This window comes from Cellulomonas sp. NEAU-ZC6, assembly GCF_056844425.1.
In genome coordinates, this window is the sequence record NZ_JBXFYH010000002.1 from 1 (window position 1) to 57,671 (window position 57,671).

The 57,671-nt window shown below is 73.4% G+C and carries 42 protein-coding genes, 2 tRNA genes and 3 rRNA genes (1 of these 47 running past the window's edge); 28 read left to right on the forward strand and 19 right to left on the reverse strand.

Annotation, left to right across the window (positions count from 1 at the left end; translation table 11 throughout):
* The first annotated feature begins 145 nt into the window (after positions 1 to 145).
* The 3 genes from AC1050_RS10070 (at position 146) to rrf (ending at position 5,354) form a co-directional block, all read left to right on the forward strand.
* Positions 146 to 1,666 (forward strand): 16S ribosomal RNA (locus tag AC1050_RS10070).
* Positions 1,667 to 2,036: 370 nt separating this feature from the next.
* Positions 2,037 to 5,148, forward strand: a 23S ribosomal RNA gene (locus AC1050_RS10075).
* 89 nt (positions 5,149 to 5,237) lie between these two features.
* Positions 5,238 to 5,354, forward strand: a 5S ribosomal RNA gene (gene rrf, locus AC1050_RS10080).
* Together the 16S, 23S and 5S rRNA genes form the textbook arrangement of a ribosomal RNA operon.
* 921 nt (positions 5,355 to 6,275) lie before the next feature.
* On the opposite strand, the gene AC1050_RS10085 is transcribed toward rrf, so the two are convergent.
* From AC1050_RS10085 to AC1050_RS10095, 3 genes are all read right to left on the reverse strand, one after another.
* A complete protein-coding gene (locus AC1050_RS10085; RefSeq protein WP_482387275.1) occupies positions 6,276 to 8,093 on the reverse strand; it encodes a glycoside hydrolase family 6 protein in 1,818 nt (605 codons plus the stop codon).
* 79 nt (positions 8,094 to 8,172) lie between these two features.
* Positions 8,173 to 9,243, reverse strand: a complete 1,071-nt coding sequence (locus AC1050_RS10090; protein WP_482387276.1) for a hypothetical protein — start codon at positions 9,241 to 9,243, stop codon at positions 8,173 to 8,175.
* A gap of 102 nt (positions 9,244 to 9,345) precedes the next feature.
* The gene (locus AC1050_RS10095) at positions 9,346 to 11,241 is read right to left on the reverse strand and encodes an alkaline phosphatase (RefSeq protein WP_482387277.1); all 1,896 of its coding nucleotides are present in this window, start codon (positions 11,239 to 11,241) and stop codon (positions 9,346 to 9,348) included.
* A 501-nt stretch (positions 11,242 to 11,742) separates the two neighbouring features.
* Here AC1050_RS10095 and AC1050_RS10100 point away from each other — a divergent pair.
* Complete coding sequence (locus tag AC1050_RS10100) at positions 11,743 to 13,632, forward strand: DUF7507 domain-containing protein (protein WP_482387278.1); 1,890 nt, start codon at positions 11,743 to 11,745, stop codon at positions 13,630 to 13,632.
* Here the strand turns inward: AC1050_RS10100 and AC1050_RS10105 are convergent.
* Positions 13,602 to 13,997: a YchJ family protein gene (locus AC1050_RS10105; RefSeq protein ID WP_482387279.1), complete on the reverse strand. Its 396-nt coding sequence runs from the start codon at positions 13,995 to 13,997 to the stop codon at positions 13,602 to 13,604. The two genes, AC1050_RS10100 and AC1050_RS10105, sit on opposite strands and share 31 nt — an antisense overlap.
* Positions 13,998 to 14,015: 18 nt before the next feature.
* Positions 14,016 to 16,754, reverse strand: a complete 2,739-nt coding sequence (locus tag AC1050_RS10110; RefSeq protein WP_482387280.1) for an Ig-like domain-containing protein — start codon at positions 16,752 to 16,754, stop codon at positions 14,016 to 14,018.
* A gap of 146 nt (positions 16,755 to 16,900) precedes the next feature.
* Here AC1050_RS10110 and AC1050_RS10115 point away from each other — a divergent pair, with 146 nt between their 5' ends.
* From AC1050_RS10115 to AC1050_RS10125, 3 genes are all read left to right on the forward strand, one after another.
* Positions 16,901 to 18,166, forward strand: coding sequence for a threonine/serine exporter family protein (locus tag AC1050_RS10115; protein ID WP_482387281.1), 1,266 nt, complete (start codon positions 16,901 to 16,903; stop codon positions 18,164 to 18,166).
* Positions 18,167 to 18,230: 64 nt separating this feature from the next.
* Positions 18,231 to 18,319 (forward strand) — tRNA-Ser (locus AC1050_RS10120).
* A 149-nt stretch (positions 18,320 to 18,468) separates the two neighbouring features.
* Positions 18,469 to 19,659, forward strand: a complete 1,191-nt coding sequence (locus tag AC1050_RS10125; RefSeq protein WP_482387282.1) for a cation:proton antiporter — start codon at positions 18,469 to 18,471, stop codon at positions 19,657 to 19,659.
* A gap of 28 nt (positions 19,660 to 19,687) precedes the next feature.
* On the opposite strand, the gene AC1050_RS10130 is transcribed toward AC1050_RS10125, so the two are convergent.
* Positions 19,688 to 21,637, reverse strand: a complete 1,950-nt coding sequence (locus AC1050_RS10130) for a TPM domain-containing protein (protein ID WP_482387283.1) — start codon at positions 21,635 to 21,637, stop codon at positions 19,688 to 19,690.
* A 131-nt stretch (positions 21,638 to 21,768) separates the two neighbouring features.
* On the opposite strand from AC1050_RS10130, the gene AC1050_RS10135 reads away from it, so the two are divergent.
* The 5 genes from AC1050_RS10135 (at position 21,769) to AC1050_RS10155 (ending at position 27,880) form a co-directional block, all read left to right on the forward strand.
* Positions 21,769 to 22,065 carry a hypothetical protein gene (locus AC1050_RS10135; protein ID WP_482387284.1) on the forward strand — a complete coding sequence of 99 codons (297 nt, stop codon included), beginning with the start codon at positions 21,769 to 21,771 and terminating at the stop codon, positions 22,063 to 22,065.
* Positions 22,065 to 24,425: a hypothetical protein gene (locus AC1050_RS10140; protein ID WP_482387285.1), complete on the forward strand. Its 2,361-nt coding sequence runs from the start codon at positions 22,065 to 22,067 to the stop codon at positions 24,423 to 24,425. Before AC1050_RS10135 ends, AC1050_RS10140 begins: the two co-directional genes overlap by 1 nt.
* The gene (locus AC1050_RS10145; protein WP_482387286.1) at positions 24,422 to 24,979 is read left to right on the forward strand and encodes a hypothetical protein; all 558 of its coding nucleotides are present in this window, start codon (positions 24,422 to 24,424) and stop codon (positions 24,977 to 24,979) included. The genes AC1050_RS10140 and AC1050_RS10145 overlap by 4 nt, the downstream gene beginning before the upstream one ends.
* Before the next feature lie 67 nt (positions 24,980 to 25,046).
* On the forward strand, positions 25,047 to 26,723 hold the full coding sequence (locus AC1050_RS10150) for an FAD-binding dehydrogenase (RefSeq protein WP_482387287.1): 1,677 nt from the start codon (positions 25,047 to 25,049) through the stop codon (positions 26,721 to 26,723).
* A 185-nt stretch (positions 26,724 to 26,908) separates the two neighbouring features.
* The gene (locus AC1050_RS10155) at positions 26,909 to 27,880 is read left to right on the forward strand and encodes an ATP-dependent DNA ligase (RefSeq protein ID WP_482387288.1); all 972 of its coding nucleotides are present in this window, start codon (positions 26,909 to 26,911) and stop codon (positions 27,878 to 27,880) included.
* A gap of 4 nt (positions 27,881 to 27,884) precedes the next feature.
* Here the strand turns inward: AC1050_RS10155 and AC1050_RS10160 are convergent, their stop codons facing one another.
* Positions 27,885 to 28,796, reverse strand: coding sequence for a DUF368 domain-containing protein (locus tag AC1050_RS10160; RefSeq protein ID WP_482387289.1), 912 nt, complete (start codon positions 28,794 to 28,796; stop codon positions 27,885 to 27,887).
* A 218-nt stretch (positions 28,797 to 29,014) separates the two neighbouring features.
* On the opposite strand from AC1050_RS10160, the gene AC1050_RS10165 reads away from it, so the two are divergent.
* The 3 genes from AC1050_RS10165 (at position 29,015) to AC1050_RS10175 (ending at position 31,975) form a co-directional block, all read left to right on the forward strand.
* The gene (locus AC1050_RS10165) at positions 29,015 to 31,069 is read left to right on the forward strand and encodes a serine hydrolase domain-containing protein (RefSeq protein ID WP_482387290.1); all 2,055 of its coding nucleotides are present in this window, start codon (positions 29,015 to 29,017) and stop codon (positions 31,067 to 31,069) included.
* Between the two features lie 121 nt (positions 31,070 to 31,190).
* Positions 31,191 to 31,263: transfer RNA gene (locus AC1050_RS10170), tRNA-Arg, on the forward strand.
* Positions 31,264 to 31,468: 205 nt separating this feature from the next.
* Positions 31,469 to 31,975: a hypothetical protein gene (locus AC1050_RS10175; protein WP_482387291.1), complete on the forward strand. Its 507-nt coding sequence runs from the start codon at positions 31,469 to 31,471 to the stop codon at positions 31,973 to 31,975.
* Between the two features lie 302 nt (positions 31,976 to 32,277).
* On the opposite strand, the gene AC1050_RS10180 is transcribed toward AC1050_RS10175, so the two are convergent.
* Positions 32,278 to 32,862 carry a TetR/AcrR family transcriptional regulator gene (locus tag AC1050_RS10180; protein WP_482387292.1) on the reverse strand — a complete coding sequence of 195 codons (585 nt, stop codon included), beginning with the start codon at positions 32,860 to 32,862 and terminating at the stop codon, positions 32,278 to 32,280.
* Between the two features lie 160 nt (positions 32,863 to 33,022).
* Here AC1050_RS10180 and AC1050_RS10185 point away from each other — a divergent pair, with 160 nt between their 5' ends.
* Both AC1050_RS10185 and AC1050_RS10190 read left to right on the forward strand, forming a co-directional pair.
* Complete coding sequence (locus tag AC1050_RS10185) at positions 33,023 to 33,475, forward strand: iron chaperone (RefSeq protein WP_482387293.1); 453 nt, start codon at positions 33,023 to 33,025, stop codon at positions 33,473 to 33,475.
* A 1-nt stretch (position 33,476) separates the two neighbouring features.
* On the forward strand, positions 33,477 to 34,160 hold the full coding sequence (locus tag AC1050_RS10190) for a VOC family protein (protein WP_482387294.1): 684 nt from the start codon (positions 33,477 to 33,479) through the stop codon (positions 34,158 to 34,160).
* A gap of 280 nt (positions 34,161 to 34,440) precedes the next feature.
* Here AC1050_RS10190 and AC1050_RS10195 read toward each other — a convergent pair whose 3' ends face one another.
* From AC1050_RS10195 to AC1050_RS10205, 3 genes are all read right to left on the reverse strand, one after another.
* Complete coding sequence (locus AC1050_RS10195) at positions 34,441 to 36,342, reverse strand: RCC1 domain-containing protein (protein WP_482387295.1); 1,902 nt, start codon at positions 36,340 to 36,342, stop codon at positions 34,441 to 34,443.
* 348 nt (positions 36,343 to 36,690) lie between these two features.
* On the reverse strand, positions 36,691 to 37,371 hold the full coding sequence (locus AC1050_RS10200; RefSeq protein ID WP_482387296.1) for a response regulator: 681 nt from the start codon (positions 37,369 to 37,371) through the stop codon (positions 36,691 to 36,693).
* Positions 37,368 to 38,648, reverse strand: coding sequence for a sensor histidine kinase (locus tag AC1050_RS10205; protein ID WP_482387297.1), 1,281 nt, complete (start codon positions 38,646 to 38,648; stop codon positions 37,368 to 37,370). Before AC1050_RS10205 ends, AC1050_RS10200 begins: the two co-directional genes overlap by 4 nt.
* Positions 38,649 to 38,944: 296 nt before the next feature.
* On the opposite strand from AC1050_RS10205, the gene AC1050_RS10210 reads away from it, so the two are divergent.
* Positions 38,945 to 41,155, forward strand: a complete 2,211-nt coding sequence (locus tag AC1050_RS10210) for an MMPL family transporter (protein WP_482387298.1) — start codon at positions 38,945 to 38,947, stop codon at positions 41,153 to 41,155.
* A 90-nt stretch (positions 41,156 to 41,245) separates the two neighbouring features.
* On the opposite strand, the gene AC1050_RS10215 is transcribed toward AC1050_RS10210, so the two are convergent.
* Positions 41,246 to 42,115, reverse strand: a complete 870-nt coding sequence (locus AC1050_RS10215) for a helix-turn-helix transcriptional regulator (RefSeq protein WP_482387299.1) — start codon at positions 42,113 to 42,115, stop codon at positions 41,246 to 41,248.
* A gap of 131 nt (positions 42,116 to 42,246) precedes the next feature.
* On the opposite strand from AC1050_RS10215, the gene AC1050_RS10220 reads away from it, so the two are divergent.
* The 5 genes from AC1050_RS10220 to AC1050_RS10240 all read left to right on the forward strand — a co-directional run bounded on the left by AC1050_RS10220 (position 42,247) and on the right by AC1050_RS10240 (position 47,143).
* Positions 42,247 to 43,722 carry an MFS transporter gene (locus AC1050_RS10220; RefSeq protein ID WP_482387300.1) on the forward strand — a complete coding sequence of 492 codons (1,476 nt, stop codon included), beginning with the start codon at positions 42,247 to 42,249 and terminating at the stop codon, positions 43,720 to 43,722.
* Between the two features lie 71 nt (positions 43,723 to 43,793).
* Complete coding sequence (locus AC1050_RS10225; RefSeq protein ID WP_482387301.1) at positions 43,794 to 44,180, forward strand: nuclear transport factor 2 family protein; 387 nt, start codon at positions 43,794 to 43,796, stop codon at positions 44,178 to 44,180.
* 44 nt (positions 44,181 to 44,224) lie between these two features.
* Positions 44,225 to 45,085 carry an SDR family oxidoreductase gene (locus AC1050_RS10230; protein WP_482387302.1) on the forward strand — a complete coding sequence of 287 codons (861 nt, stop codon included), beginning with the start codon at positions 44,225 to 44,227 and terminating at the stop codon, positions 45,083 to 45,085.
* A 154-nt stretch (positions 45,086 to 45,239) separates the two neighbouring features.
* The gene (locus AC1050_RS10235; RefSeq protein ID WP_482387303.1) at positions 45,240 to 46,124 is read left to right on the forward strand and encodes an aldo/keto reductase; all 885 of its coding nucleotides are present in this window, start codon (positions 45,240 to 45,242) and stop codon (positions 46,122 to 46,124) included.
* Between the two features lie 2 nt (positions 46,125 to 46,126).
* A complete protein-coding gene (locus AC1050_RS10240) occupies positions 46,127 to 47,143 on the forward strand; it encodes an aldo/keto reductase (protein WP_482387304.1) in 1,017 nt (338 codons plus the stop codon).
* A gap of 58 nt (positions 47,144 to 47,201) precedes the next feature.
* On the opposite strand, the gene AC1050_RS10245 is transcribed toward AC1050_RS10240, so the two are convergent.
* The 4 genes from AC1050_RS10245 to AC1050_RS10260 all read right to left on the reverse strand — a co-directional run bounded on the left by AC1050_RS10245 (position 47,202) and on the right by AC1050_RS10260 (position 50,831).
* Positions 47,202 to 48,788, reverse strand: a complete 1,587-nt coding sequence (locus tag AC1050_RS10245; RefSeq protein WP_482387305.1) for a Na+/H+ antiporter — start codon at positions 48,786 to 48,788, stop codon at positions 47,202 to 47,204.
* 84 nt (positions 48,789 to 48,872) lie between these two features.
* Positions 48,873 to 49,250: a DUF2255 family protein gene (locus tag AC1050_RS10250; protein ID WP_482387306.1), complete on the reverse strand. Its 378-nt coding sequence runs from the start codon at positions 49,248 to 49,250 to the stop codon at positions 48,873 to 48,875.
* Positions 49,247 to 49,672, reverse strand: a complete 426-nt coding sequence (locus AC1050_RS10255; RefSeq protein ID WP_482387307.1) for a (R)-mandelonitrile lyase — start codon at positions 49,670 to 49,672, stop codon at positions 49,247 to 49,249. The genes AC1050_RS10250 and AC1050_RS10255 overlap by 4 nt, the downstream gene beginning before the upstream one ends.
* A gap of 109 nt (positions 49,673 to 49,781) precedes the next feature.
* A complete protein-coding gene (locus AC1050_RS10260) occupies positions 49,782 to 50,831 on the reverse strand; it encodes a zinc-dependent alcohol dehydrogenase family protein (protein ID WP_482387308.1) in 1,050 nt (349 codons plus the stop codon).
* 205 nt (positions 50,832 to 51,036) lie between these two features.
* Here AC1050_RS10260 and AC1050_RS10265 point away from each other — a divergent pair, with 205 nt between their 5' ends.
* Positions 51,037 to 51,906, forward strand: a complete 870-nt coding sequence (locus AC1050_RS10265; protein ID WP_482387309.1) for a helix-turn-helix transcriptional regulator — start codon at positions 51,037 to 51,039, stop codon at positions 51,904 to 51,906.
* 64 nt (positions 51,907 to 51,970) lie between these two features.
* Here the strand turns inward: AC1050_RS10265 and AC1050_RS10270 are convergent, their stop codons facing one another.
* Both AC1050_RS10270 and AC1050_RS10275 read right to left on the reverse strand, forming a co-directional pair.
* A complete protein-coding gene (locus tag AC1050_RS10270) occupies positions 51,971 to 52,552 on the reverse strand; it encodes a maleylpyruvate isomerase mycothiol-dependent enzyme family protein (RefSeq protein WP_482387310.1) in 582 nt (193 codons plus the stop codon).
* A 106-nt stretch (positions 52,553 to 52,658) separates the two neighbouring features.
* A complete protein-coding gene (locus AC1050_RS10275) occupies positions 52,659 to 52,931 on the reverse strand; it encodes a DUF1905 domain-containing protein (protein WP_482387311.1) in 273 nt (90 codons plus the stop codon).
* 67 nt (positions 52,932 to 52,998) lie between these two features.
* Here AC1050_RS10275 and AC1050_RS10280 point away from each other — a divergent pair, with 67 nt between their 5' ends.
* The 3 genes from AC1050_RS10280 to AC1050_RS10290 all read left to right on the forward strand — a co-directional run bounded on the left by AC1050_RS10280 (position 52,999) and on the right by AC1050_RS10290 (position 55,867).
* Complete coding sequence (locus AC1050_RS10280) at positions 52,999 to 53,790, forward strand: phosphatase PAP2 family protein (protein ID WP_482387312.1); 792 nt, start codon at positions 52,999 to 53,001, stop codon at positions 53,788 to 53,790.
* 69 nt (positions 53,791 to 53,859) lie between these two features.
* A complete protein-coding gene (locus tag AC1050_RS10285) occupies positions 53,860 to 54,849 on the forward strand; it encodes an SDR family oxidoreductase (protein WP_482387313.1) in 990 nt (329 codons plus the stop codon).
* Positions 54,850 to 54,880: 31 nt separating this feature from the next.
* On the forward strand, positions 54,881 to 55,867 hold the full coding sequence (locus tag AC1050_RS10290) for a glycoside hydrolase family 88 protein (protein ID WP_482387314.1): 987 nt from the start codon (positions 54,881 to 54,883) through the stop codon (positions 55,865 to 55,867).
* Positions 55,868 to 55,883: 16 nt separating this feature from the next.
* Here the strand turns inward: AC1050_RS10290 and AC1050_RS10295 are convergent, their stop codons facing one another.
* Positions 55,884 to 56,921: a LacI family DNA-binding transcriptional regulator gene (locus AC1050_RS10295; RefSeq protein WP_482387315.1), complete on the reverse strand. Its 1,038-nt coding sequence runs from the start codon at positions 56,919 to 56,921 to the stop codon at positions 55,884 to 55,886.
* Between the two features lie 300 nt (positions 56,922 to 57,221).
* On the opposite strand from AC1050_RS10295, the gene AC1050_RS10300 reads away from it, so the two are divergent.
* Positions 57,222 to 57,671 carry the start of a glycoside hydrolase family 13 protein gene (locus AC1050_RS10300; protein WP_482387316.1) on the forward strand. Its footprint extends 2,631 nt past the window's final position, so the window shows 450 of its 3,081 coding nt (coding positions 1-450); the start codon lies at positions 57,222 to 57,224; its stop codon lies off the right edge, out of view.

Sequence of the window (57,671 nt, forward strand, 5' to 3'; positions counted from 1 at the left end):
TTTTTTGGTGTCGTGGGTCTGGCCCTGCTCCGTCTGGGTCGGCCCGCACAGCCATGTTGAACTGGCTGCCCCTTCGTCAGCGTGGGGGTGGTCGTTTCGTGTGTCGGTGGACTGCTGCCTTCGGGTGGTGGTTGCCATGTAGACATCAACGGAGAGTTTGATTCTGGCTCAGGACGAACGCTGGCGGCGTGCTTAACACATGCAAGTCGAACGGTGAAGCCCAGCTTGCTGGGTGGATCAGTGGCGAACGGGTGAGTAACACGTGAGTAACCTGCCCCTGACTCTGGGATAAGCCTTGGAAACGAGGTCTAATACCGGATACGAGACGCTCGGGCATCCGAAGTGTCTGGAAAGATTTATCGGTCAGGGATGGACTCGCGGCCTATCAGCTTGTTGGTGGGGTAGTGGCCCACCAAGGCGACGACGGGTAGCCGGCCTGAGAGGGCGACCGGCCACACTGGGACTGAGACACGGCCCAGACTCCTACGGGAGGCAGCAGTGGGGAATATTGCACAATGGGCGCAAGCCTGATGCAGCGACGCCGCGTGAGGGATGAAGGCCTTCGGGTTGTAAACCTCTTTCAGCAGGGAAGAAGCGCAAGTGACGGTACCTGCAGAAGAAGCGCCGGCTAACTACGTGCCAGCAGCCGCGGTAATACGTAGGGCGCAAGCGTTGTCCGGAATTATTGGGCGTAAAGAGCTCGTAGGCGGTTTGTCGCGTCTGCTGTGAAAACTCGAGGCTCAACCTCGGGCTTGCAGTGGGTACGGGCAGACTAGAGTGCGGTAGGGGTGACTGGAATTCCTGGTGTAGCGGTGGAATGCGCAGATATCAGGAGGAACACCGATGGCGAAGGCAGGTCACTGGGCCGCAACTGACGCTGAGGAGCGAAAGCATGGGGAGCGAACAGGATTAGATACCCTGGTAGTCCATGCCGTAAACGTTGGGCACTAGGTGTGGGGCTCATTCCACGAGTTCCGTGCCGCAGCAAACGCATTAAGTGCCCCGCCTGGGGAGTACGGCCGCAAGGCTAAAACTCAAAGAAATTGACGGGGGCCCGCACAAGCGGCGGAGCATGCGGATTAATTCGATGCAACGCGAAGAACCTTACCAAGGCTTGACATACACCGGAAACTTCCAGAGATGGTTGCCCCGCAAGGTCGGTGTACAGGTGGTGCATGGTTGTCGTCAGCTCGTGTCGTGAGATGTTGGGTTAAGTCCCGCAACGAGCGCAACCCTCGTCCTATGTTGCCAGCGGGTCATGCCGGGGACTCATAGGAGACTGCCGGGGTCAACTCGGAGGAAGGTGGGGATGACGTCAAATCATCATGCCCCTTATGTCTTGGGCTTCACGCATGCTACAATGGCCGGTACAAAGGGCTGCGATACCGCGAGGTGGAGCGAATCCCAAAAAGCCGGTCTCAGTTCGGATTGGGGTCTGCAACTCGACCCCATGAAGTCGGAGTCGCTAGTAATCGCAGATCAGCAACGCTGCGGTGAATACGTTCCCGGGCCTTGTACACACCGCCCGTCAAGTCACGAAAGTCGGTAACACCCGAAGCCGGTGGCCCAACCCTTGTGGGGGGAGCCGTCGAAGGTGGGACTGGCGATTGGGACTAAGTCGTAACAAGGTAGCCGTACCGGAAGGTGCGGCTGGATCACCTCCTTTCTAAGGAGCTTCTGACGCTCTGCCTGGTGCAGGGTGTGCAGAGACCAGGCCCGGACCGTACGCGTTCGGGGTGGTGCTCACGGGTGGAACATCAACTACGGCGACCTCTTGCTGGGTCGGCATCGCGTCAGTACTCCGCCTTCGGGTGGTCGGAACCTCGCACCGCTGATCTGGTCGGGTCGCCTGGGCACGCTGTTGGGTCCTGAGGGAACAGCCCGCTTTGGGGGTGTTGCTTCATGACGGGCCCGGTCGGTCGGTCGAACCGCTCACACCAGCTGGTGGGGGCAGGCGCCGGCGGAAGACCTGGGGATCGTTCGTTGTTTGAGAACTGCACAGTGGACGCGAGCATCTTTTAAAGTAATGTCTTTGTGGTCAAGTTTTTAAGGGCACAGGGTGGATGCCTTGGCACTAGGAGCCGAAGAAGGACGTTGTAGCCTGCGATAAGCCTCGGGGAGTTGGCAAACGAACCGTGATCCGAGGATGTCCGAATGGGGAAACCCCGCACGAGTCATGTCGTGTGACCCGCACCTGAATATATAGGGTGTGTGGAGGGAACGCCGGGAAGTGAAACATCTCAGTACCGGCAGGAAGAGATATTCCGTGAGTAGTGGCGAGCGAAAGCGGATGAGGCCAAACCGTATGCGTGCCAAGCCGGCAGGCGTTGCGTGTACGGGGTTGTGGGACCTTTCCGATGGATCTGCCGATCCGTCAGGGAGTCAGAAAGCCGCGTTATAGTCGAAGGGCATTGAAAGGCCCGGCACAGAGGGTGGTACCCCCGTAGACGAAATGACGTGGCCTCCCGAAGGGGATCCCAAGTAGCACGGGGCCCGAGAAATCCCGTGTGAATCTGGCAAGACCACTTGCTAAGCCTAAATACTACCTAGTGACCGATAGCGGACAAGTACCGTGAGGGAAAGGTGAAAAGTACCCCGGGAGGGGAGTGAAATAGTACCTGAAACCGTGTGCCTACAATCCGTCGGAGCCTCCCTAGCAGGGGTGACGGCGTGCCTTTTGAAGAATGAGCCTGCGAGTTAGTGGTACGTGGCGAGGTTAACCCGTGTGGGGAAGCCGTAGCGAAAGCGAGTCCGAATAGGGCGATACAGTCGCGTGCTCTAGACCCGAAGCGAAGTGATCTAGCCATGGGCAGGTTGAAGCGCGGGTAAGACCGCGTGGAGGACCGAACCCACCTGGGTTGAAAACCGGGGGGATGACCTGTGGTTAGGGGTGAAAGGCCAATCAAACTTCGTGATAGCTGGTTCTCCCCGAAATGCATTTAGGTGCAGCGTCACGTGTTTCTTGCCGGAGGTAGAGCTACTGGATAGCCGATGGGCCCCACCAGGTTACTGACGTTAGCCAAACTCCGAATGCCGGTAAGTGAGAGCGTGGCAGTGAGACTGCGGGGGATAAGCTCCGTAGTCGAGAGGGAAACAGCCCAGACCACCAGCTAAGGCCCCTAAGCGTATGCTAAGTGGGAAAGGATGTGGAGTTGCACAGACAACCAGGAGGTTGGCTTAGAAGCAGCCACCCTTGAAAGAGTGCGTAATAGCTCACTGGTCAAGTGATTCCGCGCCGACAATGTAGCGGGGCTCAAGTATACCGCCGAAGCTGTGGCATTCACATTTCAGGCAGGCCTTCGTGGTCCAGCCGTGTGGATGGGTAGGGGAGCGTCGTGTGGCGGGTGAAGCTGCGGGGTAACCCAGTGGTGGACGCCACACGAGTGAGAATGCAGGCATGAGTAGCGAATGACGGGTGAGAAACCCGTCCGCCGAATGATCAAGGGTTCCAGGGCCAGGCTAATCCGCCCTGGGTAAGTCGGGACCTAAGGCGAGGCCGACAGGCGTAGTCGATGGACAACGGGTTGATATTCCCGTACCGGCGAAGAACCGCCCATACCGAGCCCGGTGATGCTAAACGCCCGAGCCGCCGCACCGACTCCTTCGGGAGTCACCGCGGCGGGGAGCGCGTGACCCGATCCGGTAGTAGGTAAGCGTATTAACAGGAGTGACGCAGGAAGGTAGCCCAGCGTGGCGATGGTAGTCCACGTCCAAGGCCGTAGGGCGAGTGGTAGGCAAATCCGCCACTCACATAGCCTGAGAACCGATGGTGACAGCGTATGCTGGATGATTGGGTGATCCTATGCTGCCGAGAAAAGCTTCGACGCGAGGTTCTAGCCGCCCGTACCCTAAACCGACTCAGGTGATCAGGTAGAGAATACCAAGGCGATCGAGAGAATCGTGGTTAAGGAACTCGGCAAAATGCCCCCGTAACTTCGGGAGAAGGGGGGCCTGAAGCGTGTACCGGCTTGCCCGGGAAGCGTGGAGGGCCGCAGAGACCAGGGGGAAGCGACTGTTTACTAAAAACACAGGTCCGTGCGAAGTCGCAAGACGATGTATACGGACTGACGCCTGCCCGGTGCTGGAAGGTTAAGAGGACGGGTCAGCCGCAAGGCGAAGCTCAGAATTTAAGCCCCAGTAAACGGCGGTGGTAACTATAACCATCCTAAGGTAGCGAAATTCCTTGTCGGGTAAGTTCCGACCTGCACGAATGGCGTAACGACTTCCCCGCTGTCTCAACCGCGAACTCGGCGAAATTGCACTACGAGTAAAGATGCTCGTTACGCGCAGCAGGACGGAAAGACCCCGGGACCTTTACTATAGTTTGGTATTGGTGTTCGGTGCGGCTTGTGTAGGATAGGTGGGAGACTGTGAAGCCGGCACGCCAGTGTCGGTGGAGTCAACGTTGAAATACCACTCTGGTCGCTCTGGATATCTAACCTCGGTCCGTGATCCGGATCAGGGACAGTGCCTGATGGGTAGTTTAACTGGGGCGGTTGCCTCCTAAAATGTAACGGAGGCGCTCAAAGGTTCCCTCAGCCTGGTTGGCAATCAGGTGGCGAGTGCAAGTGCACAAGGGAGCTTGACTGTGAGACTGACAGGTCGAGCAGGGACGAAAGTCGGAACTAGTGATCCGGCGGTGGCTTGTGGAAGCGCCGTCGCTCAACGGATAAAAGGTACCCCGGGGATAACAGGCTGATCTTGCCCAAGAGTCCATATCGACGGCATGGTTTGGCACCTCGATGTCGGCTCGTCGCATCCTGGGGCTGGAGTAGGTCCCAAGGGTTGGGCTGTTCGCCCATTAAAGCGGTACGCGAGCTGGGTTTAGAACGTCGTGAGACAGTTCGGTCCCTATCCGCTGCGCGCGCAGGAAACTTGAGAAGGGCTGTCCCTAGTACGAGAGGACCGGGACGGACGAACCTCTGGTGTGCCAGTTGTTCCGCCAGGAGCACGGCTGGTTGGCTACGTTCGGAAGGGATAACCGCTGAAAGCATCTAAGCGGGAAGCCTGCTTCAAGATGAGGTTTCCACGCCCCCTCGAGGGGTGAGAGGCTCCCGGCTAGACCACCGGGTAGATAGGCCGGATGTGGAAGGCAGGACGCAAGACTGCCGCAGCTGACCGGTACTAATAAGCCGACAACTTCACCACAACACTTTGTGTTGCTACGCGTCCACTGTGCGGTTCCCGAACCACGAGCACCCTGCCGTCAGGTATGTGCTTTGACAGTTCGACAGAGTTACGGCGGTCATAGCGAAGGGGAAACGCCCGGTCCCATTCCGAACCCGGAAGCTAAGCCCTTCAGCGCCGATGGTACTGCACTCGCCAGGGTGTGGGAGAGTAGGACGCCGCCGGACATCCATTCACGAAGAGCCACCCCGCAAGGGGTGGCTCTTCGTGTTTCCCGGAACATTTCCCGGCCCGCGCACGCACCCGTGCACGCATGCCCCCGCAGCTCCCCGGGCGCCGAGATGACAACGCGCGCCTGTGCGTCGGCCCTGCCACGCAGGCCGGTTCTGCCACCTCGACGAGCCGCGGCCGGACGAGATCCCGCATCATCGCCGCCCTCGACGACGAGCGGCAGCCACGGTCACCTCTGAGGGCTCGGACGGCCACGTTCTCGCTCGGGGCGGTACGTAGGCGCTCGGTGCGGTCGCGCCGATGCCCGGGCTCATGTGCCAGACGCGCGGTGGGGCCCTGCGGATGGTCGCGCCTGTGCCGATGCCGATGGCCAGGTCCGCGTGGCTGCCGCGGGGTCGCGCCTGCGCGGTCGCGCCGATGCCCAGGCCCGCGTGCCGTACGCGCTGCTGCGCCCCGAGGCGGCGCACGGGTCGTAGCCGTGCTGACGACGCACGCGCCCTGTCCCACCACGTGGCCGTCGCCCCGCATCGTCAGATCGACCCGCTCGTCCTCGCGTGCCCGGGTGCCGAGATGGCACTTCGCGCCTGCGCGAGGGCCCGCCGCACAGGCCGGTTCTGCCATCTCGGCGGTTCGCGGCTCGACGCGGCGGGAGTCACGACGGTCCCCGGCGTCGCTGCCGGGTGTGGCCGTCTCCCAGTGGCTGGAGCCAGGGGTACGGAACGGGTGCTCGGGCGCCCTGCGGATCGCTCCGACCTACCGGGTCGGCTGTGCTTCCGCGCCGGCACGGGGCTCCGTCACCGCGTGGCCCTGGCGCGGAGGGTCCCGGTGCGCCGTCGAGATCCACTGCCGGTCACCTGAGGGTCAGCGCCCGTCGCCGCCCGGCTTGATCAGCGGGGAGGCGACGGGCGGCGCCGAGGTCACCAGGTGGCGCGGGCCGCCAGGCCGAGGGCGTACGACTCCCAGTAGGTGCCGGCGGCCGGACCACCGTTGCAGGTGCCGTCCGAGCGGCCGACCGTCTTGATCCACAGGTTCGCCACGTGCGGGCCGCCGGTGCCCGTCGCAGCGGGGGCCGGGCCGAGGGCGCGCCCCTCGGGGTTGCACCACACCGTGCCCTCCGGGCCAGCTAGGGGTCCGGCGCCGTTGCGCGAGGTGTCGACGACGAACGCCGCACCGCCGAGCAGTGCCGACAGGTAGGTGCCGTACGCGACCTCGTGGTCGGTGCGCTGGAAGTTCGAGACGTTGGTGGCGAAGCCCGCGGCGCGGTCGACGCCGGCCGCCCGCAGCCGCAGCGCCATCTCGCGCAGCTGGTCGGCGCTCCAGCCGAAGCTGTTGCTGCTGGCGGCGTCGAGGTAGACCTCGGCGCCCGCGGCGACGTAGGCCTCGACCGAGTCCCGGAGCAGCGCGAGCCGCTCGTCCCGGTTCCCGCACCGGTCCAGGTGCAGCAGGGCGTCCGGTTCGACGACGACGACCGCGCGCGAGCCCCGCAGGCCCGCAGCGACCGAGTCGACCCAGGCGCGGTAGCCGGCGGCCGTGGGGAACCCGCCGGCGGAGTAGCTGCCGCAGTCCCGGTTCGGGATGGCGTAGGTGACCAGGACCGGCGTGCGGCCCGCGGCGGTCGCGGCGGTGGCGTACGCGCGCACCGCGGTGGTGCCGTCGGCCGGGCCGAGCCACCGCGCGGCGCCGCCGGAGGCGGCCTTGGTCAGCAGCGCGGCGTCGGTGGCCCGGCCCCCGGCGGCGGCGGTGGCCGCGGCGCGCGCCAGGTCGGAGGCGGGGTCGGCGTACTGCGGGGCGCCCTGCAGGACGGTCCGGTGCAGCTGCTCGCCGGACCCGCCGGCGTCGGGGCGGGTGCCCGGGCCGGCACCAGGGCGGGGGGCGACCGGGAGGGCGGCGGGCAGCGGCAGGGTGACGACGGCCGGCACGCGCTCGCCGGTCGGGGTGGCGGTGGACCAGAGGCTCGCCCCGGCCGTGGAGATCACGTAGATCCGCGCGTGGTCCTTGACGACCAGGCGCGCGCCCGCCGCGGCGGGCGAGGGCGCGCCGGACGACCAGAGCACGGTCGTGCCCGACACGACCTGCAGCTCGCCGGCGGCCGTGACCCGTGCGACGGCGCCCCGCGTCGCGGTGCCCGTGCGCCAGACGGTGGCTCCGGCGCGGGTGAGCACCAGGTCGCCGTCGGCGCGCATGGTCAGGCGGACGTCGCCGGCCGCGATGGACTCGCCCGCCAGCAGCAGCCCCCCGGAGGCGACACGGTCGGAGTCGGTCGTCTTCAGGGCAGGTCCGTCCGTCGTCGACTTCCACACCAGCCGGCCGGCCGTGTCGACCGAGTACAGCACGCCGTCCGGCTTGATGATCGAGCGCGCGCCCGGCGAGGTGACCGGCGTGCGCCACAGCGTCGCGCCCGACCGTGCGCGGACCTCGAGCACGCCGGACGCCTGCTGCACGAGCCGCGCGCCCGGGTTCCCGGTGGTGCCCGTGTGCCAGAGGACCGGTCCGGACCCCCGCCGCAGCGTCACGTCGCCGTCGGCGCCGACCGTGAGCCGGTGCTCGCCCGAGGCCGCGACCAGCGAGGCGCCGGCGCCGAGCGACTGGCCCGACGTGAGCCGGTCGGAGACCGTGGCCGCCACCGAGGCGGACGCGGGGGCCAGGCCGATGACCGCCAGCAGCGCGGCGCTGGCGATCAGGATCGTGGCGGTCAGGGTCCGCGAGGCAGCACGCGGCGGGCGGGGGCGAGACATGGCGGGGTCCTCGATCGGGTAACGGCTTTCCCTCCCGATCGGCCGTCCCGCGCCGAACCCCTGCCCGGCTGCGGGTGAATCAGGCGGCGGACCCCTGCGCCTCGGCGACGGCCGCCGCGATCCGCTGCCGGGTCGCCGCCTCACGACGGTGCCGCAGCCCGCGCACCGCGAGCACGCCCCCGACGAGCAGGAGCGCCAGCCCGAGCTGCACCCACGGCACGGCCCACGCGGACCAGCCCGAACCGGCAGCGGCCGGCGCGACGTCGACCTCGTCCTCCCCGACGACCGACGGGGTCACGGCGACGTCCCCGGCGAGCCGCACGAGGGGCCAGGCCTCGACCTCGACGCTGCCGCCGGCGGTCTGCCCGGGTAGCACCTCGCGCAGTGCGGCACCGGTGGCGGACGCGCCGGCCACGCCGAAGGGGCCGGCGGCGTCGGCGGTCGCGGCCGCCCCGAGCCGGACGTTGCCGGTGTTGGCCACGGTGTAGTCGAGCCGCAGGGTCCCGGGGGCGAACGGGTTCCACGACGGCGTGTAGGTGGTGCGGACGTCCCGCACGGCCAGGGCCGGGGCGATCTCCCCGGTGACCCGCAGGTGCAGCCGGGCGCCGACGCGGCTGTCCACGGCGACGCCGTCGGCGCTGTCGGTGGCCAGGGCGGCGACGATGCCGGCGGGGTGGTCGCCGGGTGTGGCGTCGGCGGGCACCCGGACGACGAACGGCAGGGCCACCTCGGCCCCCGGTCCGACCTCGACCCGCTGCACGGCGCCCGGCTCGCCGAGGGTGCCGGCCGCGTCGCCGAGCGCGATCCAGGTCCCGGCACCCTCGGGCGCGGTGCCGGTGGGCGGGAGGTCGAACTGGCCGTCGGCGGTGACGACGCCGTCGCCCGCGTAGACGTCGAAGGTCGCGGGGTGGTCGCTGAAGTTGGTGAGCATGACGGCGTCACCGACCTCCGCGCCCGGGTCGACGGCGTGCCGGAACGACACCCGCGCGTCGGCGGCGGTCTCGGTGACCGCCGGCTCCAGGGACCACGTCGTCCGGGTGGCGGCGGCGGGGTCGGCAGCAGGGTCGGCGGCCGGGTCGACGGCGGCCACGGCCGGGGCGGCGGTCAGCAGCAGGGCCGTGGCCAGGGCGAGGGCGGCGGTGCGTGGCACGAGGTGCTCCAGGAAGAGGTGTGGGGAAGGGACGGGTGCAGGGCCCGGCGTGCCGCGTCGGCTCGCCGGGCCCTGCGTGGGTGGGTCAGGTCGAGCGGTGCGTCAGTCGACCGGGAAGAGCGACACCGTCAGCGAGCCGGCGTACTCGCCCGCGCGGGTGTCGACCGGCACCTCGAGCGCGAGCTCCGCGGTCAGGTCGGTCGTGCCGAGGCGGCCGTCGGACGTCGCCGTGGCGAGCGTCGCCGGGGCGGCGAGTCCGGTGCCGCCGCCGAGCACGGTGCCGACCGGCGAGCCGGGGGTGACGCCGGGCTTGGTGGTCAGCAGCCCCGGGGTCCAGCCGAGGTGCCCGGCGCGCAGGACCTGCGAGCCGGTCGACAGGTCCTCCGCCTGGCCGGAGACGGTCCAGCCGCCGTCGCCCGCCTGGGCGTTGGACCGGGAGTCGGTCACGGAGACGGTCGGCAGCGCGCCGCCGAACCGCAGCCGGTCACCGACGTTCGCGCCGCCGCCGAGGGCGACGCCCGCGCCGAAGTCCGCCACCGACATGGTGAGGGAGCCCTCGACCTCGCCGGCCTGCGGCACGGTCGCGGTCAGCGGGATCTCGCCGGCCTCGGGCGCGTCCTCGCGGCCCCACGACTCGAAGGCCACGCGGGCGACGTCGATGTTGTCCAGGTACGCGCCGCGGACCGGGTCGGTGCCGGTGGCGTACGAGGCGAGGAGCTCCGAGCCGGCGCCCTGGGCGAACAGCGGGACGAGCTGGTTGGTGTGGTTGCCGGAGAACCAGCCCTCGTCGGGCAGCTGGCCCTTGGCGCCGGTGAGCGGCGTCCAGGTGGGGTCGGAGTCGGACCCGTCCAGGTAGCCGGTCTCGTGGTCGGCGGTGACGATCAGCAGCGTCTCGTCCCAGGAGGACTCGGTCTCGACCCACTCGACGGCCGCCTCGACCGAGCGGTTGAAGTCGAGGGTCTCCTCGATGTTGCGGGTGGTCTGGTTGGCGTGGCCGGTCCAGTCGATCGCGCCGCCCTCGACCATGAGGAACAGGCCGTCCTCGTCCTGCTCGAGCACGTTCAGCGCGCCGCGGGTCATCGTCTCGAGGGACGCCACGTCGTTCTGCTCGACCGCGAAGGGCAGCTGGCCCTCGGACTCGCCCGAGCGCGCCTGCTGCAGCGTCGTGGCGACCTGGGCGAGGCCGAAGACCTGCTCCGGGGCGTCCTCGGCCGTGGCGAGCGCCTCGAAGCCGGCGCGGTCCTCGATGAAGGTGCGCGACGTCTGGCCGTCCTGCAGGCGCTGGAAGTCGCGCTCGCTGAGGGACGCGTAGTCCGGCTCGGTGGCCTGGTGGTCGTCGTCGTACCCGGGGTGGCCCGCACCCATGATCACGTCGAGCGGGCCGTCGATCATCTCGGCGGCGACGCCCGTCATGTCGTTGCGGCTCGCGTTGTGCGCGCCCCAGGACGCGGGCGTGGCGTGCGAGAACTGCACGGAGCTGACGACGCCGGTGGCCTTGTCGAGCTCGGCAGCGCGCTCGGCGACGTTCGTGACGCGGTTGCCCTCGGGGTCGATGCCGAGGATGCCGTTGTTCGTCTTGACGCCCGTGGCCAGCGCGGTGCCGGCGGCGGCGGAGTCGGTGGCGCCCTCGGCGATCCAGTCGAAGTCGGCCCAGGCCTTCGTGGGGTCGTACTCGGCGCGCCCGTTGGCCGAGTGGGTCGACATCGCGACCTGGACGGGGAAGTGCTGGAAGACCTGGGAGGCGGTGCCCGGCAGGTGCTCGATGGTGCCCGCCTGCGGGTCGACGGCGACCTGGGCGTAGGTGGTGCCGTGCTCGTAGAGGCTGGCGGCGTCGATGTGGTTGTAGCCCATGCCGTCGCCGATCATCACGATGATGTTCTTCGGCCCGGGGGCGTCGGCGGGGGCGGCCATCGCGGGGGCGGCCGCGGTCGTGGCGAGAGCAGCGGCGATCGTGCTGGTCCCGGCGAGCGCGAGCCACCGGGGAGGACGTCGAGTCATGGTCTCTTCCCTGTCGAGTCAGAGCGGGTGGTCACCCGCCCGCCCCGACCCTCGCCGTCACCCGTGACCGCGCCGTGAACGCCCGGAGAAACCGGACGTAACAGTCGGATCACCCACGGGTGGGTGATCACCCGCACGGCTGACCCGATGGCACCTAGCAACCCCCGCGGTGCGCCGCGGGACCACTCAACGTCGTCCCGGGTCCGGGCGATCGCCACTCAGCGCTCGCATGCGCGCCACCTGATCGGGTCGGTGGCGGCCACCGCTCTGCCTGTACTCGGTGCTCGGACGACGGCCGGGTGGCCGCGCCAGAGAGGACGGACGAGGCGATGCGCAGGCGGAGCTCGGCGGGACGGCGGCGGCGCACGGCCGCGTGGGCGGCGGCAGCCGTGCTCGGGATGGTGGTGTCGCCGGTGCTGCCCGCCGCCGCGGTGGACCCCGGTGCGGGGGGGGGGGGGGGGGGGCTCGCTGCTGCTGCGGGAGCCGTTCGACGGGGCGGACGTGTCGGACGCGCGCGTCCGCGCGCTCGGTGCGGCCTGCCTGACCGGCGCGGTCCCCGGGACGGCACCGCCGGCGGGCGGGTCGGACCTCGCCGGCTGCGAGCGCACGCTCGGGTCGCCGGCGCCGGGCGTCGTCCCGGGCTACGCCCAGCTCACCGACGGCTCGGCGGACCAGGCCGGCGCCGTCGCGCTCGACCGCTCGGTGCCGACGTCCGTGGGCCTGGTGCTGGAGTTCGACCAGTACCAGTACGGCACGGGGAGGACGCCGGGGGACGGCATCGGCGTGATCCTGGTGGACGGCGCGTTCGACCTCGTCTCCGTCGGCGGCACGGGCGGCTCCCTGGGGTACGCGCAGCTCGGCTACGCCGACCGCCCCGGCGTGGCCGTCCCCGGGGTGCCGGGCGGGGTCCTCGGCCTGGGGCTCGACGTGTACGGCAACTTCGCGAACGACGACGAGGGCCGCGGCACGGGGTGCGCCGAGCCGTCCCCGTACGGTCGCGCCCACAACGCCGTCTCGCTGCGGGGTCCGGGCTCCGGTGACGAGGGCTACTGCTGGCTCGCGACGCAGATGCTCTCGCTCACGACGCAGCGGCTGGACGTCGTCACCGCCGACCCCGACCTGGCCCGGCGCAACGTCCGCGTCACGATCGGCACCGAGACCCACCCGTCCGTCACGGTCGAGATCGACTTCACGGGGACCCGCGGCCAGTACGAGCAGGTCCTGAACCACGTCCTGGACGAGCCGCTCCCCGAGACGGTCAAGGTCGCCTTCGCGGCGTCGAACGGCGGCTACACGAACGTGCACCTCGTCGGGGACGTCGAGATCCGGACCGTCGAGCCGCTGGCCGCGCTCGACCTGGTGGCCCAGGTGGCGCACGTCGACGGGCTCCCCGAGCAGTTCCGGACGGGGTCGTCGGTGCCGATCGACCTCGTCGTGACCAACACCGACGCCGAGCCGCTCACCGACGTGCAGGTGCACCTCCCCGTGGCCGGACCGGGTGCCGTGTGCGAGCTGCCGGCCCTGGGTCCCGCGGGGTCCGCGACGGCGTCGGCGGTCTGCCGGGCGTGGGTCGTCGTCAGGGCGGAGCACGCCCGGGCCGGCGAGCTGCTCACCGCCGCGACGGCCACGGCGACCGGCGCGGAGGGGCCGGTGCACGCCGCCGACACGGCTCTCGTCCCCGTCACGGGCAGCCCGGCGCTCGCCCTGATCACGGCCGCCGCTCTGGACGCCGGGCACGACCAGGTCGTGGTCGGCGACGTCGTGACGCTCACCTACGAGGTCCACAACGCCGGCGACGTCGACGTCCACGACCTGGCGGTGCACGAGGAGCTCGGGCCGACGGTCACGTGCGACGCGACCACGATCGCCCCGGACGCCGTCGTCGCCTGCGCGGCGACGCCGTACCCCCTCCGGGCGGAGGACGTGGCTGCCGGGCAGGTGACCAGCACGGCGACCGCGGACGGGAACGTCCCCGCCCACGCCGACCCGCTCGTCCCGGTGACCAGCACGCTGGTGGCGCCGCTCGTCCCGGCGACGGACCCGGACCCGGACCCGGGGCCCGACCCGGACCCGGACCCGGGACCGGGGCCTGATCCGGACCCGGAGCCGGGGCCCGACCCGGAGCCGGGGCCCGATCCGGACCCGGGCCCCGGTCTGGGCGGACCGAGCGGACCGGGTGGCGGAGCGGGCGGTGCAGGAGCCGGTGATCCCGTCGCCGGCGGACCGGGAGCGGGCGAGGGCGCGCCGCCTGCCGCGGTCGCCGACGGCACCGGCCTGGCACGCACGGGGACGTCCCCGGTCGCCGCGCTGGCGGTCGCGGTCGGCCTGCTCACCGCGGGAGTGCTGGCGCTGCGGGCCCGTCAGGCCGGGTCCACCGAGCCGTCCACGTAGGACCAGCCGCCGTCCTCGCGGACGAACCGGCTCACCTCGTGCAGGGCCCCCGGTCCGTCGGCGTCCCGGTAGGTGGCGCGGAACTCGACGGTGCCGGCGGTGTCGAACGGCCCGCCCGCCGACGTCGCCAGGACGTCCAGCCGGCGCCAGCGCACGTCGGGGTCCAGGTCGACGTCGGCGGGCCGGGTGGACCGGTGCCAGGTCGTGACGAGGTACGCGGCGTCCCCGACCGCGAACGCGCTGTACCGGGAGCGCATCAGCGCCTCCGCGGTCGGGGCGGTGCGCTCGCCCCGGTGCAGCGGGCCGCAGCACTCGGCGTAGGCCAGGCCGCTCAGGCAGGGGCAGCGGGTCGGGGTCGCGGGCACGGGACCAGTATCGCGGGGTCAGTCGTGCGGCAGGGACCGGCGGACCCGCGCGCGCAGGGTGGCGCCGGCACCGACCAGCGCGAGGGCGAGCACCCCGAGGACGCCGACGGCCGCGCCCGTGGTGGGCAGGCGCCCGCCGGGCGATCCCGTCGACCCGGGGACGCCGGAGACGTCCGGCCCGCCGGTCCCGCCGTCACCGTCGGGCACGTCCGGCACGTCGGGCACGTCCGGGGCGGTCACGAGCACCGTCACCACCGCGGTGTCGCACGCCGGTGAGGCGTCGGCGGCGCAGACCTGGTATGTGAAGGTGTCCGTCCCGGCGAACCCGGGCGCCGGGGTGTACACGAGCCGCCCGTCCACCACCGCGACCGTGCCGTTCGCGGGCGGCGTGGTCACCTCCGGCGCGAGCACCGTGCCGAGGTCGTTCGCGGCGACGTCGACGACGACCGCCGTGCCGGCCGGCGTCGTCGCGTCGTCGTCGGTGGCGACCGGGTCGACGAGCACCGTCACGAGCCCGGTGCTGCACAGCACGGGGATCCCGTCGTCGCAGACCGTGTACTGGTAGGCGTCCCGGCCCGCGAACCCCGGCGGCGGCGTGTAGGTGGTGCTCGAGCCGGTGACCGTCGCGTCGCCGGTCTCCGGGTCGAACACCGACGTCAGCGTCACCGCGTCGCCGTCGGGGTCGGAGACGCCGGGATCGCCCGTGACCGGGGTGCCGACCGACGTCTCGAGCGCGAGCGGCGGTGCCAGGGGCGGCGTGTTGTCCGGGTCCACCCGCACGGTCACGACGGCGGTCGCGCAGTCCGCCGGGTCGTCGGGGGCGCAGGCGGCGTAGGTGAGCTCGTCGGTGCCGAGGTAGCCCGGGCCCGGGGTGTACAGCACGGTGCCGGTGGCCGGGTCGAGCGTCGCGAGACCGTGGCTCGGCCCGGCGACCTGGGTCCCGGCCAGCACCGCACCGGCGGGGTCGTTGGCCTGCACGTCGATGGTGACCGGCTCGTCCACGAAGGTCGTCGCCTCGTCGTCGACGGCCCGGGGGTGCACGATCAGCGTCACGGTCGCCGGGGCGCTGCACCGCGCGGGGACCTGGTTGTCGCAGACGACGTAGGTGAACGTGTCCGTGCCGACGAAGCCGGGGGCGGGGAGGTAGCCGAACAGGCCGTTCGGCAGCAGCACGAGGACCCCGGACGCCGGGCCGGTGGCGGTGCTGTACCGCAGCTGCAGGTCGGGGTCGGGGCTGCTGCCGGCCACCGCCGAGACGATGGGCCGGCCGACGTACCCCTCGCGCACCAGGTCCTCGGCCGTGGGTGGGCCGACGACCGGCGGCGTCGGGGTGACCTCGGTGGTGACGGTCTCGGAGGCGGCGGTGCCGTCGTTGTTCGACGTGTCGGGGTCGGGCGTGGTCGCCGTCGCCCCGGCGGTGTTCACCAGCTCGCCGTCCGCCGGCGCGATCCCGGTGACCGTGAACGTCACCGCGGCCCCGGGAGCGAGCGTGCCGGGCGTCCAGGTCACCGTCGGCGGGGCGACGACGCCGCCGTCCGAGGCGACGACGTCCGTGAGCGTGCCGGGCAGGACGTCGGTGACGACGACGCCCTCCGCGGTGTCCGGCCCGGAGTTGGCCACGGTGATCGTGTAGGTCACCGTGCCACCGGGCGCGACGGTCGCCGGCCCGGACTTGCGGACGGCGACGTCGGCGGACACCGGGGCGGCCGGGTCCGCGCAGTCGGGCGCGGGGTAGTCCGCGGGGCCGGGCACCGTCAGCGGGCGCTGGTCGACGTTGGTCACCGAGCCGGCGCCGGAGGCGGGGAACGTGCCGGGCGCGTCGACGAAGATCGGCACGATCCCCGAGTCGCCGTCGAAGCCGCCCTGCACGCTGGTCGCCCCGCTGAACACGTACCGGCCGAAGCCGGTCACCGCCCCGTCGTCGCCGAGCGTCGTCGCGGTGAGGGCCGCCGTCGGGTCCTGCCGCCACCCGCCCTGGTTGACGAACCCGCCGCCCAGCGCGACCAGCCCGGTGCTGCTGGACGCCGCACCCGCGTTCGTCAGGCCGCCGGACGCCGACAGGATGCACAGGTTGGTCAGGGTGCCCGAGCCGTTGACGACCAGGTCGCCGCCGAGCGTCGCCGTCCCGGCGTTGGTGAAGGGGCCGTCGACGATCGTGGTGCCGCTCGCGGTGAGCGTCCCGTTGTTGAGCAGCGCGACGCCGGAGTTGAGCGTCGCCCCGCCGGGCAGGGCGAGCGTCCCGTCGTTGACGATCGTGCCCGCGGCCGGGACGAACGGCCCCGTCACGGTGAGCGTGGCACCCGCCGCGACGGCGACGGTGCCGGGGCCGTTCAGCGTCAGGCCCGCGAACGTCGCGGTTCCGGCGACGTCCAGCACGAACCCCGTGCTCGTCGTGATCGCCGGCATCGACGCCGTCCCGCCGGGCGCCACGTAGAGGCTGCCCGCGGCGTTGTTGACGTACGCCGGCGCGAGCGTCGCGCCCGCGGCCACGCACAGCGTCGCGCCGGCCGGCAGGGAGTTGACGCCGCCGACCTGCGTGCCACCGGCCAGCAGCACGACCTCGCCGGCGGCGACGTCGAGCGCGGCGCCGGAGGCGGACCCGAGCACCGTGCGGGTCGGGGCGGCGCAGTTGTCCGCCGGGGCGGCCAGCGCGGGACCGCCCGGGCCGAGCGCCGCGAGCGACCCGAGCAGCAGCCCGGCCAGCGCGGCGAGGCCCCCGCGCCGTCGAGCGGACCCGCGAGATGACGTCGTGCGCACCGTGTCTCCGCCTCGGTCGGCCCGGCCCGCCGATTCCCCCGACCGGCCGGCCGCCCTCAACGTAACCGGCGACGACCATCCCGGCGAGGGGACGGCGCGGACCGACGTCCCGGTCCGGGGCGCCCGCGCCCTCCATCATGGGTGCCGTGCCCACCCAGCCCGGAGACGACGAGCTCGAGCTCATCCGCCAGTCCGGCGTCGCCCTGCGCGTCGGCCGGCTCAGCCTGTCCGCGGGGACCGGCTCCTACCGCGTGAAGTCCTCGATGGCCCGGATCGCCCACGCGCTGGGCGTCGACCGGCACGCCGCCCACGTGACGCTGACCGAGATCACCACCACCTCGCACCGCGGCGCGAGCTTCCGCACCGAGGTCGCGGAGGTGCGGTCGGTCGGCATCAACGCCGACCGGCTCGCGGAGCTCGAGCACCTGGCCGGCTCGCTCGCCGCCTCGGGCCGGCGGGCCACCGTCGACGAGATCACCGCCGAGCTGGACCGGATCGAGCGGAAGCCGCCGCTGTACCCCGACGTCGTCAACGCGCTCTGGGCCGCCGTGGCGTGCGCCGCGTTCGCCTTCCTCAACGCCGGCGGCCCGGTCGAGATGGCCGGCGCGTTCGTCGCCGCGTGGCTCGGCCAGCTCACCCGGCGCACGCTGCTGCACCGCGGGCTCAACCAGTTCGGCGTCACGATGGTCGCCGCCGCGCTCGCGTGCCTGGCCTACCTGGGGCTGGTGTCCGTCCTGCACGAGCTCGGCGCGACGGAGGTGCGGCACGCCGCCGGGTACGTGTCCGCGGTGCTGTTCCTGGTGCCGGGGTTCCCGCTGGTCACCGGCGGCCTCGACCTGGCCAAGCTCGACTTCTCGGCCGGGCTGGCCCGGCTGACCTACGCCCTGATGATCCTGACCTCGGCGGCGCTCGCGGTCTGGGGCGTGTCCATCGCCGTCGGGCTGACGCCGGACCCCGAGGCCGCTCCCGCCCTCGCGCCCGCCGCGCTGCTGGTGCTGCGGATGCTGGCGAGCTTCGTCGGCGTGCTCGGGTTCGCGCTGATGTTCAACAGCCCGTGGCGGATGGCGCTCGGCGCGGCCGTGGTCGGCATGGTCGCGAACACCGGCCGGCTGTACGTGCCGGAGACCGTCGCGCCGCAGGCCGGTGCGGCGGGTGCCGCGCTGCTGGTCGGGCTGCTCGCGGGGTACGTGGCGCCGCGGCTGGGCGTGCCGCGGATCACGGTCTCGGTCCCGGCGGTCGTCATCATGGTGCCCGGCGTCTCGGCCTACCGGGCGGTGTTCTACCTGTCGAACGGCGACACCACGCAGGCCCTCGCGTACGGCGTGCAGGCCGGGCTGGTGGTCGTCGCGCTGTCCGTCGGGCTCGCCGTGGCGCGCATGCTGACCGACCGCGAGTGGGGGTTCGAGCACTGACGTCCACCGCGCTCACGGGCCCTTTTGGCGGACGCCGTGAGTGCCCGGTACTGTGGCGCAGTCTGGAGACGTCGCATAGCCAGGTCTAGTGCGCGACCCTGCTAAGGTCGTGAAGGGGCAACCCTTCCGTGGGTTCAAATCCCACCGTCTCCGCTTCCACGAAGGCCCGGTCGGCATGACCGGGCCTTCGTCGCGTCCAGGGCCCGGGTTCACCCACCCGGGGTGACCCTGCGCGGCGCCGGCCACGGTCTGATGGGGTCGAGCGGGTCCCCGGCCTCGGCACGGCGACGGGAAGGTCGCGCATGGAGGTCCTGCCGGTGTGCGTGGCTCTCGCCACGATCTTCGCGTGGTGCGCGTCCGCCGGTCGCCTCGGACGCACCGGGCTGACCGCCCCGATCGTGTTCGTGGCGGTGGGCTTCGTGCTGGCCGAGGTGTTCGACGCTCCGGACCTCGGTGCCGAGCCCGAGCTGGTCATGCTGATCGCCGAGGTGACGCTGGTCTGGGTGCTCTTCGGGGACGCGTCCGGTGTCCGGTGGCGGGCGTTCCGCCGCGATCTCGGCACGTACGGCCGCCTGCTCGGGATCGGGCTGCCCCTCACCGTGGCGCTCGGCACCGGTGCCGCGGTGGTGGTCCTCGGCCTGGACCCGTGGCCCGCGCTGCTGGTCGGTGCCGCCCTCGCGCCGACCGACGCCGCCCTCGGCGCGGGCGTGATGTCCGACCCCCGCGTGCCCGACGACGTGCGCCGCGCGCTCAACGTCGAGAGCGGGCTCAACGACGGCATCGTGACGCCGGTCGTCCTCGTCGCGATCGCGGGGACCGCGGTGGACGAGGGGATCGCCGGGGTAGGAGGTCCCGGGCTCGCCGTGCTCTCGCTGCTCGTCGGGGTCGCGGCCGGTGCGGTGGTCGGCGCGCTCGGGGCCTGGTGCACCAGGCGGGCGCGCGAGCTGGGGTGGCTGCGCGACGAGCTCGACGGGATCGCGGTCCTCGCGCTCGCCCTGCTCGCCTACGCCCTCGCCCTGCTCGTCGACGGCAACGGCTTCGTCGCGGCGTTCGTCGCGGGGCTGGTCTTCGGGAACGTCGCCGGGGACCGGCGGGAGCAGGAGGTCACCCTCGTCGCGCAGTCCGGGGACCTCGCGTCCATGATCAGCTGGCTGGTCTTCGGCGCCCTCGCCGTGCCGGTGGTCCTGGAGCGGTGGAGCTGGACCGTGCTCGCCTACGCCGCCCTCAGCCTCACGCTCGTGCGGATGCTCCCCGTGGCGCTGTCGTTGCTCGGTGCCGGGTTCGGCCGGTACCCGGTCGCCTTCATCGGGTGGTTCGGCCCCCGTGGCCTCGCCTCGGTCATCTTCGCCCTGCTCGCCCTCGAGGGGCTCGGTGACGAGGGCCAGGAGGTCGTCGCCGTCATCTCGCTCACCGTGCTGGTCAGCGTCCTCGTCCACGGGTTCAGCGCCGGACCGCTGGCTCGTCGGTTCCCCGACGTGCTCAGGACGGGCTAGCCGACGACGCCCGCCGCGACCGGCGGGGTCAGAACCGCCCGCCCCCGCCCCGGCGGCCGCTGCTGCCGCCGGACCGTCGTGGCGCGCTCGACCGGCGGCTGCTGCTGGAGCGCCGCGGCGCCGACCCGGACCGCCGGGACGACGACCGGGAGCGGGACCCCGACCCCCACCCGGTGCGGGTGCCCGACGAGCCCCAGGACGGCTCGTCGTGCGCGGCGGCCAGGCGTCGGCGCGCCCGGTCGACGTCCGCGAGCGCCGCCTGCTGCGCCTCCTCCGCCCGGGCCGCCGCGGCGCGCAGGGCGTCGAGCGCGGCGACGGGGTCGCTGCCGACCGCGACCTCGCCGGCGACGGCGAGCCGCTGGGCGTCGGCGAGCCGGGTGCGGGCGGTCGCGCCGACCGACCAGCGGTCGCGGGCGATCGTGGCCTCGACGGCGGCGATCCGGGCCTGCACGGTGGCCTGCACCTGGGGCAGCCGCTCGACGGCGTGCGCGCGCGCCGCCTCGCTGGCCCGCAGCGGGTCGAGCACGCGGTCCAGGCCGGCCTCGGCCGCGCGCAGCGCCGTGAGCACCGCCAGCGGGTCCAGGCCGGCGTCGGCCGAGCGCGCGCGGTCCTGCTCCCGGCGGGCGACCGCCACCGCCGCCCGCACCGGCTCGCCGTCCGCGCCGAGGCGGGTCGCGTCAGCCAGGTCGGCCTCGATCTCCGCGCTCACGGCGTCGATCTGCTGCGGGGCGGTGGCGAGGTCGGCGGCCTGCTGGTCGAGGGAGTCCAGGACCGCGGCCGCACGGGCGAGCGCCGCACGGGCCTGCGTGGCGTGCGCGACGGCGGCGGGCCGGTCGGTGTCGAGCACGGCCAGCCCGGCGTCCGCCTCGGTCGCGGCCTGCGCCGCCAGCCCGGCGGCGTCGGCGACCGCGTCGGGCACGTGCGCCATGGCGGTCGGGGCGTAGCCGCGACGCACCGCCTCCCAGGTGGTCGTCCCGGTGTCCTGCGCCCGCGTCGCCAGGCGGCCGGCCTCCTCCCGGGCCGCCGCGAGGTCCTGGGGCACCCGCTCGTGCAGCGCCCTCAGCCGGTCGACCGTCTCCCGCTGCTCCGCCAGGATCGTGTCGACCCGCGCGCAGCCGTCCAGCACCGCGAACGCCAGCGTGCGGCGCCGGGCGTCCGGCTCGGCCTGGTCGTCGTCCAGCTGCTGACGCTCCCGGAACGCCTCCGCCAGCACGGTCCGGGCCTCGGCGACGGCGGCGGCGAACGGCGCGACGTGCACGGCGCCGAGCTGCGCCTCGATGAAGCCGGCCTCCTGCACGGCGGCCGTCACGGCCTCGTCGGCGGCGACCAGCGCGCTCGCCGAGCGGTCGTCCAGCTCCGCGAGCTCCGCCGCCTCCCGCTCGGCGGCGCGGCGCCGGAGCACCAGGCGGTACCCGCCGTACCCGAGCAGCCCGGCCGCCGCCAGGGCGAGCAGCACCCGGAACGCCACGGTGCCGCGGCTCGCCGGCGGGTTCGCCGCCCGCTCGTACCCGGCCGCGGCGGCGATCGCAGCACCTGCCCAGTCGTCGTCGCCCAGCGCGGGCTCGATGTCGTCCTGCTCGACCGTCGACAGCGCGGCGTCGGACAGCGCGATGTCCTGCTGCACGGACACCTGGTACCGGCGGTCGCCCACCGCGACCGCCAGCAGGATGTCGTCCCGGCCGAGCCCGGAGGCCTCCGCCGTGCTGTCGGCCCACGCGCGGGTGCTCATGCCGTCGAAGCCGTCCACGTAGACGACGAACAGCTGGTACGGCGTGGCGTCCGCGAGGTCGTCCAGGGCGTCCGCGACCTGCCGCTCCTGCGTCGGCGTGAGCACGCCGGCCAGGTCGGTGACCGCGCCGGGCACGTCCTGCGGCGGCTCGGCCGCCACGGGTCCGGCGGCCACGACGGCCCAGCAGGCCGCGGTCAGCAGGGCGGTGACGGCGCGGCGGCGGTGCGAGACCGGCGGTCGGACGGGCATGCGGGCTCCGGGGGTCGGGCGAACGGGTGAGGTCGCGACCGGACCGGCACGACCGCACCAGTGTGGCCGGTACGGGTACGCCGTCTCACCTAGTCTCAGGAGGAAAAGCCGACGTGAGCAGGGGGAGAGCTGTGAGCGAGATCGACGTCGCGGCCGTGCGCGGTGCCGCGGACGCCATGGAGCAGGTGGCGCAGACGGTGCGGGACCACGTCCCGGACGAGGTGGGTGACGTGGCCGCGGCGCTCGCGGGCAGCGCCAGCGCCGGGGCCGGATCGGCGCTCGCGACGGCCTGGGCCGACTCCTACGCGCACTGGGCCACCAGCGCCGACACGCACGCGCAGTCCATGCGGACGTCCGCGGACTCGTGGACCGGCACCAACGAGTACGTCGCCACCCGGTTCGACCGGCTCGGGCCGGTGGCGTCCTGATGGTCTCCCCGTCGCAGCTCGCCTCCTGGCAGCCGGCCCGGCTGTCCGAGATCGCCGAGTCGGTCCTCGCGCACCGCCGCGCGCTCACCGCCCTGGACGACGACCTCGAGTCCGGGAAGCCGCCCGCCTCGTGGACCTTCACCGACGCCACGGCCGCGCGGGCCGAGCACCACCGCCTGACCGGGCTGCTCACCACCCAGGTCTCCGAGACCGTCGGCGTGGTCGACGCGCTCGACGCCGCGGCCACCGCCATCACCGCGGCCAAGCGGCTGCTCGAGGGCGCGATGCGCCGCGGCGGCGCCCAGGGGCTGCACATCGACCACGCCACCGGTGCCGTCAGCATCGCCCGCACGTTCGCGGACGACGAGGAGGACGAGCTCGCGTACGCCCGCACCGTGCAGCAGGAGGTCGCCGAGCAGATCGAGACGGCGCTCGCGGACGCCGACACGGCCGACCAGGCGCTCGCGGCCGCGCTGACCGCCGCCGCGACGACGGACGTCAACGCCGTCGGCAGCCTGGCGGACCAGCAGCGCCTGCTCGACTTCGAGGCGCTGGACGAGGCCGACCAGGTGCAGTACCTGCTGGACCACCCCGAGGCGTACCCGCTGCTCGGCGACCACGTCGCGCCCGAGGTGAAGGCCGAGGTGGGCGCCCACATCGCCGACGCGCTCGACCGGATGGCCCGCGACCCCCAGGACTTCTCCGACGCGGCGACGACCGAGAAGTACGCCACCCTGCTCGCCGCGCTCGGCGACGACCCCGCCGTGATGGCGCCGCTGTACCAGCGCCTCGGCGCCGACGGGCTGCTCGGCACCTACGACGGCCTGGCCTCGGTGATGTCCTTCTCGGACGACCCGAACCTCGCGAGGCTGGCCGCCGGGCTGCGGTCCGGGCTGCAGTCCGCCACGCAGCAGGAGGGGTTCGACGGCACGCGGTTCGGCGAGGACCTGGTGCAGCTGGCGACGCGCACCGCCGGCGGCGACCGGATGGACGCCTTCTTCGAGACCTACCCGAGCACCCCGATGCACGCCGCCGTCCTCGACTACCTGATGCGCGACGGCGAGTACGGCGAGGACTTCGTCCGCGGCGTCGCCTGGCAGCTGGACGAGTTCGAGCGCTCCGTCGACCCCGACGTGGTGCAGTCGTGGATGCACCACACCGGGACGGGGTCGCCGCTCAACGGCCTGGACACCGACCCGGACGAGTCGCTGCTGGGGCGGACCCCCGACCCGATGGGCGCGACGATGGGGCAGCTGGGCAGGCACCCCGCGCTGGGGCTCGAGTTCTTCACGGACGAGCCGGAGCGGGCCGGGTTCTACTTCGCGGAGCGGGACTGGAGCCGGGACGGGTTCCAGGGCGTCGCGGAGGCGGCGCTGGGGATCGGGACGGATCCGGGGAACATCGCGGACGCGGGCGAGGACACCGGGATGCTCGTGTCGCGGTTCTTCGACCTGCTGCCGGACAACCCGCGGTTCGACGCCGACCACGCCGCAGCGGGCGCCGAGCCGGTGGCGGACCTGCTCAAGCACTACATGCCGGCGGTGGAAGCGGCCGTCGCCGCCGCCGACGCAGGCGACCTCGGCGCGCGCCTGCGCGACTTCGACACCAACCCGTACCTGCCGGCGATGACCGACTACCCCGTGCTCGACGCGGTGGACCTGGACGGGCTGCTGGGGGTGGCGCTCAGCGACGAGAACGGCATGGCCCGGATCGCCGAGGGTGTCGCCGGCCTGCGGCAGGCGCAGCTCGGGAGCTTCGCCGAGCAGCACCCGGGCATGGAGGGCGCGGAGGCGCACAACCAGGCGCTGCGTTCGATCCTGTCGGACTCCGCCAAGCTCGAGGGCTACATGCAGCACGCGGTCGGCGAGATCGCGATCGAGGGCGCCAAGACACGGGACCAGCAGGTGGCGGTCTTCACCGGGCTGGTGTCGGAGGCCGTGGGCCTGATCCCCGTCCCCGGGGCGGACGCCGCGGGCGACGTGGTGGGGGAGACCGGGAAGAAGGTGTGGGAGGCGGCCTGGGGCAAGGTGCAGGAGATCCCGGCGGACCGGATCACCGAGTCGTTCGGCTCGAACGAGGACGCCGTGCGCGACGAGCAGACCGGGGCGGCGCAGCTGGGGCGGGAGAAGATGGTCATCACGACCTACCTCGCGCTCGCGGAGTCGGGCGTGGTCGAGATCCCGGAGAACATGCGCGACACGTGGGCGCCCGGCGGTCAGGTCGTCTCGCTGGAGGGCATCGCGCCCGAGGACCTGCAGACGTTCCACGCCGAGGCCGCGGACCGGTTGGGCACCCTGCTGAGCGTCGCGGAGCTCGACCTGATCTACAAGGACGGCTTCACGTCGTGGTACGCGAAGTGACCCGGCGGGCTGTCGCGCTGCTGGGTGCCACCGTGCTGCTGTCGGGCTGCGCGAGCGAGCCGGTGCTGCTGGACGGCGACGACGTCGACGGCGTCGTCTCGACGACGCAGAACGACGGCGGGGCCCTCGCGCCGGGCTGGACCTGGTGCGACGACCTGCGCCCGGGGCTCTACACCGGTGCCGACGTCGTCAGCTCGTTCCTGACGTTCGAGGACGAGTCCCGCGCCGGGGCGACCATCATCGACCTCTCCGAGGACACCCGGTCGGTGGACTACCTCCTGGAGCAGTACGAGGCGGGCGCCGACCTGTGCGCGGAGAACGTCGCCGAGGGCTACTCGATCGAACCGGTGACGGGCCTGGACGGCGGTGCGCTCGGCTGGACCACGCGGCGCAGCGACGGCGAGTGGGGCCGGTACGTGCTCGTCCCGCTGGATGACGTGCGGCTGCTGGCGGTGGGCTTCTCGACCACGGGGGAGGAGCCGCCGGTGGAGCTGTCCGAGCTGGTCGACCTGGCCGAAGCAGGCGCGGAGCGGTTCCCGGCCGATCAGGGCTGAGCGGGCCGCTACAGTCCACAGCACCGGCGCCGCGACGGGGCGTGCGCCCGGCTGCGGAGGGGTGCGCGTGGACGCGGACGTGATCGTGGTGGGCGGTGGCCTGGCCGGGCTGGTCGCCGCGGACGAGCTGGTGCGGACCGGGCACCGGGTGCTGCTGGTCGACCAGGAGAGCGCCGCGAACCTCGGCGGCCAGGCCTACTGGTCGTTCGGCGGCATCTTCCTGGTCGACAGCCCGATGCAGCGGCGGTTCGGCGTCCGGGACTCCCTCGACCTGGCGTGGCGCGACTGGCAGGGCAGCGCGGGCTGGGACCGGCTGGACGGCGACCTGCCCGAGGACGCGTGGGCGGTGCGCTGGGGCCGGGCGTTCGTCGAGTTCGCCGCGGGTGACGCGCTGCCGTGGCTGCAGGACCGCGGGGTGCGGTTCACGCCGGTCGTCGGCTGGGCGGAGCGCGGTGACGGCCTGCCCGGCGGGCACGGCAACTCGGTGCCGCGGTTCCACGTCCCGTGGGGCACCGGCACCGGGATCAGCGAGCCGTTCGCCGACCGGGTACGGAGCGCGGCGCAGGACGGACGGCTGACGCTGAGGTTCCGGCACCGGGTGGACGGGCTGGTCCGCACCGGCGGTGCCGTCACCGGGGTGCACGGCACGGTGCTGGCGGACGACGACGCCCCGCGCGGCGTACGGTCCAACCGGGACCCGGTGCACGACTTCACGCTCACGGCGCAGGCCGTGGTGCTCGCGACGGGCGGGATCGGCGGCGACCACGACCTGGTGCGCCGCTGGTGGCCGGACCGGCTCGGCACGCCCCCGCGCACGATGCTGACCGGGGTGCCCGCGTACGTCGACGGCCGGATGCTCGACATCGCCGACGCCGCCGGGGTGCGGCTGGTCAACCGCGACCGGATGTGGCACTACACCGAGGGGATCGCGAACTGGGACCCGGTGTGGCCGGACCACGGCATCCGGATCCTGCCCGGGCCGTCGTCGCTCTGGTTCGACGCCCTGGGCCGGCGGCTGCCCTCGCCGGGGCTGCCGGGCCACGACACCGTCGGCACGCTGCGGCTGCTGCGCACCGACCCGGACCTGCAGCAGCACGACCACTCCTGGTTCGTGCTGACCCAGCGGATCATCGAGAAGGAGTTCGCGCTGTCCGGCTCGGAGCAGAACCCCGACATCACCGGCCGGGACTACCGGCTGCTGCTGCGGACCCGGCTCGGCCGCGGGGCGCCGGGGCCGGTCGAGGCGTTCAAGGACAAGGGCGAGGACTTCGTGGTCGCGGGCTCGGTGGGGGAGCTGGTGGCGGGGATGAACCGCCTGACCGACGAGCCGCTGCTCGACCCGGCCGCGATCGAGCGGCAGATCCGGGAGCGCGACGCGCAGGTGCGCAACGGGTACGCGAAGGACGCGCAGGTGCTGAGCATCCGGAACGCGCGGCGGTACCGCGGCGACCGGCTGCTGCGCGTCGCGCGGCCGCACCGGGTGCTGGACCCCGCGGCAGGCCCGCTGATCGCCGTGCGGCTGCGGGTCATCACGCGCAAGACGCTCGGCGGCATCCAGACGGACCTGGACGGCCGGGCGATGGACCGCGCCGGCGCGCCGGTGCCGGGGCTGTACGCGGCGGGCGAGGCGGCCGGGTTCGGCGGCGGCGGCGCGCACGGCTACCGCGCGCTGGAGGGCACCTTCCTGGGCGGCTGCCTGTTCACCGGGCGGACGGTGGGGCGGGCGCTCGCGGCTGCGCTGTAGGTGCCGTGACCACCGTGCCACCTACCCGGCTCGCCGCGCGGAGCCGGTCGGCCCTCAGGACGCCCCTCATCGCACACCGGCGGCTGAGTGAGTGGTCGGACGGTCCGTAGCGTCGTGCGCGTCGCGGTCGCCGGCGGTGGGACCGGCGGTCGAGGGCGACCACGACGAGCGGCGGAGGTGGGCAGGTGGACGGGTGGCCTGGGGTGCGGGGCGGTGCGGTGCCCCCGGTCGTCGACGAGCACGTCCAGCCGGCGCTCGCCCGTCCCGTGGCGTCGATGACGGACGCCGCGCACCTGCCGGGCGGCACCGCCTGGGAGCCCAAGTGGGACGGCATGCGGGTGCTCGCGGTCGCCGACGGCCCCGCGACCACGCTGCTGGCCCGGCACGCCGGTGACGTCACCCTCGCGTTCCCCGAGGTGGTCGCCGCCGTCGCCGCGCAGGTGCCGCCCGGGACCGTCCTCGACGGCGAGCTGGTGGTGCGCCGGGCAGGCGTCGTCGACTTCGAGGCGCTCCAGCGCCGGCTGACCGGCCGCCGCGCCGTCGCGGCCTACGCCGCCACGCACGCGCCGGCCGGGTACGTCGCCTTCGACGTGCTGCGGCACGGCGGCGCGGACGTCCGGGACCAGCGGCTGCTCGACCGGCGGGTGGCGCTCGAGCGGCTCGCGGCCGGCTGGACGGCGCCGCTGCAGGTCTCGCCGTTCACCGGTGACGCCGCGGTGGCCGCGCGGTGGTTCCGCGACCTGGCGGGCAGCGGCGTCGACGGGCTGGTCGCCAAGGGCCTCGACCAGCCGTACCGCGGCGGGACCCGCGACTGGTGCAAGGTCAAGCACCGCTCGGTCCGGGACCTGGTGGTCACCGCGGTGACCGGTTCCGCGCACGAACCGAGCGCCCTGCTGCTGGCCCTGCCGGACGACGGCGCGCTCGTCCCGGTCGGCCGGTCGAGCCCGGTCGGGCCGGTCGCGGCAGCGGCGCTCGCCCGGCACCTCACCGCGGCCGGGGACGGGTCCGGGTCCGAATCGGCGGTCGCGACACCGGTCACGCCGCTGGTGGTGGAGGTGTCCGCCGCGGCCGGGTGGTCCCGCGGCCGGCTGACCGGGCCCGCGCACTACCTCCGGGCGCGCCCCGAGCTGGACCCGACCGAGGTCGCGCCCGCCTGACCGGTCACGTGCTGGCGTCGTCCCGCGTCGGTGCGGGTGCTGCGGTGCGGGCCTCGACCCGGCGCGCCAGGGCGGCCAGGCCCAGCACGCCGGCCGCTCCCAGCGCGCAGGTGAGCGCCGCCAGCGGCGCCTGCCCGTCGGGCGCGAGCAGCACCCGGTCGTCGGTCTGCCACGGCCACAGCGCTCGGAGCGCGCCGAGCACGACGCCCGACACCAGCACGAGCGTCACCCGGCGCCGGTGCTCCAGCAGCCGCTGCAGCCCGCTGACGCAGCACCCCAGCCCCACCGCGACGCCCGCCACGAACACCGCGACGAATGCCCAGTCGCGGTCGTTCAGCGCCGCGAGCGTCGGCTGGTAGAGCCCGAACGTCAGCAGCAGGAACGACCCCGACGTACCCGGCAGCGCCAGCGCGCACGCCGCCACCGCGGCCGCGACGAACACCACCGGGTACGTCGGCGCCAGGTGCTGCGGGGGCAGGCCGACCAGCAGGAACACCGCCACTGCGACCACCCCGGCACCGAGCACGTCGCGCGCGGTCCAGCGCGAGCCGATCAGCCGCAGCGGCACCGAGAGCGCCGCCGCCGTCATCCCCAGGAACAGCGCGTACACCGGCACCGGGTGCTCCTCGAGCAGCGGCGCGACGAACCGCACCGTCACCAGCAGCCCCGGCACCATCCCGACCAGCAGCGGCACGATGACGGACCACCGCACGCGCCGGAGCTCGGTGCGGGCACGGTCGCGGTCGGTCACCGCGTGCCGCAACGCCGTCACGGTGTGTCCCGCACCGGCCACCGCCGTCTCGTACACGCCGGTGACCAGGGCGATGGTGCCGCCGCTGGTCCCGGGCAGGGCCTCGGCGGCGCCGACGAGGACGCCGCGCGCGAGCGACCACGAGGTGGCGGGGGAGGTGCGCATCGTCCGGACGCTAGCCACCCGGCCACCACCCACCGCGACGAGCGAGCACCTACCCGGCTCCGCCGTGCGGGGGAGTGCCCCTGCATCGAAGGGAGCAACGCAGGACGGCACCTCCCGGCCGATGTGCCACGGCCGTCGCTCGCGAAGGCTGGATCGCAGGCCAGGGGTGCCGCCGCACGGGACGATCCCGGACACCACCCGGCCGCGAGGAGGGCACCATGCCCGTCGTCGAGCACGCCCCCGTCCCCCGACCGCCCCGCCGGCGCACCCGCGCAGCCGCCGCCCTCGGCCTCACCCTGCTGCTGGGCGGCACCGTGGCCGGGTGCGCGGCGGCGACCGCCGACCCGACGCCGCCGCCGGCACCCGCCGCCCCGGTCGCGCTCGCGGACGAGGCCGCTGCCGCGCCCGCCGCGCCCGCCGCGTCCGTACCCGCGATCGAGCGGGACGACATCGACGCGTGGCTCGACGGGTTCCTGCCCGCCGCGCTCGAGCGCACCGGCATCCCCGGGGCGGCCGTGGCGGTCGTGCACGACGGCGAGGTCGTCACCGCCCGCGGCTACGGGTGGTCCGACACCGGCACGGAGAGCGGCACGCCCGTCCCCGTCGACCCCGACGGCACGCTGTTCCGCCCGGGCTCCGTGTCGAAGCTCGTGACGGCGACCGCCGTCATGCAGCTGGTCGAGTCGGGCGACGTCGACCTGGACACCGACGTGGCGGAGTACCTCGACGTCGACGTGCCGCGGGCGTTCGACGAGCCGATCACCCTGCGGCACCTGCTGACGCACACCGCCGGGTTCGAGGAGCGGGTCGGCGGCCTGATCGGCGCCGAGGGCACCGCCGTCGACCTGCGGCAGGCCCTGGCCACCGAGCCGCCCGAGCAGGTGTACCGGCCAGGAACCGTGCCCGCGTACTCGAACTACGGCAACGCGCTCGCCGGGTACGTCGTCGAGCGCGTCAGCGGCCAGCCGTTCGAGGAGTACGTCGCCGAGCACGTGCTCGCGCCGGCCGGCATGACGTCGTCGACGTTCGCCCAGCCGGTGCCCGCCGCGCTGCAGAACCGGCTGGCGCTCGGCTACGGCACCGCCGACGGCCCGTCCGCCGGGTTCGAGGTGGTCGGCACCCCGCCCGCCGGTGCACTGAGCGCCCCCGCCACCGACATGGCCCGGTTCATGCTCGCGCAGCTCGGCGAGCCCGCCACCGGCGACCCGGTCCTGGCCGACGAGACCCTGGCCCTGATGCAGGCGCCGGCGCTCGACCAGGACGCGCTCGGCACCCTCGCCGCGGGGCCGCGGATGACCCTCGGGTACTTCGAGGAGGACCGGAACGGCCACCGCATCGTCGGCCACGGCGGCGACACCAACTACTTCCACGCCCACCTGCAGCTGTACCCGGACGACCGGACCGGCGTGTACGTGTCGGTGAACGGCTCGGGCCGGAGCGGGCTGGACAGCCTGCAGCTGCGCGAGCAGCTCATGCACGGGTTCACGGACCGGTACTTCCCGGCCACCGGTGCGCCGGAGCCGAGCGGCATGGACGAGGACACCGCCCGCGAGCACGCGGCGCAGGCCGCCGGCACCTACACCAGCTCGCGCTCCATGCGCAGCACCTTCCTCGCCGTCACCGACCTGCTCGCCCCGACCCACGTCACCGCACAGGACGACGGCCGCATCCTGGTCGACCCGGGGCCGCTGAGCGACCGCGCCGTCCTCTACGAGGAGGTCGAGCCGTGGGTCTGGCAGGAGGTCGGCGGCCAGCGCATCATCGCGGCGCGCGTCGCGGACGGCCAGGTCGAGGCGATCGGCTTCGACTCCGCGTTCGCCCTGCTGCGCGCCGACGCCGCCACCGACGTCGCCGTGCCGGTGCTCGTCGGGTCCGTCGTCGTCCTGGCGCTCGGGGTGCTCGCCTGGCCCGTCGGTGCGCTGGTCCGGCGGGTCCGGCACCGCGGGCGTGCGGCTCGGGCCGGTCGAGTGCCGCGCGCGCTGACCCGGGTGGCCTCGGCCGCCGCGGTGGTCGCGGTGCTCGGCTGGTCCACCGTGGTCACGACCGTGATGGGGCTGCAGGAGGTGCCCACGAGCGGGTTGCGGGTGCTGCAGGCGCTCCAGGTGCTCGGCGTGCTCGGCCTGGTGCCCGCGGTGCTCGCCGTCGTCGGGGACGTCCGGCGGCGCGCCGGGTGGTGGCGGATCGCGGGCGGCGTCGCGGTCGTGCTGGCGCTCGCGGCCGTCGCGTGGTTCGCCCTGACGTACCGGCTGATCGCGCCGAGCGTGTCGTACTGACGGCCGGCGTCGACCCCCGTCGCAGCGCGCCGATCGGCGGGTGTGACGGGGGTCGCGGGGTATCGGTTTGGGGTCAGGGCCCTGGACCTGTATTCTCGTCTGCGGCCCTTCCGAGGGCCACGCGCCCGTAGCTCAATGGATAGAGCATCTGACTACGGATCAGAAGGTTGGGGGTTCGAGTCCCTCCGGGCGCACAGCGCACAACCCCCGTCCAGGTCACCCTGGGCGGGGGTTTCTGCATGCCCCCTCAACACAGCGGGCGTCCGGCCGATGCTCAGGGCCGAGGGGAACGATGTCGATCGACGCAGTCGTGACACCGCCCAGACGCGTCGCTGACGCCAGCCGATCCGGTGGAAGTCTCCTGACGGGAGCCAATTCCGCGTACCTCCTGGAGCAGATGTGCTGACCCATGCACCTCGCCGCGCCACGCCGATCGTGACCGCCTACTCGTGGCTCCTCACTGCCCTCTGGACCCTCACCGGCGCACACTTCGAGGGCGAAACCCGGGCGGCACGCGCACGACGATCGGTCGAATCAGCGTTCGGCAATCCGCCCGACGTCGAGCTGCGCACCCCGGTCGTTCAGGGCGGTGCCACGCTCGCCACGATCCCGACCTTCCTCTTCGCGCTCGCCGGCGCCATCTGCGGCGCGACGTTCGGAGGTGACCCCTGGTTCCGCGGAACGATGCAGGTGGTGGCTGTCTGTGCGACATGGAGCGCCGTCGCAGGTCTGCGAGCGGTGTTCGCTCGACGGGACTGGAACCGGTGGCGCAGAGCGGGCCGGCCCTCGACCTGGCGGCGGTCGCGCCTCGCAACGCCGGGCAACCGCGACCTCATCTACTTCGTAGCGTTCGCGCTGCTGTTCGCATGGTTCGTCGGACTGTCCTTCGACGTCACCGCCGCCTGAGCCACGAAGCGGTCATCGTGACCGCGGTCGGCTGTCGACCCCGGCACAGTTCGAGCACCGATCGTCGAGGCTCCGCATCGGCCGCTCCTCGTCGAAGCATTAGGTGACGCGCTCAGTGCCGAGAGCCCCTACGCAGGCGCCGGTGGGAGCGAGGGCGCGACTCGCCACGCGACCGCCCGGCCCGGCGAGCAGGGCGACGTGGGCGCCGGTCACCGCGAGCCGGCCCGTCACGGTGTCCTGGCCGGTCACCAGCACCCCGGCAAGCCGGCACTCGTCCTGGGGTGGGCTCGCGGTCTGGTCGGCTAGGCCCGGTAGGCGGCCATGAACATGTCCAGGAGTCCGTCGACGGCACCCTCATCGACGGGACGGGTCGTCAGGAGCAAGCGGTAGTACAAGGTGCCGCACAGCACCTCCGCGGCGAACTCCAAGTTCGCGTCGGCGACGAGCTCACCGTTGCGCTGAGCCAGGGTGATCCGGTCGAGTGTGCTCCGCTCGACGGTCGCCAGGAAGCGTTCGTGGAGAGTCGCCCGGAGTGCGGGCTCGGACTGCGCCTCGGCGATGACCGCGCGGTAGACGGGGCCGATCGGCGGGCTGGACAGTGCGCTGCTCGAGCGGAGGAACTGCTCGCGCAGATCGCTACGGACGTCTCCGGTGTCGCGGTAGTCCAGGTCGCGGGTCCACACCACGCTGAGCGTGTCGAGCAGCAGCGCCGCGATGGACGGCCAGCGCCGGTAGATCGTGTTCTTCCCCACCCCTGCACGCCGCGCGACCGCCTCGATGCTCAGGCCCGAGTAGCCGACCTCAGCAGCGAGATCGAGGGTGGCGCGCAGCAGGTCATCCGTCCGCGCGGCTCCGCGACGTCGGGGCCCGGGGGGCGTGTCATTCATGTCGCCATGTTATCGGCACGGGGTGTGCCGTTGACAGTGCTCTGACCGCAGGGCAGCATGGGCCGCTATCGGCACGGCACGGTGCGTTCCGATAAGCCGGATGCACGCGCATCTCCGGCTCGAGGTCGCCTCACACCCCCCGGAAGGGAATCGATCAGCCATGAGCACGACGAGCACCAGCACACGCGAGGGATTCACACCCGAGGAACGCGCTGCGATGCAGGACCACGTCCGGGAGGTGAGGACGGAGGCGCGTCGGGCCTCCCGGGCGGACAAGGCGGCAGCGGCGGAGCAGGACGTGCTCGCCAAGATCGCCGAGATGCAGGACTCGGACCGGACCATGGCGGAGCGCGTGCATGCGGTCATCGCCGCCAGCGCCCCGGTCCTGGCGCCGAAGCTCTGGTACGGCATGCCCGCCTACGCGCTGGACGGCAAGATCGTGTGCTTCTTCCAGAGCGCCGAGAAGTTCAAGGCACGCTACGCGACGCTCGGTTTCAGCGACCAGGCGAACCTCGACGAGGACACGATGTGGGCGTCCGGTTTCGCCTTGACCCAGGTGACCGTCGAGGTGGAGGCCCAGATCGGTGCGCTCGTGAAGCGGGCAGTGAGCTGACGTGACCACCACCGCCACGTCCGCGATCGAGTCGATCACCCTCGAGGTGGCCGACCACGCTGCAGCCAGCCACTTCTACGCCACCGCGTTCCCCACGGGGCCGCTGGTGCGACTGCGGGCATCCGAGGCGCCGACGATCGGCTTCCGAGGTTTCACGCTGTCCTTGACGGTGTCCCAGCCGGCCGACGTCGACGTCCTCATCGACGGCGCCCTGAACGCCGGGGCCACGCCGCTGAAGCCGGCCGCGAGGTCGATCTGGGGCTACGGCGGCGTCGTGCAGGCCCCGGACGGGACGACCTGGAAAGTCGCGACCTCGGCGAAGAAGGACACCGGGCCGACGACTCCGGAGATCGACCAGGTCGTGCTCCTGATCGGAGCCGCCGACGTGGGGACGAGCAAGCAGTTCTACGTCGACCGGGGCCTGACCGTGGCCAAGAGCTTCGGGCGCACCTACGTCGAGTTCGATGCCGGATCGAGTCCCATCAAGCTGGCGCTCTACAAGCGCCGTGCCCTGGCCAAGGACGTCGGCGTCGCGCCCGACGGCACCGGGTCCCACCGGATCGTCATCGGTGGCGTCGCAGGACCCTCGACCGACCCGGACGGATTCGTCTGGGAGGCGTCGTCGTCTGTCCCCACGCCACCCGGAGACGGCGTGACGACGGGCCAGACCTCAGGACCCGGGTGATCACCACGGCGTGACCGGTCCGGGGCGGGGGAACGGCTCTCGCCACGGACCGGTTGCTCGCCCGACGGGGCCGACGGCCTGCCGCGGCCGGGCAGCAGCCGCGATGGCGACCATCCCGCCCGGTCCTCGGCGGGTACGAGGGATGTGCATGTCTCACCCGACGGTCGACCCGGGCGGGGCGGGTGAGCGTCCCGGGGCGGTTCCGCGAGTACGTGCGGACGGCAGTGATCGGCGGCCCGAGGTGGCGCGCGGCGCGACCGGCGCAGCGGCGGCCCGGGTATCAGCCGAGCACCCACCCACGTCGCACGGCGAAGAGCGCTGCTCCTCCGGCGACCATCGCGAGCGCGAGCGCGAGCGCGAGCGCGACGAGCGCCGTGCTGCCGGCGCCGGTGACGGCGAGCGAACCACCCGGCCCGTCGTCGGGGACGACGGCGGGCGCGGGTCGCTGCTGGGCGCCGTCGGTTCCGGGGCCGGACCCGGGCGCGGCGGCGGCGGTGGCGGTGGCGGAGTTTGTGGTCGCCGTGCCCAGGCAGTTGGTGAAGGTGGCGCGGAAGTCGGTGGTGGCCGAGACCTCGGCGACCAGGATCGTGCTGGTCGCCCCCGGGATGTCGGTCCAGACCTCGGTGCCGGTCGGCGCCTGCTGCCACCGGATGTCCGGGGTGCTGTCGCCGTCGGCCGCGGCGCTCATCGTGACCGTGCCGCCGCCGGAGGGGACGTCCGCTCCGGTGGGGTGGGCGGTGACGACGGGCGGGGTGCCGTAGATGAACCCGTCCGGCGTCGTCCGGGTGTGGGTCCGGCCGAGCTGGGTGTGGGTCACCTCGACGTCGACCGCCCCGCAGGCGTGCGGCGGAGCTGTCACGGTCCACGCGGTGCCGTCCTGGGTGAGGTCTGTCCCGGGCACGCCGCCGAACGTCACCGACTCGACCGCCGCGGCGGTGTCGATGCCGGCGTCCGGCACCGACGAGCTGGTCGTGCTCCCGTCGCCGAGCTGGCCGAAGGTGTTGCCACCCCACGTGTAGGTCCGGCCGTCGGACCCGATCGCCATCGAGTGGCCGGCGCCGGCGGTGACGGACGTGAAGGTGACCCCCGCCGGAGCGCTGACGGGGACCGGCAGCGTGGTGGCGTCGGCCGTCGTGCCGTCGCCGAGCTGGCCGGACCAGTTGGCGCCCCAGGCGTAGGTCCGCGCGTCCGACCCGACCGCCAGGGTGTGCCTGCTGTCGGCGCCCTCGACGACACCGGTGAAGGTGACACCGTCGGGCGCGGTCACCACGACCGGCACCGACGAGTCCGCGGTGCTCCCGTTCCCCAGGCCGCCGCTCCCCCCGAAGCCCCAGGCGTAGGTCCGCCCGTCGGACCCTGTCGCCGCCGTGTGCCCGGCGCCTGCAGCGACAGTGGTGAAGGTGGCCCCGACGGGCACGCTGACCGCGACCGGCACCGACGAGTCCGCGGTGCTCCCGTTGCCGAGCTGCCCGAAGGGACCGGCGCCCCAGGCGTAGGTCTGCCCGTCGGAACCGATGGCGACCGTGTGGGCGCCCCCGGCCGAGATGGCGGTGAAGGTGACGTCGTCCGGGGCGCTGACAGGAACCGGCACGCTCGAACTTTCCAGAGCGCCGTTGCCGAGCATGCCGGCCGTCCCACGGCCCCAGGCGTACGTCCGTCCGTCGGACCCGATCCCCACCGAGTGGTCGTGGCCTGCTGCAACGGCGGTGAAGGTGACCCCCTCGGGCGCCCTGACCGCCACCGGCACCGACGCGTCGGTCAGGGCGCCGTTGCCGAGCCGGCCGGTGCTCCCCGCCCCCCAGGCGTACGTCCGTCCGTCGGAGCCGATCGCCAGGGTGTGCATGACGCCCGTCGAGACTGCGGTGAACTCCACCCCCGCCGGGGCGCTGACCGGCACCGGCACGGCCGAGTCGGTGCTGCTCCCGTTGCCGAGCCGGCCGTTGCCACCGTTCCCCCAGGCGTAGGTGAGACCGTCGGACGCGATCCCGACGGAGTGCAGGCCTCCGGCGAAGACGGCGGTGAAGGCGAGGTCGTCGGGGAGCGTGCCGGAGACGACCGTGCCGCCGGCCGTGGGTCCCTGTTCGGGTGCGGGCGTGGCGGCGGCACTCCCGGCGCTGGTCAGCAGGAGGGCGGTAGCGGCGACGGCGATCGCTCCGCCCAGTCGTCCGTCGTGGTGGCGCATGATCCGGTTCACACCTCGGGGTCGGGGTTTTCGGCCGGGGCGCCGTGGTGCGGCTCCCGCGCCCAGGGAGTCCCTGGTGTCGGCGACGGCGCTACCTGGCCGGCTCGGCCCGTCGACGGCGCGGAGCGCGGCCGACGTCACGAGGTTGCTATCTTCCGGTAGCACTCAGGGGGCCACCGAGGGAGCGCAGGTGGCAGACGGTGCGGCGGTACGGACTACTTGAGTACGTGCACCCACGTGACTGCGTGTCCGGACCGAGGCCTCTGAGTGGCGTGGTGGTACCAGCGGAGGCATCGGGGGGTCAGGCGGTCTCCTCGCGGAGACGCGACCCGTCCGGGAAGCGGACGGTCAGCCGAGCGGCGCCGCCCCGGGCTCCACCAGGCCGCTCTCGTAGGCGAAGACGACGAGCTGGGCCCGGTCGCGGGCGGCGGTCTTCATCATCGCCCGGTTGACGTGGGTCTTCGCGGTCGCCGGGCTGATGTAGAGCCGCTCCGCGATCTCGGTGTTCGACAGCCCGGCCGCCACGAGGGCGACGATCTCGCTCTCACGGGCCGTCAGCTGCTCGAAGCCCGGGACGGTGCGCGCCGGCCGACGCTCGGGCTGCCCGAGCACGCGCTCGACGAGCGCACGGGTGGCTCCCGGCGACAGCAGCTGGTCGCCGGCGGCGACGGTCCGGATCGCGTCGATGAGCGCCTCGGGCTCGACGCCCTTGCCGAGGAACCCGCTGGCGCCCGCGCGCAGGGCGGTGACGACGAGCTCGTCGGTCTCGAAGGTGGTGAGGATCAGCACCCGCACGCCGGCGAGCGCGTCGTCCTCGGTGATCCGGCGGGTGGCCTCGATGCCGTCCACCTCCGGCATGCGGATGTCCATCAGGACGAGGTCGGCGCGCGACGTGCGCGCCGCCGCGACGGCCTCGGCGCCGGTCGACGCCTCGCCGACGACCTCGATGTCCGGGGTGGCGTCGAGCAGCAGGCGGAACGTGGCGCGCAGGAGCGCCTGGTCGTCGGCCAGGAGGACGCGGACGGTCATGCGGTGGCTCCTTCAGCGGGGGCGCGGTGGGCCCGCGGGTCCGCGGGCAGGGTGGCGACGACCTCGAAGCCGCCGTCGGCGGTGCGGCCCGCGCGGAGCGAGCCACCGGCGGACGCGGCGCGCTCGCGCATGCCGATCAGCCCGTTGCCGGTGCCGGGGGCGGGCGGTCGGTCCGGCTGCGGGTCCGCGGGGTTCACGACCCGGAGGCGGACCCCGGTCGTCGCCCAGGCGAGCTGCACCTCGACGACGGTGCCGGGCGCGTGCTTGGCGGCGTTGGTCAGCGCCTCCTGCACGATGCGGTAGGCCGCGAGGTCCACCTGCTGCGCGAGCGGGACCGGGGTGCCGCTGACGGTCAGGCGCACCTCGGTCCCCGCGGTGCCGAACGACCCGACCAGCTCGTCGAGGGCCGCCAGACCCGGCACGGGACCCAGGTGGCCGGTGCCGTCCGCGGGGTCGCCGGCGTCCTCGTCCCGGCCCCGCAGGAGGCCGATCGTCGCGCGCAGCTCGTCGATGGCGCGGCCGGTGTGCTGAGTGATGTCGCGCAGCGCCTGCTCGGCCGCGTCCGGCTGGGACCGCAGCAGGTACCGCGCGACCCCGGCCTGCGCGTTCACCAGCGTGAGGTTGTGCGCGAGGACGTCGTGCAGCTCGCGGGCGATCCGCAGGCGCTCGTCGAGCACGGCCTGCTGCGTCTGCGCCTCGCGCTCCTCGGCGAGGCGCTGCGCACGCTCCCGGCGCCCGGCGCGCCACACGCCCAGCGCGGCAGCGGTCACCACCAGGTAGAACACGACGGCGTCGGTCAGCACGGTCTCGGACGACTGCGTCGTCAGGCCGACGACCGCGAGGACGCCACCCGCGACGAGGCCGGACACCCACCCCGCCACCCGGGGCGCCCGGGAGGCGAACGTGGCGACCGCGAGCATCGTCGCGAGCGGCGCGGGCTGGTAGGCGCCCATGCCGCTCGCCGCGCGGGCGACCTCCGCCGGGAGCGACAGGAAGATCAGGATCGTCGACTCCGCGGCGACCGTGCCGGCGAGCGCGAGCAGAGGCCGGTAGGTCCGCAGGAGCAACGGCGCCCACGCCCCCACGATGCCGATCCACAGCGCGAGGTCGGGGAGCTCCGTGCGGCCGGTGCGGACCGTGGTGACCTGGATCATCGCGACCAGCCAGAGGAGCGTGACCGCGGTCTGCCGCCCGGTCGGCCGGCTGCCGCGGGTCGACGCGTCGACCGCGACGATCCTGGCGGGGATCCGGCGGACGAGCTCGGCGGTGCGGGTCACGGTGCCTCGGGGTGCTGGTGGTGCGGTCGGTCCGGCTCAGGGTGCCACGGCGTGCGGCTGCCGGGTCGAGCATCGTCGGGCCGGCGGCCCCGGTCATCGGCCTGCGGCGGTATCCCCCGGTACGGCAGCCGCCGTAGGCCCGCGCGGCGTGCGGCCGGCGCGGTCCGGCGTACGCCGCGGGGCGAGGCGCTACCGCGGATGCGGTAGCACGCATGGTCCACCTGCACGATTCGCCGCGCGGGCGGCGCGATGACGATGGACCGCGAATCCCCGTCGTCGTGTCGCCAAGGAGAACCATGTCCACGTTCCTCGCCAAACTGGGGCGCTTCAGCGCCACCCACCGGGTGGTGGTGGTCCTGACCTGGGTGGTGGTCTTCGCCGGCCTCACCGGCGCGCTCGCCGTCAACGGGTCCGGCGAGTCCGCCGCCCAGACCATCCCGGACTCACGCGCCTCCCTGGCGCTCGAGGAGATGAACGAGCACTTCCCGAGCGAGGGGACCGCCGGTGAGTCGGCGCGGGACGCCTCGCTCCAGCTCGTGTTCCACCCCGACGGTTCGACCGTCACCGACCCCGTCGTCGACGCGCAGATCGCCCAGGTGCTGACGGACGCCGCGTCGCTCCCGGGCGTCCGGTCCGTGAGCGACCCGTTCGACACGGCCCGGCCGTTCGTCTCCCCGGACGGCGCGCTCGCCGTCAGCACGCTGACGTACGGCACGCTCGACGAGGAGCAGCAGGCGGAGTACTACGACGCCGCCCTGGCGCTCCGTGACTCCGCCCCGGCCGACCTGGGCGTCGAGCTCGGCGGGAACCTGGTCCCGATCGGCGCCCCGGAGACGGGCGTCGGTGAGCTGCTCGGCGTCGTCATGGCGTTCGTCGTCCTGCTGCTGACGTTCGGCACGCTGCGGGCGGCGGGCGCGAACCTGCTGGTCGCGGTCGTCGGCGTCGGGGTCGGCCTGGTCGGCGTGCTGGCGTACGGGTCGATCTGGCCGATCGGCGAGAACTCCATCATCCTGGCCTCGATGCTGGGCCTCGCGGTCGGCATCGACTACAGCCTGTTCATCCTCTCGCGGTTCCGCAACGAGCTGCGGGCCGGCAGGAGCGTCCTGGACGCGGTCGCCACGGCGACGGGCACCGCGGGCACGGCGGTCGTGTTCGCCGGTCTGACGGTCGTCGTCGCGCTGGTCGCCCTGGTGGTCGCGAACATCGGCTTCATCACCGAGATGGGTGTGGCGGCGGCGTTCGCCGTCCTGGTGGCGGTCCTCCTCGCCCTCACGTTGCTGCCCGTCCTGATGCGGACGATGGGTCTCAAGACGCTCTCGAAGAAGCACCGTGCCGAGCTGGCCGCCGGCCACGTCCGGGCGGAGTCGGAGCACCCGACGAAGGGCTTCCTGGCCCGGTGGGGCGACGGCGTGGTGAAGCACCCGGTGCCGGCGCTGCTGGCAGGCGTCCTGGTGCTCGTGGTCGTCGCGCTCCCGACGCTGAGCATGAAGACGGCGTTCAGCATCCCCGGTGGCTCCGACCCCGAGTCGACCGAGCGCACCGCGTACGACCTGATCGTCGACGAGCTCGGCGGCGTGCAGAGCCCGATCATCGTCCTCGCCGAGGGCGACGACGTCGCGACGCGCGCCCCCGAGGTCGAGGCCGAGCTCGCCGCGCTGCCCGGCGTGGCCCAGGTCGTCCCGGCTGAGATCAACGCCGAAGGGGACTACGCGCGGATCACGGTCATCCCGACGGGAGGCCCGATCGACGACTCCACCACGGAGCTGGTCCACACCCTGCGCGACGGGGCCGACAGCATCTCCGGTGTCCACCTCGAGGTCACCGGGGAGGCCGCCATCGGCATCGACCAGACCGAGGCGCTGAACCAGGCGCTCATCACGTACGTCATCGTGATCGTGCTGATCTCGCTCGCACTGCTGGTGCTGATGTTCCGTTCGCTCCTGGTCCCGTTCCTCGCTACGGCGGGGTACCTGCTGTCGGTGCTGGCCTCGTTCGGAGCGAGCGTCGCGGTCTTCCAGTGGGGCTGGGAGTTCCCGCTGATCCAGGCGCCGCAGGGCGATCCCATGATGAGCCTGCTGCCGATCCTGCTCGTCGGCGTCCTGTTCGGCCTCGCGATGGACTACCAGGTGTTCCTGGTGTCCCGGATCAAGGAGATGCACGACAACGGGCTGGACGCCAAGGCCGCCATCCGCGAAGGCTTCGCCCGGTCCGCCCCCGTCCTGGTGGCGGCGGCGTCGATCATGACCGTCGTGTTCGCCGGGTTCGCCTCCAGCACGTTCAACGTGGCGGCGTCCATCGCCTTCGGCCTCATGGTCGGCGTGGTCGCGGACGCGTTCGTCGTCCGGCTCGTGCTGATGCCGGCGCTGCTCTCGCTGTTCGGGGAGTCCGCGTGGTGGCTGCCGAGGTGGCTCGACCGGATCCTCCCGACCATCGACACCGAGGGCCACGCCCTGGAGCACGCCGAGGACGCCCGGGTCGACAGCGAGCCGGAGCCGGCCAGGGTCTGATCCGCTGCACGCGGCCCGCGCACCCTTGCCGGTGCGTGGGCCGGGTCGTGCGCGGGGACGGCGTGGCTCGTCGCCCGCCGGACGCCGTCGTCAGGTGGTGATCGCCCCGGCGCGGCGGTGGGTGGCACTGATCGTCGCGAGCAGCGCGAGCGCGTCGTGGGAGGGGGAGCCGGGCTCCGCGTAGTACGCGATCAGGGTGAGCCCGTCGTACCCCGGCAGCTCCAGGGCCTGGAACGACAGCTCGAGGTCACCGACGCCGGGGTGGTGGAACTGCTTGACCCCGCTGCGGTGGAACCGCACGTCGTGCACGGCCCACATGCGCCGGAAGTCCTCGCTGCTGACCGACAGCTCGCCGATCAGGTCGGACAGCTCCCGGCTGTGCGGGGCCCGTCCGGCCTCCTGCCGGAGGATGGCGACGGTGTCCTCGGCCATGTCCTCCCACCTGTCGAGGGCGGTCCGGGCCGCGGGGTCGAGGAACAAGTACCGCGCGAAGTTCTCGGCCGCCGGGACCGGCGCCCCCTCGGGGTGGTAGAGCTCGCGGGCCAGATCGTTCATCGCCAGGACGTCGAGCCGCCCGTTGCGGACGAACGCGGGGATCCCGGTCATGCCGTCCAGCAGGTGCTGCACGCCCTGCGGCAGCTTCGCCGGAGCGCGGCGCCGACGGGGGTTCGCGCCGGCCGACGCGGCGCGGGCGAGGTCGAACAGGTGCTCGCGCTCGGCGGCGTCGAGCCGCAGCGCCCGGGCGAGCGCGTCCAGGACGGGCTCGGAGGCGCCCGCGATGTTCCCGCGCTCGAATCGGTTGTAGTAGTCCACGCTCATGCCTGCGAGCAGCGCGATCTCCTCGCGTCGCAGGCCGGGGACGCGGCGTCGCCCGCCGCCGGCCGGCAGCCCGACCATCTCGGGGGTCAGGCGGGCACGCCGACTGCGGAGGAAGTCGTGCACCTCGTCTCGGATCGCCATGCCGCCACGCTACGTCCGGGCCGTCAGGCGCAGACAGGTACTGGCGTTACACGCACATGCCGTCACTACCTGACCCTCCGCGCAGCCGGTTCGCTGGGTGACGTCCCCACCGACGTCCGCAGAGAGCAGCCATGTCCTCGACCTCCATCGCCCCGACCGGGGGCACCCAGCGCTGGTACGCGCTGGCCGTCATCTCCATCGCCCAGCTCATGGTGGTGCTGGACGCGTCCATCGTGAACATCGCGCTGCCGCAGGCGCAGGTCGACCTCGCGTTCGACGACTCGCTGCGCCAGTGGGTCGTCACCGCCTACAGCCTGGCGTTCGGCGCCCTGCTGCTGCTGGGCGGGCGGCTGTCCGACATGTGGGGCCGCAAGCGGTCCCTGAGCATCGGCCTGGTCGGGTTCGGCCTCGCGTCCGTGCTCGGCGGGATCGCCCCGAACATCGGCGTCCTGCTCGCCGCGCGCGCGCTGCAGGGTGTCTTCGCAGCGCTGCTGGCGCCCGCGGCCCTGTCGGTGCTGTCGACGACGTTCACCTCCGGCAAGGACCGTGCCACCGCCTTCGGCGTGTTCACCGGCATCGCCGGCGCCGGCGGCGCCATCGGCCTCCTGCTCGGCGGCGTGCTCACCGAATTCGCGTCGTGGCGGTGGACCCTGCTGGTCAACGTCGTGTTCGCCGTCGTCGCCCTGGTCGGCGCCGCGCTGTTCATCCACGAGCCCGCTGGTGGGCGCAACCGCAACCGGCTCGACGTGGTCGGGACCGTGCTCGCCTCGGTCGGCCTGGCCGCGCTGGTCTACGGGTTCACCCTGGCCGAGGAGCGCAGCTGGGGCGCGTGGCAGACGCTGGTCTCCTTCGCGGTGGCCGTCGTGCTGCTCGTGGTCTTCGTCGCCACCCAGACCCGCGCCGCGCACCCGCTGCTGCCGCTGCGGGTGGTCACCGACCGCGCCCGGGGCGGCTCGTACCTGAGCATCGCGCTCGGCATGGCCGCCAACTTCGCCCAGTTCCTGTTCCTCACGTACTACCTGCAGCAGGTCCTCGGCTTCGCCCCGCTGGCCACCGGCTTCGCCTTTCTGCCGCTCGTCGTCAGCCTCGTGGTCGGCACCAGCCGGCTCGGCGGCCGCCTCACCGCGCGGTTCGGGGTCCGTCGCGTCATGGGCAGCGGCTACCTGGTCGCTGCCATCGGGCTCGCCTGGCTCACCCGGATCAGCACCGGGGACGACTACTGGACCGTCGTCGTCCCGGCGACCGTCGTGATGGGCCTCGGGCTCGGGACCGCGCTGATCGCGGGCATGACCACCGCCACCCGCGGCGTGCAGGTCACCGACGCCGGCGTCGCGTCCGCCCTGGTGAACACCGCCCAGCAGGTCGGCGGCTCGGTCGGCACCGCCCTGATGAGCGCCATCGCCGGCGGCGCGACCGCAGCCTGGCTCGCGGCCGGGAGCGGCACGTCCGCCGCGGCCGCGGTGCACGGCTACAGCGTGGCGTTCTGGGTGGCGACCGCGTTCCTCGCCGCCGCCGCCCTCGTCGCCTTCACCGTCGTCACGGACCGGAGCGGGACCGACGCGGACCAGGACAGCGACGACGCCGCGCCCCTGGTGCACGTCGGCTGACGCACGACCCACGCCCCACAGACGAACGAACGGACGCACACCGTGCGAGACCAGGACTGGAGCCCAGCGCCATGACCCCGACGTACGACGACAGCAGCGACCGGCGCGCGATCCGGGCGGCCGACCGCGCCCTGCTCGACGGACTGGTCCGGCGCGACGTGGATGCCCTGGAGCAGCTGCTGGCGCCCGACTTCGTCGCCGTGCACATCACGGGCCACGAGCAGTACCGCGCCGACTGGCTGGCGCAGATCGCGTCCGGCGACATGGCCTACCACCACGTCGCCGAGGAGTCGAGCGACCTGCGCCTCGACGGGGACTCCGCGGTGCTGGTCACCCGGAACCGCGTGACCGCGACCATCTGGGGCTCGCGCGCGACCTGGCCGCTGGAGTCCACCACCCACTACGCACGGCACCCCGGCGGCTGGACGATCGTCCGCTCCGCCGCCACCACGTACTGATCCCGTCCCGCACCGCGCGGGAGAACCACACCGAGGAGCACGTCATGTCCGCACCCACCGCACCCACCCCTGCCACCGAGGTCGTCGTCGTCATCGGCGCTGGGGCCATCGGCCAGGCGATCGTCCGCCGGGTGGCAGCCGGCCGCACCGTCCTGGTGGCCGACATCGACGACGACAACGCCGCCGCCGCGGCCCGCACCCTCGAGGGCGCGGGCTACCAGGTGACCACCGGGCACGTCGACGTCTCGGACGGCGCCTCCGTCGCCGCCCTCGCCGAGCAGGCCGCCGCGCTCGGTGCCGTCACCCGCGTCATCCACACCGCCGGGCTGTCCCCGGCGCAGGCCAGCCCGCAGGCGATAGTCGCCGTCGACCTGGTCGGCACCGCCCACGTCCTGGAGGCGTTCGGACGCGTGGTCGCCCCCGGTGGATCCGGCGTCGTCATCGCCAGCCAGGCCGGGCACATGATCCCGCCGCTGCCGGCCGAGCAGAACGAGGCGCTGTCCCGCACGCCGGCGAGCGAGCTCTCCGACCTGCCGATGCTCCAGGCCGACGCGGTGCCCGGGTCCGGCTTCGCCTACGCGCTGGCCAAGCGGGCCAACGTCCTGCGGGTCCAGGCCGCCAGTGTCGAGTGGGGCGACCGCGGCGCCCGCCTGAACTCCCTGAGCCCCGGCATCATCATGACGCCGCTGGCGCTCGACGAGCTCAACAGCCCCGCGGGGGAGCTCTACCAGGAGATGATCCGCGCCTCGGCCGCCGGTCGCGTCGGGTCGCCCGACGAGGTCGCCGGAGCCGCCGCGTTCCTGCTCGGCCCCGACGGCGCGTTCGTCACCGGCACCGACCTGCTCATCGACGGCGGCGTCATCGCCTCGATCGTCACCGGGAGGTTCCAGGTCCGCATCAGCTGACCGGACCGCGGACCGCCCCGCCCGCCGAACCACCCGGTCGGCCCGCGGGGCGGTCGGGACGCCGGGTGCCCCTCCCGTGCACCCCCGGTCCAGGTAACGACAGGGCCCCCCTCTCGGGCAGTGACCCGCCACGACCCGGGCTTAGCGTCGAAGCATGACCGAGAACACCCTGACCCTGAACAACGGCGTCACCCTGCCCGCCCTCGGCTTCGGCGTGTTCCAGACGCCGCCCGCCGAGACCGTCTCCGCGGTGACCGAGGCCCTGCGCGTCGGGTACCGCCACATCGACACCGCCGCCGCGTACGGCAACGAGCGCGAGGTCGGCCAGGCGATCGCCGCCTCCGACGTCGACCGCTCCGAGGTGTTCGTCGAGACCAAGATCTGGATCAGCGACTACGGCTACGACGCCACGCTGCACGCGTTCGACAAGAGCGCCGGCAAGCTCGGCGTCGAGCAGATTGACCTGCTGATCCTGCACCAGGCCCTGCCGAGCCGGTTCGACCTCACGATCGACGCCTACCGCGCCCTGGAGCGGCTGCTCGCCGACGGCAGGGTCCGAGCGATCGGAGTCAGCAACTTCATGCCGGCGCACCTGGACCGGCTGCTGGCGGAGACGTCCGTCGTGCCCGCGATCAACCAGATCGAGGTGCACCCGTACTTCCAGCAGCGCGACGTCCTCGCCAAGGACGCGGAGCTCGGCATCCTGTCGCAGGCGTGGTCCCCGATCGGGGGCATCACGTTCTACCGCGACGGCGCCCACGGCAGCACGCTGGAGGACCCGACGATCGTGGAGATCGCGCGGACGCACGGGAAGTCCGCGGCGCAGGTGATGCTCCGCTGGCACCTGCAGCAGGGACGCCAGGCGATCCCGAAGTCGACGAAGCCCGCGCGCATCGCGGAGAACCTGGACGTGTTCGACTTCGCGCTGTCTGCCGAGGAGCTGGCGCGCATCGACGCCCTGGACACCGGCGTGCGCGGCGGCCCGGAGCCCGAGCAGATCACGCTCGACACCTTCGGCATCGACATCCCGGAGGCGTGAGCATGGAGCAGCGGAAGCTCGGGCGCACCGGGGTGTCGGTGAGCCCACTGTGCCTCGGGGCGATGATGTTCGGCCCCTGGGGCAACGACGACCGCGCCGACGCGACCCGGATCATCCACCGGGCGCTCGACGCCGGGATCACGTTCATCGACACCGCCGACGTGTACTCCGGCGGCGTCTCGGAGGAGATCGTCGGCGAGGCGCTCCGGGGCCGGCGGGACGACGTCGTGCTGGCCACGAAGTTCTTCATGCCGATGGGCGACGACCCGAACCAGCGCGGCGGGTCGCGGCGCTGGATCATGCGCGAGGTCGAGAACTCGCTGCGCCGGCTGCAGACCGACCACATCGACCTCTACCAGGTGCACCGACCCAGCCCGGACACCGACGTCGAGGAGACCCTCGGGGCGCTGACGGACCTGGTTCGCCAGGGCAAGGTCCGGTACATCGGCTCCTCGTCGTACTCCGGCAGCCAGATCGTCGAGGCGCAGTGGGCCTCGCGCGAGCGGCACCTGGAGCGGTTCGTCACCGAGCAGCCGCCGTACTCGCTCCTGGTGCGCGGCATCGAGCAGGACGTCCTGCCGACCACGCAGCGGTACGGCATGGGCACCCTGACGTACAGCCCGCTGTCCGGCGGCTGGCTCTCGGGCCGGTGGCGCAAGGGCGCCGAGGCGTCGCCGACGTCCTCGGCCCGGCCGTCGGCGCGGTTCGACATGTCGAGCCCGGCGAACCAGCGCAAGCTCGACGCCGTGGAGGAGCTGGCGCAGCTGGCCGAGCAGGCCGGGATGTCGCTGCTGGAGATGGCGATCGCGTTCGTGATCCGCCACCCGGGCGTGACGTCGGCGATCGTCGGCCCGCGGACCATGGAGCAGCTCGAGTCCTACCTGCCCGCCGCGGATATCACGCTGCCGACCGACGTCCTGGACCGGATCGACGAGATCGTCGCCCCGGGTGTGACGATCAACCCGGACGACGACAGCTACGGCGCGGCCGAGCTGCTCCCGGCGGCGCGCCGCCGCTGAGCGGTCCCGGCCGCAGCGCCCGCGAGTCCCCTCCCGCGACCCGCGGGAGGGGGCTCGCTCAGTCCTCGACGACGTCCGCCCGGGTGAGCCGGAGCTCCTCGACGTCCAGCCTCGCCTGCACGGCGCGGAGCACGGAGTCGTCGATCTCCTGCTCGTCGCGCAGCCGGTTCACGGTCTCGCGCTTGCGCGCGATCAGCGCCAGCCGCAGCTCGGCGTACTGGTCACCGGCCCGGAGCACGTCATCCGGGTCCGACGTGCCCCGCGCCTCGACCACCCGCAGGTGCTCCTCGTACTCCGCCACGGTCCGGTCGACGACGGCCTGGTCCGTGCCCAGCCGGGCGGCGACCTCCTGAACCGACCCCAGGGCCTCCCGCGTGGACAGCAGCTCGGCAAGGTGCCGCTCGTCCTCCGGCGCGGTGTCGGGCGGGAACGCGGCCCAGCGCACCACGCGGGGGAGCAGCACGCCCTGGACGACGAGCGAGAGGGTCACGACGACGGCGGTCACGAACACGACCAGGTCGCGGGAGGGGAACGCGTCGCCGGACGCCACCGTGGTCGGGACGGCGAGCGCGGCGGCCAGCGAGACCGCGCCGCGGAACCCGGCGACCGTGCTGACCACCCGGGCGCGGTCGCTCACCCGTCGCAGCCGCTGGGAGGGCCGGCGGTCCAGCAGCCGGATCGTGTAGGCGGAGACGAACAGGAACGCCAGGCGGACCGCCAGCACGGTGACCCACACCAGGACGGCGAGCCCGACGGCCGCACCGACCCGGCTGCCGGGCACGCTCCGGAGGACCGACTGCACCTCGAGCCCCACCAGCACGAACAGCGCCGCGTTCAGCAGGTAGGTGCCGAACGACCAGAAGGACTCGGCGAGCCGGCGGGTCGCGGCGGGCACCAGCCGGGGACCGACGCGACTGAGCATCAGCCCGCTCACGACGACGGCCAGGACGCCGGACGCCTCGACGGTCTCCGCGAGGAGGAACGCGGCGAAGGGGGTGAGCAGGGTGACGACGTTGGCCAGCAGCACGTCGGCGAGCCGGGCCCGCAGGTGCGTGGCGAGCCACGCGACAAGCGCCCCCGCGAGCACCCCGCCGCCGTAGGACAGCACGAGCAGCCAGGTCAGGTGCCCGGCCGTGAGCGCCTCCTCCCCGACGGTCACCCCGACCGCGACGCCGTACAGGACCAGCGCGGTGCCGTCGTTGACCAGGCTCTCCGAGCGCAGGACCGCGACGTTGCGCCGCGGGAGCACGCGGGACAGGGCGGCGACGGCGGTGGCGTCCGTCGGGGCGAGCGCGGCCCCGAGCACCCACGCCGGTCCCCACGGGACGCCGAACGCGTGGGCCACCGCGGCGACGGCGCCGGCGGTCAGGACGACCAGCACCGTGCTGGTCAGCACGACGCCGCGCAGGTTGAACCGGATCTCCCGCAGCGAGCTGGTCAGCGCCTCCCAGAACAGCAGCGCGGGCAGGAACACGAGCAGCATGAGCTCGGGCGGCAGGTGGACCTGGCGCAGCGCCGGGGCGAACCCGAGGACGACGCCGAGCAGCAGGAGCAGGACCGGTGCCGCGACGTGCAGGCGCCGCGCCAGGGCGCCCCCGGTCACGATCGTGGCACCGAGGACGACGACCAGCTGCAGAGCCTCCACGGCTCACCTCCTGCTCGCAGGGACGGACGGCGACGGGCCGCCGGCGCGCACCTGGTGCGTCGCGGCGGCCCGTCGTGCGGTGGGTCAGTCCCGGGGGACGACGCGGAGCGTCGCGCCGACGAGTGCCGGCCCGACGACGGACCCGACGATGCGCGGCCCGTAGCGGTCGTACTTGGCGTGGTACGCGGCGTCCAGCCCCGCGTGCACGTCGTCGTCCGGCTCCTCGAACCGCACGTCCTTCTCGACCCCGCCCGCGCGGACCCAGCCGGAGCCGGACGTCCTCGCGCGGCGGAACCAGCCGTTCTCCGGGCCGTACGCGGACCGGATGTACACGTCGTCGCCGGACCGGACGGTCCAGATCGTGACCGCGGGGCGCAGCGTGCCGTCGGGGCGGTACGACGCCACCTCGAGCTCGTCGGCGCGCCCGATCGCGTCGAGCTCCCCGGCGGTCCAGCCGGTCACGAGCGCTCCTCGGCGGGGGCGGTGTACTGCGCGTCGGTGACGGGCTCGCCCCACTCCGTCTCGGAGCCGTCGCGGGCCTCGGTGGTCTCCCACATGGCCAGGTGCTCCATGAAGGCGTCGGGCCCGGCGCCGTGCCAGTGCCACTCGCCGGGCGGGCACCAGACGGTCTGGCCCGGGCGCAGCTCGAGCACGCGACCGTCGCGGGTGCCGACCCGGGCGGCGCCCTGGGTCACGTGCAGCGTCTGGCCCGCGGCGTGGACGTGCCAGTGGGTGCGCGCGCCCGGTGCGAACCGGACGGTGTTGACCCGCAGCCGGGCGGGCGCGGGCGGGGCGGCGACGACGTCGAACCAGACGTCGCCGGTGAACCAGTCGGCGGGGGCGTGCACCGTCGGCTGCGCGGGGGAGGTGGGCAGGATCTCCATCGGACTCAGGCCTCTCGGGAGCGGACGACGCGCTCGGTGCATCGTCCTGCGGGCGGGACGGCGCGGCCACCGCTGCCGGGAGCGGTGGCCGCGCGCGGGTGTGCGGACGTCAGGGACGGACCATGACCTTGAGGGCCTCGCGGGCGTCCATCGCCCGGTAGGCGTCGGGGACCTCGTCGAGGGACACGGTGCGGTCGAACACCCTGCCGGGCTGGATCTCGCCGCTGAGCACCTGCGGGATGGCGGCCTCGAGGTAGGCGCGCACCGGGGCGGGGCCGCCGGTCAGGGTGACGTTCTTGCCGAACAGGGACCCGAACCCGACCGGGGCGTCCTCGTACTGCGGGACGCCGACGCGGGAGATCACGCCGCCGGGGCGGACGATCCCGTAGGCCTGCTCGTAGGCGGGCATGTGGCCGACGGCCTCGAGCACGACGTGCGCGCCCTCGCCCCCGGTCAGCTCGAGGACCTTCGCGATGCCCTCGTCGCCGCGCTCGGCGACGACGTCGGTCGCGCCGAACTCGCGGCCCAGGTCGGTGCGGGCGGTGTGCCGGCCCATCAGGATGATCCGCTCGGCACCCATCTGCCGCGCGGCGAGCACGGCGGACAGGCCGACGGCTCCGTCGCCGATCACCGCGACGGTCCTGCCCGGTGCGACCTTGCCCATGAAGGCGGCGTGGTAGCCGGTCAGGTAGACGTCGGACAGCGTGAGCAGCGACGCCAGCAGCTCCTCGCTCGCGGTCTGCGGGTCGACGCCCGGGACGACGACGAGGCTGCCGTCCGCCTGCGGGATGCGGGCGAGCTCGGCCTGCAGGCCGTCGGTCTCGGGGGTGGCGTAGAAGCCGCCGTGCACGCAGGAGGTGTGCACGCCGTCCCGGCAGAAGGCGCAGGTGTTGTCCGAGAACGCGAACGGGGCGATCACGAAGTCGCCCTTGCTCACCGAGGTGACGGCGGAGCCGGTCTCCTCGACGACGCCGATGAGCTCGTGCCCCATCGACTGGCCCTCCTCGGAGGTGGGCATGGTGTGGTAAGGGTGCAGGTCGGAACCGCACACGCACGCCCGGACGACCCGGACGATCGCGTCGGTCGGCGCCTGGATGGACGGGTCGGCGACCTGCTCGACCCGGACGTCGCCGGCGCCGTACATGAACGTGGCACGCATGAGGTGGTGTCTCCCTGGGGGTAGGTGCGGGTGCTCCCGGTGGGGAGCACGTCCATGGAAGACCCAACGGCATGCGGGCCGCGCGCGGGAGTCCCTGTTCAGCCAGGTACTGGCGCAACCCCCCTCGGCGGCGGGCGCCGGGCCGTCCGTGCCGGGTACCAGCAGGGCCTCCCTCGACCGACCGGCCCGACCTACGGTGGTGGGCATGGACAACCGCGAGGAGGTCCGCGACTTCCTGCGGTCGCGGCGGGCGAGGCTCTCGCCCGAGCAGGCAGGGCTGCCCACCTTCGGGACGCACCGCCGGGTCCCGGGGCTGCGCCGCGAGGAGGTCGCGATGCTCGCCGGCGTCTCGGTCGACTACTACGTCCGGCTCGAGCGGGGGAACCTCGCCGGGGCGTCCGAGAGCGTGGTCGAGTCCATCGCCACCGTCCTGCAGCTCGACGACGCCGAGCGCGAGCACCTGCGCGACCTCGCCCGCGCCGCCGAGTCGCGGGGCCTCCGGCCGCGTCGCCGCCCGAAGGCGCGCACCGTGCCGGACAGCGTGCAGCTGATGCTCGACGCGATGACCGCCGCACCCGCCGTGGTGCGCGACGACCGGCTCGAGATCCTGGCGGCGAACGCGCTCGGCCGCGCTCTCTACGCCCCCCTGTTCGACGACCCCGGGCACCGCCCCAACCACGCCCGGTTCGCGTTCCTGGACGCCCGGTCCCGCGACTACTGGGTCGACTGGGAGCGCGCGGCCGACGACACGGTCGGCGTGCTGCGCTCGGCCGCCGGGCGGGACCCCTTCGACCGGGATCTCACGGCGCTGGTCGGCGAGCTGTCCACCCGCAGCGAGGAGTTCCGGCGGCGGTGGGCGGCGCACCACGTGCACCTGCACACCGGCGGGACCAAGCAGATCCAGCACCCCGTCGCCGGTCGCCTGGAGCTCATGTACGACTCCATGACGATCGCCGCGGCCCCCGGGCTGACGCTGCTCGTCTACACGGCCGCACCGGGCACCGCGACGGCCGACGCCCTGCAGCTGCTGGCCAGCTGGGCCGCGACCCAGGATCGGGAGACCGCGCGGCCCTGAGGCCCCTCGGCCGTCCCCTGGCGACGGTCCTCGCGCACGAGCGGCGTACCCGTAACGGCAGCAGCTACGGCGCCGCGCGCCACTGCCAGCCGGCCTGGGACGGCAGCCCCGGCAGCTCGAGACGGTGCGTCGCCCACCGCAGGCCGTCCCAGGGGTCGACGGCCGTCACCGAGCCGGTGACGTGCGGGAAGAGCCGCGCGAGCACGCGGGCGCAGACGTCGCGCGGCGGGTCGAGGGCCACGCCGTTCCCCCGCGCGACGTCCTCGCCGTGCAGGAGCAGCTCCGCGCAGCCCATCGCCGCGAACCCGGAGGCGTCCGCCAGGCCCGTCGGGTGGAACGCGCGCACGTCGGTGCCTGCGGTGCGGAGGGTGGCCGCGAGGAGCCCGGCCCCCGTGAGGGCCATCTCGAGGACCTCCGCGGCGCTCGCGTCGTCGTCGGTGACCGCCATGAAGCGCACGAACCGCGTGGTCGGCCGGGCGACGACCTGCGCCGCGAAGGACACGAGGGTGTCGCCCAGGTGCTCGACGGTGTGCCGGGCGTCCCACGTCCCGGTACCCGCCCCGGACCACGACCCGGTGGTGATCGGGAGCAGCGCCCGTGCGACGCTCGCGCTCGCGGCGTCGAGGTCGTCGGCTGTCACCATCATCGGGGCGCTCCGTGGGTCGTGGTTCGGCCCCCGCGGGACGGGAGGCTCGGCGTGACCGTACGTGCGGCCACCGACACGGCCTCGCCGTCCCCCGGAAGCCCCTCGACTACCGCCGGGTGATCGTGACGTCGACCGGGTCGCCGACGTCCTTGCCGAGCGCCTTGCGGACCTTCGCGCTCAGCGACACCATGTGCCCGCCGGTCCCGGTGACCATCGCGCCGACGTTCTCGAGGGTCACGTCGTCGACCGTCGCGTCCACCCGGACGGTCTTGCCGGTCCCGAAGAACTCGGCCGACCCGGGGATCGCGACGCAGCTCCACGTCTCGCCCTTGACGTCGACACCGATGGTCGTGCGGAAGGTCAGCTGCTCGGCGGCCATGCCGACCACCGTACCGACCGCCGCGGCTCGTCGGGCGGCATCCTGCCGCTCCTGCGAGGATCGCCCGATGTCCCCCGATCCCTGGTACCGGCAGGTCGTCCCCACGACCACGCGGTCGCTCCGCGCGGTCTGGGAGCGGCGGTCCGAGGTGCGCGACCCGACGTCGCGCGCGGCGGTGGTCCTGGGGATCCTGCTGATCGTCCTCGGCACGGTGACGTTCCTCGTCGTGCACGACGCCGTGGCCGAGGGCGACGACCTGGCCGAGGCCGACCTGCCCGTGCTGGACTGGCTGGTCGCGGCGCGCGGGCCGGCCTTGACCGCGTTCCTGACGGCCGTCTCGGCGGTCACCGGGCCGAGCATCCTGCCCGTGATCGTCGTCCTGGCGTGCCTGGTGTGGGGGCTGCGGTCGCACTCGTGGTGGCAGCCGGCGCTGCTGGCCGGGGCCATGGTGCTCTCCACCCTGATCTCGGTGGCGATCAAGTCCGTCGTGGCGCGTCCCCGGCCGCCGCTGGACACCATGTCCGTCCCCGGGTCCGAGTCGACGTACTCGTTCCCGTCCGGGCACACCGTGGGGACCGCGACGTTCCTGCTGACCGCCGGGTACCTGATCTGGATCCGCAGCCCGCACGTGCGCTCGCTCGTGCTGTGGGCGGTGGGCGTCGGCGTCGGGATCGCGCTGGTCGCCGGCAGCCGGTTGTACCTGGGCTACCACTTCCTCACCGACGTCACCGCCGGCTTCGCGCTCGCGGTCGCCGTGCTCGGCGTCGTGGTCGTGGTGGACCGGCGACGGGCGGTGCGGGCCGCGCGGATGACGGCGGGCGCCGGGGGCGACGACGCGGGGGCCACGCCGGCCGGGTGACTCGGCGCACGCCTCGAGCGGGACAGCGGCCGGGGCGCGCCACGGCCGTAGCACCGCTACCGTTCGACGATGGCCCTGCGGATCCTGCTCATCGGCGGCACCGGCATCATCAGCTCCGCCGTCGCCCGGCTCGCCGTCGAGCGCGGGCACGACGTCACGGTGCTGAACCGCGGGTCGAGCGTGACCCGGCCGCTGCCCGAGGGCGCGGAGCTGGTGCAGGCCGACGTCCGTGACCCCGGCTCCGTGCGGTCCGCGCTCGGCGGTCGCGAGTTCGACGCCGTCGTCGACTGGGTGGCGTTCACCCCGGAGCACGTCCAGGCCGACCTGGACCTGTTCCGCGGCCGCACGGGGCAGTACGTGTTCATCAGCTCGGCCTCCGCGTACCAGACGCCGCCCGAGCGGCTGCCGGTGACCGAGTCGACGCCGCTGCGGAACCCGTTCTGGCAGTACTCCCGGGACAAGATCGCGTGCGAGGACCTGCTGGTCGGTGCCTACCGCGAGTCCGGGTTCCCGGTCACCGTGGTGCGACCCTCGCACACCTACGACCGCACGTCCGTCCCGCTCGACGGCGGCTGGACCGCGGTCGAGCGGATGCGCCAGGGCAGGGAGGTCGTCGTGCACGGCGACGGCACCTCGCTGTGGACGCTGACGCACCACGAGGACTTCGCCCGGGGCTTCGTGCCGCTGCTCGGGGACCCGCGCACGCTCGGCGAGGCGTTCCACATCACCGGGGACGACGTCCTCACGTGGGACCAGATCGTCCGGGCGCTCGCCGCCGCCGCCGGGGTCGAGCCGCGCATCGTGCACGTGCCGTCGGACGCGATCGCTGCGGCGGACCCGGGCTGGGGCGCCGGCCTGCTGGGCGACAAGGCGCACTCGATGGTCTTCGACACCACCAAGCTGCGCCGCCTCGTGCCGGAGTTCACGACGACCACCCGGTTCGAGCAGGGCGCCCGGGAGATCGTCGCGTGGCACGACGCCGATCCGGCTCGCCGGACCGTCGACGCGCGGCTGCACGCGGTGATGGACGACCTGGTGGCGCGGTTCCGCGTGGGCTGAGCCGCCGCAGCACGCGAAGGAGGGTGCAGCGATGACGAACCTGACGGGCGCGCCGGCGGCGCGCACGGAGCAGCGCGTGCTGGGGGCGCTGCTCGCGATGCAGCGCAAGTCCTGGGAGCAGGGGGTGGCGGGGCAGGCGTTCCTCGACCTCGGGCTCGAGGACCTGGCGGAGGTCGTCGCCCACGACGCGGTGCTGCACGCCACGCCGGAGGGCCGGCTCGCCGAGGTGGAGGGCCACCCCAGCGCCGTGAACGCCGGCGCCGTGGGGGAGGTGGTGCACGAGGTGGCGGCCCGACGCTCCGACCCGGACCTGGCCCGGGCGTTCGAGCGGCTCGTGCGCTGGATCGCCGAGGACGCGCCGCGCGCCGACGACGGCACGGTGTTCCACCTGGTCGGCGAGCGCACGGTGTGGGTGGACACCGTCTACATGACCGTCCCGCTGCTCGTGCTCGCGGGGCGCGTCGACGAGGCCGAGCGGCAGCTGGCGGGCCACGAGCGCCGGCTGCGCGACCCCGGCACCGGGCTCTACGCGCACATCTGGGACGAGGACGCGGGCGCGTTGTCCCGCGGCGTCCCGTGGGCGACGGGCAACGGGTGGGTCGCCGCGGCGCTCGCCCGCGCGCTGCACCTGATGAGCGTGCACCGCGTCGACGCCCCGGAGTTCGCCGACCGCGCCGCGGCCGACGCCCGCGCGCTCGTCGACGCCTGCCTGGTCCACCGGCGGCGTGACGGGCTGTTCCACGACGTCCTGGACGACCCCACGACGTTCCCCGAGGTGAACGCCGGGCAGATGCTCGCGTACACCGCCCTGACCGGCGTGGCCGACGGGTGGCTGCCCCCGGACTACGCCGAGGTCGGCCGCGACCTGCTCGCCGTGGCCCGCGCGCACGTGAGCCCGGCGGGCGTCGTCGAGGAGGTCTGCGGCGCCCCGCGGTTCGACCGCCCGGGCCGCTCGCCGGAGGCGCAGGCGTTCCACCTGCTGGCGACCGCGGCCGCCCGGCGGGTGCCGCCGGGCTGAGCGCGCCCGTCCGGGGTCACGACCCGCGGCGCGCGCCCTCCGCCGGGCCGCTGGTACCGCGCACCACGAGGTGCGTGGGCAACGTGATGTGGGTGCGCCCGTCGCCAGAGCCGTCGAGCGCCTCGCGCACGAGCCGGCCGGCCGTGCGTCCCTGCTCGGTCACCGGCTGGTGCACGGTGGTCAGGTCGAACATGTCCGACACCGCCTGGTCGTCGATCCCGACGAGCGAGACCGTCCGCGGCACGTCGATCCCGGCGCGGCGCAGGGTGCGCAGCGCGCCGTAGGCGACCTCGTCCGAGAACGCCACGACGGCGGTGGGCGGCTGCGGCAGCCCGAGCAGCCGGCTGATGCCCCGGGCGCCGCCGTCGGCCCCCCACCGCTCGTGCACGACCAGCTCCGGGCGGACCGCCACCCCGGCGCCCTCGAGGGCCTCGGTGAACCCGCGCAGCCGCGCGCTCGGCGCGGCGTACTCCAGCGCCCAGTCCCCGGTCGAGTTGATCATCGCGATGCGCTCGTGGCCCGCGAGGAGCAGGTGCCCCGCGGCCTGCTGCCCGGCGGCGACGTCGTCGATCCGGACGTGCGGGTGGTCCCCGAGCGTGCCGCCCGCCATGACCACCGTGACGCCCATCAGGTCGAGGCGCCGCCGCTCCTCGTCGCTGATCGGCAGCGCGATCAGGATCAACGCGTCCACCTGGCGGCGCGCGGGCAGCTCGGCGAAGAACCGCTGCCGCTGCGGCTCCTCCTGGACCTCGTAGAGCAGCACGTCGAGCTCGGTGTCGTGCAGCGCGGTCACGATGCCGTCCAGCATCGACGCGTAGAACCAGTGCGCGACGTTCGGGGTGACGACCGCGACCCGTCCGTTCGAGCCGCGCGCGAGCCGCGCCGCGTCGGGCGAGACCGCGTAGCCGAGCTCGTCGGCCAGGGCGCGCACGCGTGCCCGGGTCGCCGCCGAGACGCCCGGCGCGCCGTTCAGCGCCCGGGACACGGTCGCGATGGACACACCCGCCCGCTGTGCGAGGTCCGCCATGTTGAGGACGGAGCGGCCAGAGGTCACGCCGCGAGCGTACCTGCGCGGTCGCGTCCGTAAGCGCTTCCGGCCACGTGACCGGCGCGGAAGCCCGCGGGGGACGCGACGGCACGCAAGAGCTGAGCACCGACGTCACACAAGCCCTTGACAGCCGGGTCACAGGAACCGCATGGTGAGTAAGCGCTTACGAGACGCGGTGCGACGTCGCCCGCGGTCCTCCCGTCGCGTCCAGCAGCGGCGCTCCCGGCCCTCGCGGCCGTCCACCGGCCGGTCCGGCTCCCGTCGTCCGCCGGCACCCAGATCATCGTTCAGCAGAGAGGCTGAGACATGAGAAGGTCCTCCCGCGTGCGGGTGGCGGCCCTCGCCGCCGCCTTCGCGCTCGTCCTGAGCGTCGTCGGCGGCGCGGTCACCGCCCCGGTGCCGGCCGCGGCCGCGCCGGGCGACTGCGTCGAGAACCCGTTCGGCGACCGCCCGCTCTACCTGCGCGGCGGCTTCAGCAGCTGGAACGCGCTGCCCGAGTACGAGCTGGTCTACAGCTGCAACCGGTTCGAGGCGGTCCTCGACCTGGACGGCACCAGCTCGTTCAAGATCGCGGACGCCGACTGGTCCGCCGACGCCGACTTCGGCGGCGGCGAGCTCACCCCGGGTGAGCCCACCACGCTCCGGCTGCAGGGTCCGAACCTCACGTTCCCGTTCTCCGGCACGCAGCGTGTGGTGCTCGACGTCTCGGCGTCGGTCACGCAGCCGACGCTCACCATCACCTCGTGCCCCGCACCC

What these genes read in the sequence shown, in the direction of transcription:
- AC1050_RS10085 (WP_482387275.1), bottom strand. Translation starts at nt 8,093, where the DNA reads ATGTCTCGCCCCCGCCCGCCGCGTGCTGCCTCGCGGACCCTGACCGCC.
- AC1050_RS10095 (WP_482387277.1), bottom strand. Translation starts at nt 11,241, where the DNA reads ATGACTCGACGTCCTCCCCGGTGGCTCGCGCTCGCCGGGACCAGCACG.
- AC1050_RS10125 (WP_482387282.1), top strand. Translation starts at nt 18,469, where the DNA reads ATGGAGGTCCTGCCGGTGTGCGTGGCTCTCGCCACGATCTTCGCGTGG.
- AC1050_RS10130 (WP_482387283.1), bottom strand. Translation starts at nt 21,637, where the DNA reads ATGCCCGTCCGACCGCCGGTCTCGCACCGCCGCCGCGCCGTCACCGCC.
- AC1050_RS10140 (WP_482387285.1), top strand. Translation starts at nt 22,065, where the DNA reads ATGGTCTCCCCGTCGCAGCTCGCCTCCTGGCAGCCGGCCCGGCTGTCC.
- AC1050_RS10160 (WP_482387289.1), bottom strand. Translation starts at nt 28,796, where the DNA reads ATGCGCACCTCCCCCGCCACCTCGTGGTCGCTCGCGCGCGGCGTCCTC.
- AC1050_RS10165 (WP_482387290.1), top strand. Translation starts at nt 29,015, where the DNA reads ATGCCCGTCGTCGAGCACGCCCCCGTCCCCCGACCGCCCCGCCGGCGC.
- AC1050_RS10180 (WP_482387292.1), bottom strand. Translation starts at nt 32,862, where the DNA reads ATGAATGACACGCCCCCCGGGCCCCGACGTCGCGGAGCCGCGCGGACG.
- AC1050_RS10185 (WP_482387293.1), top strand. Translation starts at nt 33,023, where the DNA reads ATGAGCACGACGAGCACCAGCACACGCGAGGGATTCACACCCGAGGAA.
- AC1050_RS10195 (WP_482387295.1), bottom strand. Translation starts at nt 36,342, where the DNA reads ATGCGCCACCACGACGGACGACTGGGCGGAGCGATCGCCGTCGCCGCT.
- AC1050_RS10200 (WP_482387296.1), bottom strand. Translation starts at nt 37,371, where the DNA reads ATGACCGTCCGCGTCCTCCTGGCCGACGACCAGGCGCTCCTGCGCGCC.
- AC1050_RS10210 (WP_482387298.1), top strand. Translation starts at nt 38,945, where the DNA reads ATGTCCACGTTCCTCGCCAAACTGGGGCGCTTCAGCGCCACCCACCGG.
- AC1050_RS10215 (WP_482387299.1), bottom strand. Translation starts at nt 42,115, where the DNA reads ATGGCGATCCGAGACGAGGTGCACGACTTCCTCCGCAGTCGGCGTGCC.
- AC1050_RS10220 (WP_482387300.1), top strand. Translation starts at nt 42,247, where the DNA reads ATGTCCTCGACCTCCATCGCCCCGACCGGGGGCACCCAGCGCTGGTAC.
- AC1050_RS10225 (WP_482387301.1), top strand. Translation starts at nt 43,794, where the DNA reads ATGACCCCGACGTACGACGACAGCAGCGACCGGCGCGCGATCCGGGCG.
- AC1050_RS10230 (WP_482387302.1), top strand. Translation starts at nt 44,225, where the DNA reads ATGTCCGCACCCACCGCACCCACCCCTGCCACCGAGGTCGTCGTCGTC.
- AC1050_RS10235 (WP_482387303.1), top strand. Translation starts at nt 45,240, where the DNA reads ATGACCGAGAACACCCTGACCCTGAACAACGGCGTCACCCTGCCCGCC.
- AC1050_RS10240 (WP_482387304.1), top strand. Translation starts at nt 46,127, where the DNA reads ATGGAGCAGCGGAAGCTCGGGCGCACCGGGGTGTCGGTGAGCCCACTG.
- AC1050_RS10255 (WP_482387307.1), bottom strand. Translation starts at nt 49,672, where the DNA reads ATGGAGATCCTGCCCACCTCCCCCGCGCAGCCGACGGTGCACGCCCCC.
- AC1050_RS10260 (WP_482387308.1), bottom strand. Translation starts at nt 50,831, where the DNA reads ATGCGTGCCACGTTCATGTACGGCGCCGGCGACGTCCGGGTCGAGCAG.
- AC1050_RS10265 (WP_482387309.1), top strand. Translation starts at nt 51,037, where the DNA reads ATGGACAACCGCGAGGAGGTCCGCGACTTCCTGCGGTCGCGGCGGGCG.
- AC1050_RS10270 (WP_482387310.1), bottom strand. Translation starts at nt 52,552, where the DNA reads ATGATGGTGACAGCCGACGACCTCGACGCCGCGAGCGCGAGCGTCGCA.
- AC1050_RS10275 (WP_482387311.1), bottom strand. Translation starts at nt 52,931, where the DNA reads ATGGCCGCCGAGCAGCTGACCTTCCGCACGACCATCGGTGTCGACGTC.
- AC1050_RS10280 (WP_482387312.1), top strand. Translation starts at nt 52,999, where the DNA reads ATGTCCCCCGATCCCTGGTACCGGCAGGTCGTCCCCACGACCACGCGG.
- AC1050_RS10285 (WP_482387313.1), top strand. Translation starts at nt 53,860, where the DNA reads ATGGCCCTGCGGATCCTGCTCATCGGCGGCACCGGCATCATCAGCTCC.
- AC1050_RS10290 (WP_482387314.1), top strand. Translation starts at nt 54,881, where the DNA reads ATGACGAACCTGACGGGCGCGCCGGCGGCGCGCACGGAGCAGCGCGTG.